The sequence below is a fragment of the Winslowiella arboricola genome (assembly GCF_025527015.1).
Taxonomy (GTDB): Bacteria; Pseudomonadota; Gammaproteobacteria; order Enterobacterales; family Enterobacteriaceae; genus Erwinia; species Erwinia arboricola.
In genome coordinates this window covers 115,343-173,013 of record NZ_JAODIM010000042.1, presented here as the reverse complement: position 1 = coordinate 173,013, position 57,671 = coordinate 115,343, and the positions used below count along the sequence as shown (strand labels likewise).

Genomic DNA, 57,671 nt, shown 5'->3' with positions numbered 1-57,671 from the left:
CTCAAGCAGCCGCGCCAGTAAAGTAATCTGTAAAAAGTTAATCCCGATGCTGGCGGCAGTTGATATTGCCGACCATTTGGCACCCTTTACCGTTTTCTCTCTTAAGCTCATAGATATCTTCTTTTTTATTCGATATGGAGGCCTGAATGTTCTCCCCTTAAACATTCAGGCCTCATACTTAACACATCCCTGATCGGCGCGTTTTATCTTCACGCTGCCAGCCTCAGGTACGGGACTCAGAGACCACGATAAAACTTCAGTGCAGCCCTGCAGACAAAGCCTGGATGCTGCACCTCTCCCCTCTTGTACTTAAATCAGCTCAATACAATGTAAAACACGCTGCGTTCGCAGCTCTGACAACCTTTGTCCAGTAAATCGCCGGCAACATTAATCGTACTCACGCCATTGGCGGTTTTTACCGGCACTTTCTGTTTAGAACCATCAGCAAAATACAACGTCGCTTCAGGATTCTGTTTCAGGCTCTTCAGCTGGTACTGATAGCTCTGCTGTTTATTCGCCGGCTTGTAAGTCGAAGTGATTACCTGACGCTGCTCACCGACATTAATGGCAAAATACTTCGTCCATGAATCATTATTGGTGGCTGGCTGCTTGATCAAACTCTCTCTTACCAGCGGCCCGCCGCTAAAGAATGAGTTCAGCAACAGCAGCTGTTTACCATTATCGGTATAAGCAACACTGCGATCAGAAGCGGTCACGGTCATTGAGCGCAACGGCTTTTTATTCCCCTGCCACGCCGGGAACCAGAATGCCTTGTACTTCATCGGGTCATCCCACTTATGCGTGGTAGCAAAGTCGAGGATGTAAGAGTAAACCAGCGCGACAGACTCCGGCTTGGCGGTGTAACCCAGCTCGGTTTGCCAGATCCCCTCAACCTTGCCGGTGGCGACATAACGATCATACAGCCACTGATAAGGACGCAGATTGCCGTAGTGGAAATCGATCACATCGGTATATTTAATCGCATCGTGATACTCAATGGTATCAGCAAATTCCTTAAGTCCATTTGAAGCAGGCCAGCCACCAAAAACCACTTTACCGTGATGATTTTTGATAATTTTTGCCGCTGGCAGATAGATTTTATCGATAAAGTCCTGATTGGAACCTAACCAGTAACTGGCTTTGCGCGTCGGTTCGTTCCAGATCTGGAAGTATTTCAGGTTAAAAGGCGCTTTGCTGTAGCGGTCAACCGCAGCCTGCACAAAGCTAACCCATGCCTGATAATCTTTCGGCTCTGAGCCAGTGGTCTTCGGGGTGACACGGTTCCATGCCGGGGTGTAAGCCAGCAGCGGCAACACTTCAACCCCCTGGGCATGCGCGCTTTTCACTTTTTTGTCCAGCTGCGCCCAGTTATAAGTGCCTTTAATTTTTTCTACCTGCGCCCAGCTAAAATCTTCACGCACCCAACCGATGCCTAAATCTTTCGCTGTCTCCTTACCAGGAGGAAGGTAGTTAGTTCCAAACAGGTCGCGGAAGTAAACATCCTTTGCGACGGCCTGGAATGAACCAAGCAGTAGCAGTGCAAGGGTAATACTTTTTCTGAAAGGCATATGCAGCATTGCCAGCTCCTTAAAGAGGATCAGAGAGAAAACAGAGAGTGCTCTCTGTTTAAGAGTAAGTTCCCGGAAGAGGTAAGATGTTTAATCTCGGTGGTGACAGGTATTAACCCTTATGCGCCACAACGCATAAAAACGGTCAATGACCTGAAAGTCATTGACCGTTGAACGTCAATACGCCGTTTTACTGACAAACCCTTTAAACAGGGTAAAGAAGACAATGCGTAAGTCGAGCCAGATGCTCCAGCAACGAATATATTCCAGATCATATTCGACGCGTTTTTCCATCTTATCTAAGGTATCTGTTTCGCCACGCCAGCCATTAACCTGCGCCCAGCCGGTAATGCCTGGTTTCACTTTATGGCGCAACATATAGCCTCTGATTAGATTGCGATACTGTTCATTATGCGCAACAGCATGCGGACGAGGGCCGACAATCGACATATCACCAATTAACACATTGAAGAACTGTGGCAACTCATCCAGCGAGGTACGGCGCAAAAAGCCACCAATAGGCGTCAGACGCGCATCACCTTTGGTTGCCTGCACCACTTTATCGCCGTTTTCCATCACGTTCATCGAGCGGAATTTCCACACCTTGATCGGTTTACCGTCCATGCCGTAACGGACCTGACGGAAAATAACCGCGCCAGGTGAGGTGAGTTTTACCGCGGCGGCGATGGTAATCAGCACCGGTGCAATAAACAGCAGAATCATCGAAGATAAAATAATATCTTCGAGGCGCTTCAGCACCATATTCATCCCGTCCATCGGGGTGTCAATCAGCGAAACCATTGGCACACCATTCACTTCTTCACTGCGCGACTGCAATACGTTGAAGGTGAAAATATCCGGGATCAACATCACCGTACAAGTGGTGTCGGTCAGCAGATCGACCAGGTCGCGGATTTTCTGCTCTTCGCTCATCGGCATCGCAACATACACTTTGTCGATACGTCCTTCGCGGGCATCTTCCAGCATGCTGGTAAAATCACCACCAAAAGGAATATCTTCATCATCGTAGTCACGGCTTTCACCGTAGATACCGGCGACTTTAAAGCCTAACCACGGCTGATCGATAAATGAACGCGCCAGCGCCAGTCCCTGTGGCATATTGCCCGCAATCGCCACATAACGCAGGTTATAGCCGCGCTTACGGAAGATTGCGGTGATTGAACGAATGGTGCAACGCGCAATCACCAGCCCGACCGCCACCAGTAAATACCAGGAGAGGTAAAAGCTGAAAGGTAAATCTACTGCACGAAACAGTGAGACAAACCCTACAGTTAGCAACAGACTTAGCGTCCAGTTTTGCAGAATCAGAAACAGCTCACTGGAGAGCTTAATTCCGCGCCATGAACGATAAAAATCGGTTATACCGCCAAGCATCTGGAATACAACCAACGCACCCAGAATTAACAGCGCGTGAATGTAGTTAAACTTTTCATTATGGATAAGGCATATCAGGTAAATCCCGACGATCATAATTAAAATATCGGAAAACCTTTGGGTAATCGATATTAATGATGCGTTAGTCGGCGATCTGCCCCGGCTCAGCACTGACATAAAATCACCTGTATTCGGTAGTTAAGCTTGAGAAAACTGCATTGCCGTGTTGGCGGCAATAGAAAGTCACGATCTCAATAACTCCAGGATCTCATCAGTTTTTTCCTTAACTGTTTGCGTGCATTGTTTTGCTTCAACATTAAGGCGTACAACCGGCTCAGTATTTGAACTGCGCAGGTTAAAACGCCAGTTCTCAAATTCAAGACTGATACCATCAGTATGATCAATCAAAACTGCCTGCGAACTGTACTTTTGCAACACACGGTCGATCGCCGCTTTTGGATCCTGAATCACGCTGTTAATTTCACCTGAAGCAGGGAAAGCAGCGACACGGTCAGCCACTAATTCACCCAGCGTCTGACCTTTAATTGACACCAGTTCAGCGACCAGTAACCAGGGGATCATTCCGCTATCACAATAGGCAAAGTCGCGGAAGTAGTGATGAGCACTCATCTCACCACCGTAAATAGCATCTTCGTTGCGCATTCTTTCTTTGATAAACGCATGGCCGGTTTTCGACATCACTGGCACGCCACCGGCGCGCTCTACCACATCGATAGTGTTCCAGCTAAGACGCGGGTCATGGATAATTTTGCTACCGGCATTCTTCTGCAAAAACGCCTCGGCCAGCAGGCCGACAATATAGTAGCCTTCGATAAAGTTGCCTTTCTCATCGAAGAAGAAGCAGCGGTCAAAATCGCCATCAAAAGCGATACCCATATCCGCATTGTGCTGGCGCACGGCGTTTTCGGTATCGGCGCGGCATTCCGGTAACAGTGGATTAGGAATACCGTTCGGGAAGTTGCCATCTGGCTGATGATGTACTTTAATTAATTCTACCGGTACGTTTAGCTGCGCAAAACGCTGCTCCAGCTCATCGATAACATGACCTGCGGCGCCGTTACCGGAGTTAACTACCAGTTTCAGTGGTTTAATATTTGCGGGAGTAATATAGCCAAGCAGATGATCGACATAATCTTTGATTACTGACAACTGACGATAGCTGCCGCGTTTGGCCGCATCGACTGGCGGGAAGTTATTCTCTTCCGCACGCTGCTGAATCTCTTTTAAACCGGTGTCGCCACTGATCGGGCGTGAACCTTCGCGCACCAGTTTCATGCCGTTATAATCCATCGGATTATGGCTGGCGGTGACTTCAATGCCACCATCGGTTTCGAGGAAAAAAGTGGCAAAATAGACTTCTTCGGTGCCGCTCATACCAATATCGATAACGTCAGTGCCGGCATCCTGCAAACCCTGCGCTAAAGCAAGTTTCAGTTCTTCACTGCTCAGACGAATATCACCGCCAATCACCATCGTCTTCGACTTCAGATATTCACCGCAGGCGCGTCCGATACGGTAAGCAATATCAGCATTGAGTTCTTCGCCCAGGCGGCCACGAATATCATAAGCCTTAAAACACGATAATTTGTTGCTCATAGTCTGAAATGTCCTTAATGTTAATTTTATATTATTAACAAACTATTTTCTGTTAAATTCTGCCATAACGGTCTTCAAAACGAACAATGTCATCTTCTTCAAGGTAAGCGCCGGAACGAACCTCAATTAAATGCAATGGTATTTTCCCTGGGTTTTCCAGTGAGTGTTTTGACCCCAGTGGAATATAAGTTGACTGATTTTCAGTCAATAAGAATTGTTCTTCACCACGTGTGACTTTCGCGGTGCCGGCAACCACAATCCAGTGTTCCGCGCGATGATTGTGCATCTGTAACGATAACTTCTCACCCGGCTTCACCGTAATGCGTTTTACCTGATAACGATGCCCGGAATCGATTGAGTCATATTTACCCCACGGACGATACACTTCGCGGTGCACATAGTGCTCTTTGCGACCAGAGGTTTTAATCTGCTCAACAATTTTCTTAATGTCCTGCACCTTGTCCTTGCGGGCAACCAGCGTCGCATCTTTGGTCTGCACCACGACCAGGTCATCAACCCCGACCAGCGAAACCAGTGATGACTCAGCGTAAACATAGCTGCCGGTGGAGTCGTGACTTATCACATCGCCCTGCAACACGTTACCCTGCTCACTCTTCTCACTGATATCCCACAGTGAAGACCAGGAACCAACGTCATTCCATTTCGCATCCAGCGGCACGACCACTGCGCTGTTGGTTTTTTCCATCACCGCATAGTCGATTGACTCATCCGGGCAGCGGGAGAACACCTCTTCATTGACGCGAATAAAATCCAGGTCCGGGTCAACTTTCGCTACCGCATCACAACATGCTGAATAAATATCCGGGCGATACGTTTTTAATTCTTCCAGATAGCGGCTGGCTTTAAACAGGAACATGCCGCTATTCCAGTAATACTCACCACTACTGACATATTTTTCCGCTGTTGCGCCATCTGGTTTCTCGACGAAACTGTCAACCTTAAAACTATTTCCGGCATAAACTGAATCGGCGTCTGCAGCGCCATCTTCATCAATCGCTTCACTGCGCTTAATATAGCCGTAACCTGTTTCCGGATACGAGGGAACAATTCCGAAAGTGACCAGATGCCCTTTTTCCGCCAGCGGAGTGGCTTTTTTCACGGCGGCCTGGAAAGCGGCGATATCTTTAATCACATGATCCGCGGCCAGCACCAGCAATAAAGGTTCCTGATCATCACTTTCAGCCTGTTGCTTCTGCAGCGCAACAAAAGCCGCCAGCGCGATGGCCGGTGCAGTATTGCGGCCAACAGGCTCAAGGATAATATTGTTGCTCAGGCTGTTCATCTGATTCAGCTGCTCAGCCACGATAAAGCGATGCGCTTCGTTAGAGATCACCACCGGGGCGCCACAACCCAGACCATCCAGACGCTGAATGGTCTCCTGCAACATCGTCTGTTCGCCATTCAGCGCGAGGAATTGCTTCGGATAGAGCACGCGAGATAAAGGCCATAAGCGACTACCGTTACCGCCCGCCATAATAACCGGATGTAACTTAGACATTTTCTGCACCCTCTTTAATAGTGACGATGCCGCGCTCGGCCTGAAACTGATCCCAGCGAGTCATGACATATTCGTGTAATTCATGATGGAAACGTACGGTAGAGAATTTTTCCGCATTGTCGCGACAGGCGGCTGGCGTGATTTCATCGGCCAGCGTTTCAAAATGGTTTACCGCAGCGCAAATGGATTCCACTGTCTGCTCAGTAAAGAATACACCGGTTGGATTTTCTTTACCCAGTGGACGCACGGTCTCCAGCGAACCGCCTTTACCAAAGGCAATCACCGGTGTGCCACAAGCCTGAGCCTCAACCGGCACAATGCCGAAATCCTCTTCTGCCGCAAAAACAAAGGCGCGGGCACGCGACATATGATCTTTCAGCACGTCAAATTTCTGATAACCAAGTAAGGTAATATTGTCTTTCGCCGCGGCTTTCACTTTATCAAACTGCGGTCCCTCACCAATCACTACCAGTTTCTTATCTGGCATTTTGCTGAAGGCTTCAACAATCAGATCAATCTTTTTGTACGGCACCATACGTGAAGCAGTGAAGTAGAAATCTTCTTTCGCTTCCTGTACCGCAAAATCTTCGACGGCAACATTCGGATAAATTACGTCCGCTTTACGTCCGTAAACTTTTTTGATGCGGCGCGCAATATAACCGGAGTTAGCGACAAAATAGTCTACGCCATTGGCGGTGCGGTAATCCCACAAACGGATCCGGTGCAACATCCAGCGCGCCAGCATCCCTTTCAGACCTTTATCAAGATTGGCCTCTTTCAGGTATTGATGCTGCATATCCCAGGCATAACGAATCGGTGAGTGGCAATAACAGATATGCAGCTGATCCGGGCCAGTGATAATCCCTTTTGCCACCGCATGGCTGCTGCTGATCACAATGTCATACGCGGAAACATCAAGCTGCTCAATGGCGTAAGTCATTAATGACAGATAATTACGGTATTTGGTTTTCGCTTTTGGTAAACGCTGAACAAAAGTGGTGGTCACTTTCTTGTTGTGAATAATTTTACGCTGTTCTTCTGGCAGAAAATCCACGACGCTAAACAGATCTGCATCAGGGAAAACATTGATAATCTCTGAAAGAACTTTCTCTCCCCCACCAGAAACGACTAACCAGTCATGAATAATAGCAACTCTCGGTAAGCCCATGCTAAATCTCCTGTTATTTATTATTGACGAGCTGTGTATAGATTTTTTCCAGGCTCGACTTATAGGCTTCAAATGTAAAAATGGTTTTATCTTTCAGCGCGTTGGTTTTCCGCTTTGCAAAGGCCAGCTCAAGCTTATCGTTAAGGTCATTCTGATTATAATCAAACAGAACAGCTTGCTGCGTCAGCTCCGCCATCTCCTGCAATCCACCGTAATTCGGCACTAACACCGGCAAACCGGCATTCGCTGCTTCGACGATAGAGATCGGCGCGTTTTCATACCAGACAGAAGGCAGAACGAAAACATCATATTGCGCTAAATGCCCGGTCACTTCTTCGCGTGGTTTAAAGCCATGGAAGATAAGCTTCAGTCCCGGACGCAAAGACGTGGCTTTAAGCGCTTGTTCTGCTTCTCCCTGACCATAAATATTCAGGTTGATATCGCCATGGCTCTGTTTATTGAGTAACCCGACAAATTCGAGCAACCCTTTTTCGACCGACAGACGACCAATAAATACCAGCTCTTTTGCCCTGTTTTGATTAACGACCAGGGTTTCCTGCTCAACGGGTTCTGACGGTAAGAATTCAACAGGATTGCGAACAACGGTGACAGGCTGTTTAACGCCCCAGGCGCTAAACACCCTGCTAAGAAACTCCCCGGGTGAGATAATTAAATCAAAAACACCGCTTAATTTAAGCAAGCGATAATTAATCAAGTGCTGCGTACATTTTAATAACGAGTGAACCACAGACCGGTGGTCAAAGCGCTGCAGATAACTTAAGTTTTTACGCTGCGGATTAAAATTGGTCCTTTTCCCTGCCGTAAAGTGCTGAAAACCACTATTAGGGCAAATCAGGTGATAATCATGCGCCGTTAACACCACTTTGAATTTATGCTTTTTCTTCGCATCGCGCAGTGCTTTTAGCACTGAGGGTGTCAGATAATGATAGTAATTATGCAGATGAACGATATCCGGAGAGAACGCGGTAATCAGCTTCAGAGTTTCCCGATAATACTTTGACGAAAACAGATAGGACAGGGGATTGGTTTTCCCGTCCGAACAGAGCATTCGGCTTTCATAACCTAACTCTTCTGTCGCCTTAATCGTATCGCGAAATACTGACTCTGCCCCACCGCCCTCATACTTATCATTAATATGAAGTACTTTCATTTGTTTCATCTTATTCCCGCGATTCAGGCACGAAAGAGCATGGCTTTCAGGAAAGGCATTTTCTTTCTGACTTTATATTTCACAAACATCGGCACCACAGGTTTTGAAAAGTGCTGGAATAACTCTTTCAGACTCACATCCTGATTACGGTTAATGCGGTCTTGCAGGAACAGGCTGTTGCGATGGCCGCGCTCAAGGATATCTGCATACTTTTCAGTAAACATTTCATAGCCTTTTACCGCTTTCGGCGAATTGGTAATGCGGTTCTCTTCATGGTCAATATTCAGCTGGTAAGTGTATTTCTCCAGGCGATAGCCAGGACCACACTTAAGCGCCATATTTACCCATGCATCGTAGTCCTGCCAGGCTGGCATTCTGTCATCAAATGCACCCGCTTTGATAAAGTCGGCAGTGCGGGTAAAAATCTGGTTACCGGCGAGATTGCGATACAGCAGCTTATCCAGCGTCATCTCCTCTTCAGAAATTTTCTGGCGGAAGAGATGCTTACTGTTTTTCACAATCTGTCCGGCGCTGAGCCACGGATATTTTTCGCGCATCGGTGAGGTCATAAACTCCTCGACGCGGTTTGGCAGAAACTCATCATCGTCATCAAGGCCGGTGATAAATTCGCCGTCAGCGCGGTGAATCATTTTATTGCGCGCCACACAGGCGCCCTGCGGAATTTCATTGCGCAGAAAGACGAAATCGTCGAACTGGTTTTTATACTCTTCGACGACTTCAGCGTAGCTCTGGGATGAGCCATCATCGCAAACCAGCACCTGCAAGTTTTTCCAGCTTTGTTTTGTCAGCGACGACAGTGCGCGCGCCAGCATCCCAGGTCGGTTATGAGTAGGAATATAGATGCTTACAGTCTGATTCATCGATATTGATCCTTAATCTTACGTCAGAAAAAAGTGTGGCCATAAGCCACACTTTGATTTCAAGAAAAGTACAGACAGCAGGGTCACTTGAGGTAAGTTGCTTTTATCACCCAGTACAATAATGACTTCATGTTACCGGCTTACCTTCTGATGAAGCAGGCGGCTTAATTTTTGGTCCATGATGCGAAAGTGTCTCAGCTTCTCTTTTTTTACCGAAATACTTCACATAACCAATACCAAACAGCGTAAAGAACGGAATCATCTGCGCTGGCGTGGTAATACGGTGTTCGGTTGCAGATGAGAATACGCAGGTCCAGAACGAAAGCGTCAGTGCTAATGACAGACCCGGATCAAAGTCCTTCATCTTTCTGATCTTCAGCAGCATCTGACCAAACAGCAGCACAAACAGGGTATAACCCACTAAGCCCAGCTCAGCCAGAATCGTGAAGGTTGAGTTGTGCGCATGGGAGTCTGTATGGCGGATCAACTGATGATCTTTCAGCGTCAGGATATGTGGAATCACCGTGGTGTAGCGATACCAGAGATCGTCAAAGCTACCAAAGCCCATACCTAAAATCGGCGAATGCAGGAAGTTGTCAAACGCGCGTGGCCATAAGTAGTACAGGCGGTCGATAAAGGTACCGGCACGTTCGAAGTCCATATCCTGGTTAATGGTAAAGTTGGCGCCCACCGACATGATTTTGCCCATTGAGAGCCACACCGGATAAGTATCCAGCACCACCAGCAGCTGTACGGCGAGGAACAGGCCAAACACTAAACCCGGGCGCTTAAAGCGCAGGGTCAGGCCATAACCAATGGCGGCGATAATCGCCAGCACGCTTCCCCTGGAATCGGTCTGATACAGGAAGAAGACAAACGCCAGGCTGTAAAGCAGATAGAGCGGACGTCGTTTAACCCACCACAGCCCTAAACAGGCCGAAGCCACCACTGAGTAGAATCCGCCGGCGGCATTGTGCGACACAAAGAAGAAGCGATAGACCCCCTCCTCCAGCGGCATGCCCACGAACCCGACACAGGATAAGCCGAAGAAAATGGCGAAAATAATATAAAACGCGCGGTCGACATTAATATTGACGGCCAGCGGCAGAAAGATAAACACGAACAGAATCAGGTAGCTGATAATAAAGTTGCCATCGCGCCGGTAAAAATCGAAATCACCCAGTGCAGATTTGTTATACATCACGGTAGAGATGATGACGTAGGCGAACAGCAGAAGCAGGTACAACTCAATTTTTTCAAAGCGCAGAAAATCTTTGCGATAAAACAGGCCGATCAGAGCCATTGGCAGCAGCACAATCATAATGACGCTGGCTGGTACCAGATTGGTTACTGTGCAAACCAATGAAAACAATATCAAGAACTTAAATATATGCCTCACAGTGTTTTCCTTGCCGTGTTAGTGACATAGCGTTCCCGAACCGCTTACGCGATTCGGGAACTCCCGGCCATTTTTATGCAGAGAGAGGACAATAACACCGGAGTGTTCTCTTTCTGTGAAAACTATTTTTTGGCATCACCATATTCATACTGATAGTAACCGTAACCGCCATTGCCATACTGGCTGGCTGCACGCTGTACTGCCAGGTTCAGAATCACGCCTTTGATTTCCACGCCATTCTGTTCGAAGCGACGAATACTGACATCAACCTCTTTCGCCGTGGTTTCTTCAAAGCGCGCGACCAGCAACGAAGTGCCACAGCTGCGACCACAGATCGCGGCGTCAGTGACGGCCAGAATCGGCGGGGTATCAATCAGTACGATATCGAAGTTCTTGTTGGCCCAGTCCAGCAATTCATCAAAACGTTTGTTCATTAACAGTTCAGATGGATTTGGTGGAATCTGACCACGGCTGATCACCGACAGATTTTCAACTTTACTGACTGGCTTCACCGCATCTTCGACCGCTAAGCGACCAGAAAGAATCTGCGACAGACCTTTATCGCCTTCCGCTGCATCCAGGATGGTATGCATATAGCCTTTGCGCATATCCGCATCAATCAACAGCACGCGCTGCCCTGCCTGCGCCAGAATCGCCGCGAGGTTGGCACTGATAAACGACTTACCAATCGATGGACTCACACCACTGATCATCAGGATGTTATTCGGTGATTCCATCATTGCGAAGTGCAGACTGGTACGCAGACTACGAATCGCTTCCAGTGCCAGGTCGGTTGGATTACCCAACGCCAACAGACTCTCCTGGCGTTGCAGTTTGCCACCGGATGTCGCCAGCGTGCGGTTTTGATCCTGCTGCCATTTTGACAGAGGGATGCTGGCATAGACATTGATGCCCATGGTTTCCAGCTGGTCCGGAGACTCAATACCTTTATGCATCGCTTTACGCGCCAGCACCCAGGCACAAGCAAGGAAACCACCAAACATCGCCGCCAGCAGCACGATAACCGCTTTCATCGGCTTAACTGCGCTTAAGCGGGTCATGGCCGGGTCGATAATACGCACATTGCCTACGGTGCTCGCTTCAGCGATTTTCAGCTCTTGCTGGCGGTTCAGCATCTGCATATAGACCTGCTGTCCCACTTCAACTTCACGCGTCAGACGCAGAATCTGCTGCTGCGTTTCCGGCAGCGCAGAGACTTTCTTGTTCAGCTCCTTGCGCTCATCTTCCAGAACACGACGCTTCTCGACCAGCGCTTTATACGCCGGGTGCTGTTTGGTATACAGCTTGGAGATATCGGTTTCTTTGAAGGTTAACTCGTTCAGCTGACCTTCCAGCTGCACCAGCGTATCCAGCGTAGACTTGGCTTCCAGTGACATATCAACAGAGTCGTTGGCACGACGGTAAGCATTCAGCTTATCTTCATCGGAATCCAGTTTACCGCGTACTTTAGGTAGCTGGTCGGCAAGGAACTGCAGGCTCTTCTGCGCTTCCGCCGTTTTGCGATTCACGTTTTGCAGCTGATAGTTGTCAACAATGCTGTTCAGCACATCGGCAGCTTTCTGCGCGTTGGTATCGTCATAGCTGAGGTTAATTACGCCGGTGTCTTTACCCGCATCCGCGACCTGCAACACACCATAAATCGTGTTGTAAACCGACAGCAGTGGGTGTTTGACCACCGTAAACTCACGACCTTCTTGCGATTCCAGCGCCGAAATCAGCAGGCTGTAACCTTTACCCGTAACACGCTCACCAACTTTACCCGAGAGGATCTCACCCTGATCATTGCTGAGGGTATAAGTGTCCGCGCCGGTAACGGTTAAAGTGAAAGGTTGATTGATGCTGCTTTGCGGCATGGAGAAGGTGGTGATGGTCACCACATCTTTATCATCACCGGTTAACGCCGCATATCCCTTACCAAAGATTGGGAAGTAATGACGCGCGACATCATATTCCAGATGAAGATCATCAATGGTCTGGCCCAGCACCATACGTGACTGGATCAGGGCAATTTCCGTTGATGAAGCCGGTTCTGAATCTGGCATCATGCTGCTGATAGTCGAAATCAGTGAGCTGCCCGGGGCTTTTTCAACCTGCACCACGGCATCTGCACGATAAACGGGGGTAGTAAAAAGAACGTAGATGATGGAAATGATGATAAAGAAAAGTGTGATAGTCAGAATCAGCCACTTGGCATCAACCAGGCTTCCCCACACACGTCCTAAATCAATCTCATCACGATTGTCGCTGATGCCTGGCAGCGATAATTTATTTTTCTCTGTCATTGCGGTCCCTGATTTATTAGTTAAGTGCCTGAGCCCACTTTTGTGCGGATTGATCTAAGAGCAAATAGACGGACTGAAAATATTCTTCACTCTTCCGATAAGGATCGGGTATTTCCTTCGACAACCAGTGTCCGAAAAGCATAACTTTTCCTCTTACTTGAGAAGATACCTGACATACAGCATCAATATGATTCCGTTCCATAACCAGGATAAGGTCGCTGTTATGGCAAAGTTCCGGTTTTAACTGACGTGCAATATGCCCATCAAGCGAAAGTTGATGCTTTGAGGCCACCTCAGTCGCACGCTTATCGGCAGAGTGGCCTACCATTGCGCTAATGCCTGCCGAGGTAATCACTTTGTCGGGCGCATACTGTTTAAGTAACCTTTCAGCAGTAGGCGACCGACAAATATTGCCAACACAGACAATCAATATTGAATCAAACATACTCATTACCAGTTATGGAGTTGTTGAGTAGTGCTGACCCCGTAACGAAGGGTGTTAATTGTAGGCAGCAACTGGTTGATAACACGGTTCCAACGGGTCAGTGGTGTTGCGGTGACATAGACAATGTCGTAAGGCTGCAACTGGAACTCAGTTCCCATCACCATCGCGGTAGCATCAGAGGTATCTAACTGATAGATATTGGCCATTTTGCCGCCCTGTCCACGATTAGGACGGATAACAAATACGCCGGTCGCATTGGCGGCAGTCTGATCCAGACCTTCTGAGTTGCCCAGCGCCTCGGTCAGCGTCATACCGCTGCGGTCCATTTTCAGCGTCTGCTGCTTATTCACTTCGCCCATCACGAACACTTTCAGATCATCGTTACGCGGCACATAAAGAATATCGCCCGGATAGAGCAGGCGGTTCTGCGTCAGGTCACCGTTCTGCATTAATGCCTGCAGGGAGATACGCTGTTCACGGCCGTTATGCGTTAGCACCACATTACGCCAGTCAGCATTCTGACCCATACCGCCTGCGCGGTTGATGGCATCAAGGACAGTCAGAGGAATGTTAGTGATAGCTTGCTGGCCGGAGGTGCCGACTTCACCGGTCACATAGACCTTCTGGGAGCGGAAACCGGCGATATTGACGTCAACCTGCGGACTTTCAATGTAGGTGGTCAGGCGGTTTTGAATTTCATTACGGACTTGCTGAATGGTTTTGCCGACGACATTCACCTTACCAATATAAGGGTAGAAAATCGTGCCGTCAGAGTGGACCCAGTTACCGGTGTCGCTGGCGCTGCGATACTGTCCGGCTGGCGTGGTTAATTCCGGGTGATCCCAGACGGTAACGCTGAGCACATCGCCCACGCCGATACGGTATTCATAGGAAGCCAGCTCCTGGTCAAGCTGAGGGTTCGGTCGCGCGGTGACCGGCGCCTGGCGCATCTGCTCAATCAGCATTGGCGTCATCGGGAAGACATTGACCATTTTATCAATATCATAATCAGCATCTTGCTGTTTAATAACATCCTTACCGCTGGTTGAAACGCCTTGGCCTGGAACAATGGTACAGCCACTGATAAGTGTTATCGACACCAGCAAGGGTGCCAACTTGAGTTTTGATTTCATCATTGAATTATCATCGCTATTGCTGATTTATTGTCTAAAGCGGTCAATGCCGCAAAGTGTTCGTGAATCGTGTCTCACCCACGTCCAGCTTTATCCCCAACTATTCTCGTTCCGTCATCAGATATTCGCCCTCGAAATTGCGCACAAAAATTGCTGACTTAATGCAGCCTTTTAAGAGTTTTGACAAGATTCACACCACCGGACCAGGGGGAAGTGTAGCAACATGCGGCGCGCCGACAAGCTGTAACTCTCCGAATCCCCTGATTTTTCCCGAACTTATTACCGTAGTCAGGTCACTGAGTTCAGTAAGAAAAGGTTAATTCCGCAGATTTAACTGGCATTAATCTTAAAATAGCGCAATTAACGATATTTATGTTGACGAGCATTATTTAATATACATCGTCGATTTTAAGCACGCTACCGCCCCTGGCTTTCAGCTACCAATGCTGTTAAATCCGGAACAGTGCTATTTGTGAGTGACGAATAAGTGAGCTTTTAATACCCGAGCTAAAAGATCGCCAATAAAACTTTTCATAATCACCCCTGTCAATCAGACAGATGTAATCAGTAACTGGCGACTAATGTTATGGCTAGATTTTTATACTATTGATCGTTCGTTACAAGCGTGAGTATGCAAAACCAGGGCACTTTCAGAATAAGACTAACAAAATCAAAATTTAAATGTTATATTTCATATGGTTACATAATACCGCAAAGCGCGCAATTTCCAGAGTAATCCATGTTGATAATAATATTTTTGCGATTTCAATCTTTGTTTGCTGTAATTTCCACCGGTTATAAATGAACTGACCATATAAAGGCGTAGAATGGATATACAATTTCCATGCCCCTTTATGGAGCTAACATCTTAGTGCCAGTGCAACTAAATTTTTTTTAGGAATTATCTTATACTGCATTGCATTCTGGCTATTCTCACTTCACTATCAGCATTAATCTGATTAATGTTCTGCAAATAAGGTAAATTACGTCGTATGGAATGGATCGCTGATCCTTCAATTTGGGCCGGTCTGGTCACGCTTATCGTGCTGGAGCTGGTTTTAGGCATTGATAACCTCGTCTTTATCGCCATCCTGGCGGAGAAGCTGCCACCGGCTCAGCGTGACCGCGCGCGCGTCACCGGCTTATTGCTGGCTCTGGTTATGCGGCTGCTGCTGCTGGCCTCTATCTCCTGGCTTGCCACTCTCACCGCACCGATTTTCACCATTGTGGGGCACCCTTTTAGCGCACGTGACCTGATTATGCTGGTCGGCGGGGTCTTCCTGCTGTTTAAAGCAACAGTGGAGCTTAATGAACGGCTGGAGGGGAAAGACGAGGAGCAAAATCCGCAGAAACGCGGGGCGCGCTTCTGGCCGGTGGTGGCGCAGATCGTGGTGCTGGACGCCGTATTCTCGCTGGATTCGGTGATTACCGCGGTCGGTATGGTCGATCACCTTGCCGTAATGATGGCCGCGGTTATCGTAGCGATTTTCCTGATGCTGCTGGCCAGCAAGCCGCTGACGCGCTTTGTCAACAGCCATCCGACAATCGTCATCCTGTGCCTCAGTTTTCTGTTAATGATTGGCTTTAGTCTGGTGGCTGACGGCTTTGGCTACCATATTCCGAAAGGTTACCTCTACGCCGCCATCGGCTTCTCGGTGATTATCGAAAGCCTGAACCAGCTGGCGCATTTTAATCGCCGTCGCTTTCTGTCAGCCGGACTGCCACTGCGCAAACGTACCGCGGAAGCGGTGCTGCGCCTGCTGCGTGGTCATCATGAGAATGCCGAGCTGGACGCGGAAACCTCGTCCCTGGTGGCTGATAACCATGAAGGCAACGGTATTTTCAATAAGCAGGAACGGCTGATGATCGCCCGGGTGCTGGGCATGGGACAACGCAGCGTCAGCAGTATCATGACCTCGCGCCATGATATTGAAAATATTGACCTCAGCGATGAGCCGGAAGAGATTATGGCGCAGCTCGACCGTAATCAGCACACCCGCATTGTTATCACCGATAACAGTGATGAGCCGCTGGGTGTGGTGCATATTATCGACCTGCTGCATCAGTCACTGCATGAGAATTCACTCGACCTGCGCGCATTGATCCGTCAGCCGCTAATCTTCCCTGAGCAGCTGCCGCTGTTACAGGCGCTGGAACAGTTCCGCAGCGCACGCACCCACTTTGCGTTTGTGGTCGATGAGTTTGGTTCGGTCGAGGGAGTGGTGACGCTCAGTGACGTGATGGAAACCATCGCCGGTAATCTGCCGAATGAAAATGAGGAGCTGGATGCGCGTCATGACATTCTGCAGAACCAGGATGGCAGCTGGACCGCCAACGGCTATATGCCGCTGGATGACCTGGTGATGTATCTGGCGTTACCGCTGGATGACAAACGCGAATACCACACTATCGCCGGGCTGCTGATGGAGCATCTGCAACGTATTCCGCAGGAAGGGGAAGAGGTGCAGATTGGTGAGTATCTGTTCCGTACTTTGCAGGTTGAAAGCCATCGCGTGCAGAAAGTGCAGATTATCCCGGTAAATATGGCCGAACCGGATTACGAGGTGTAGTTGGCGGGTAACCCGCCAGGGGGAGCCATTAACGGCCCCCCCTGGCGGGACTTTTTTAACCAAGGCACAGTTTAATATGCATTCCGCAAGCAGCTGCATAGCGCTGTAAAGTCGAGAGACTGGCGCTTGACACATTCCTCTCCAGACGGCTCACTGCGGGCTGGCTGACACCCATACGTACAGCGATTTCTGTACTTGTCAGACCTGATTTCGACTTCATCTCGATCAGGACTGCGCGCAGTTCCTCTTCCTGGCTTTCTTCTTCATAAGCCTTTTTAACCGCTGGATTAGCAAGCGCTTTCGCTTTAACTTCTGAAAATTTGATACCTTTAACTGTCATCTTTCAATTCCTCCCATCTTGACTTCGCCAGAGCTATTTCAGCTTTCGGGGTCTTAGGGCTTTTCTTTACGAACGTTCTTAAAATGTAGATCTTACGTCCTTTCGCATAAGCGAAAAACGTTCTGGATATATCTTTTCGGCCAACCCGTAACTCAAACAATCCACCTTCAATGATATCCGTATCCGGATATCGTAGTTCCGGTCCTTTAGCTTCCAGCTTTTCAAGTCCCTTAAGAGCCTTTGCCTGCATAACAGGTTCGAGGTCATAAATTTCGCTCTCAGCTTCGGGGTGAAATATTAATTCATACATATAAGTCCCCTTGTTAATGGGGATTATAATTTATGAGTTATAATAACTCAAATGTTATATTTCATCTGCACACGACACTGTTAGCAGCTCTGAATGGCGGACAGGGTACAAATCATTGACACGGGCGGCGAGAAGCCGCCCCTACTTCAGTAACTTCTTCGCATCATCGTTATATTTACTGTCCGGATTACGCTGGATCCAGTTATTCAGCCTTGATTTAGCCTCATCCTGAATACGCTTACGCAACAGCTGATCGACCGGCAGCGAATATTGCAGCCCGTCCCATGAGCCATACAGGCGCAACGGCACGGCAGTATTGCTCAGCGTCTGCACCAGCGCATTATCGCCCTGCCAGCCGCTAATCACTTTAATATTAAACGTGATATCGCACTGCTGCTGGTCGAGATCGATAACCCCTTTGCCGGCCAGATCGAGCAGCGCAGAGCGCCCCTGCAGATTGACCAGCGCCATAGAACCATTATCCAGCTGCAGCGAACCTTTTAACTGCTGAACTTCGGTATAGTTTGCTTCACTGTCGCTACCGCGCACCTGGTCGCTACTGCGCTCAACCGCACGCTGCACCATCTGCTGGAAGTTAAGACCGGCCAGACGCGCATTATCCATGCTGATTTCGGCATTGCCGCGCCAGTTTTGCTTAAAGTCGGCGACGCTTAAGCCATTGCCATGCAGATCACCCTCCATCGACAGCTTGCCGCTGACGGTTTCCGGTAATTCAAAGCCTTTTAACAACGGCGCCAGCTCAATAGCGTGCAGTTGTGGCTGGAACGCCACTTTGCTCTGTGGTCCGCGCAGGTTAATGGTGCCCGGCACCGCGAAATCACCGCCGCCTGATTTGCCGCTCAGGGTATTAATCGCAATCTGACCACGATCGTTACGGGCGTCGAATACTAGCTGATTAAAATCCATGCCGCGCCAGCGCAAGGCGTCGACCTGCATTTTAACTTCAGCGGTAAAGTCATTTAACGGCGAGTTAGCGCTGTTGCGATCCGCCGGCTGGGAGATCACCGGCGCGCGACCGGAAAGCTGCACCTGGGTTGATGAGCTCCCTTGTTCCTGCGCGGCAGGATCATGGCCAGTCAGCGCATCCACATCCAGTTTTGCAGAGTGCAGATCGATATTGAGATCCGGGATAACGCCCAGCCTGCCGGTAATGGTGCCGTTCAGCTGGCTGTCGTTAACCGATAGCGCCAGATTTTTCAGCGAAAATTGCTGGCGATCATTCAGCCACTCGGCCAGTAAGGTGCCCTCACCTTTCAGCCCCTGCGGCGGCAGATCGACGCCTTTAAGCTGCCAGCTCAACTGCTGAATATTGCCGGTAAGTTGCTGCGGATACTGCGCAACATTCATATGGCCTTTCAGCGCCAGCAGCAGTTCACGCTGGTCACGACTGACGCGGGTGCTGAGTTCCACCTGCGCCTGTTTGCGATCGTCCTGTGACAGGTCGAGATTGATATCGCGAAAATTAATCTGCTCGCCACCGGCCTGCTGCCAAATCAGCAAACTGTCCGCCACCTGCAACTGGCCAATATCAAATTTCCAGCCGCTCACCGCTTCCGGCACAGAGCTGCCGGACGGGCCAATCGGCGCATCCTGCGGACGCTGTGCTTCGCTTTCCGGGGTCATGCGGATCACCGCATTTTTCAGCATCACCTGTTTGACGCTGAGCTGATGAGAGAATAACGGCAGAAGATTGACATCGAGGCGCATATTTTCCGCATTTACCAGCGGTTGCTGCGCCCCGGGCGCGGTGATTGACATGCGACCGGCGAGAATACTCAGCTGTGGCCAGACATGCCAGCGCAGATCGCCTTCCAGCGCCAGCTTATAGCCGCTGCGCTGTTCAACCTGCTGAACCATATAGGCGCGAAAATCGTTGGGATTCACCAGCAGTACCAGCGCGGACATTCCTGCCACAATCACCACCAGCAAAATGCCCAGCGCGGTAATCAATCTTCTCATCCGACCCTCTTATTCACCTGAACATGCAGGTTATTAATCTTTATCAATCCGACTGGCGTCCGCGCCCTGCTGATCCTTATACTTCGCATCCTGACGACGGTTATAAGGACGCGCGGCTGGACCTGAAAGCGGTTCAAAACTCAGCGCGCCGATCAGCATACCCGGACGCAGCGCCAGCGGCAGCTTACCGGAATTATAGAACTCCAGCACAATACGTCCCTGCCAGCCGGGATCAATACGGTGTGCAGTAACATGAACCATCAATCCTAGTCGCGCCAGCGAAGAACGGCCATCCAGCCAGCCTACCAGATCATCAGGCAGGGTGACGGATTCCAGCGTGACCGCCAGCGCCAGCTCGCCAGGATGGAGATAAAAAGCCTCTCCTTCCGGCAGCACAATTTCATCGCTCATCACGCGATCCAGCGCGGCGCTGACTTCATCTTTAGGACCACTTAAGTCAATAAAGGCAGCGGTATGACCGCGAAAGGTACGAAACTTATTGCCGAGGCGCACATCCACCGTGGCGCCGCTGATGCGCTCTTGCGGCGGGCGTGGCGAAATATCCAGCTTACCACTGTCAAGCCAGGCCTCGATGTCGCGGTCGCATAATCTCATCGTCGTCTACTCCCTGAACGTATTAAAGGCGGGTTATTCGAAGAACTGATTAATCTTCGCTTTCAGAATATCAATCGCGATACGGTTTTTGCCGCCGCGTGGCACGATAATGTCAGCATACTGCTTGGAAGGCTCAATAAATTGCAGAAACATCGGGCGAACCGTCTTCTGATACTGTGCCATTACCGAGTCCATTGAACGCCCGCGCTCATTAACATCACGCTTCATACGGCGCATCAGGCAGATATCCAGCGGGGTATCGACGAAAATCGAGAAGTTCATCTCCTGACGCAGACGCGCATCGGTCAGCAGCAGAATGCCTTCAAGGATAATCACTTTTTTCGGCTTGAGATGGATAGTCTCTTTGGTGCGGGTATGATCAACATAGCTGTAAACCGGCAGTTCAATATCCTGACCGGACTTCAGCATCTGCAGATGTTGCAACAGCAGATTGTGGTCCATCGCACTGGGATGGTCGTAGTTGGTTTTAACCCGCTCTTCCATGGTGAGGTGGCTTTGGTCTTTGTAGTAGCAATCTTCCGGGATAACGCCGATATGTTCGTCGCCAACCTGGTCACGCACTTCACGGTACAGGGTACTGGAAATTAAACTTTTACCCGACGCTGAAGCGCCTGCGATTCCTACAATGACGCATTGGTGAGACTTGTCAGTCATATAATTAAAGACCTGATAACTATGTGACAAATCGATAAGGCAGCACTACGGTGCCCGGCCTTATTGACTGGTCAGGAATGAGAGGGGTGATTCGCTGGCAATTATAGGGATTTAGCGGTTTTGATGCCAGAAAAAAGCAGCATCCGGCTTTTCAGACTTTCCCTTTAGTGAAAAACACCTTTCACCGGTAAACTACTTAGCCTGTATTCGGGTGCTATTTATCCGCTTTTTGATCTGTTCCGCACAGTCCGGCCGGCAATAACCGTGCAAATAACAAGGAAATTTATGTCCTGGAGAACGCTAACCTATTTCGGTGACAGTATGCTGCTGATCCCCACCGCAGTGATTATTGCGCTGGTGATGCCATGGAAAAATGACGATCGGCGCGCCGTATGGTTCTGGATCACCACGTTCTGTCTTACCGGGATAATTGTCAGCCTGTCGAAAATTGCCTTTATGGGCTTCGGTATTGGCAGCGCACGCTTTAACTTTACCGGTTTCAGCGGCCATAGCGCGATGTCCGCCACGCTGTGGCCGGTAATGCTATGGTTGCTGACCGGGCGTCTTCCGCTGTTCTGGCGTGGGATGGCGATCGGTTTAGGCTATATGATCCCGCTGCTGGTCGGCCTGTCGCGGCTGGTGCTGCATGCACACTCCACCAGCGAAGTCATCAGCGGTTTACTGCTTGGTTTTACGCTCAGTACGGCATTTTTAGTCTCGCAGCGCAGCGCGCGCCTGAAAAGCTTTAGCGTGATGCAGCTGTGCGTGGCGCTGCTGGTGCCGCTAATATTATTAGGTCATGGCCGCATCGCCGGCACGCAAGATTTCCTTGCGCAACTGTCAACCAAAATTGCCGGGGTGGAAAAGCCCTGGACCCGCGCTGAGATGCTAAAACAGGCGCGTCAGCCCCACTCTGTCAACGGATGGCGCTGAAAAGCGCCGTCAATCGGCCGAATAACGCATAAATTTGATTTGCCACAAGCATTGCGCAACGGATGTGCTAGCATGCAAATAGATTAATTATTGTGATAGATTCGGCCTGTTCGGCTCTCAGGCGCGCAGCTGGAACCGTTGATGACGACAGATATTTTCCCCTACCGACCTGCAACGCCATTGTGGCGCACAGCCTTTTTATTTGGCGCGTTAAGCTTCCTGCTAACGCTATTCTGCCTTGAACTGATTATGGTCATTGGTCGTATTTCGCCGCTGTGGTTTCCGACGGCGTTAATGACCGTGGTGGTGTTCCGTTATCCGGCCCGCGCCCTGCTGCCAATCCTGCTGTGCTGCATGACCGCTGTTATCGTCGCCAATGCCATCATTTTCGGGCCATCTGTCGCCTGTATCACTTTTCCGCTGGTAAATTTGCTGCAGGCGCTGATGGGCGGCTTTTGGCTGCGTCTGCTGCTGGATCGCGATAATCCGCTGAACTCGCTCACCAGCTGGTACAAAATGATGCTGACCGTCGGGCTGATTACCCCGTTACTGGGCGGCTTAATGGCCAGCTGGTTATTGCATCAGACCCACGCCACCAGCCTGCAATTTTTTATTACCTGGGTGATTTCTGAAGTGATTGGCATGCTGTCACTCGGCCCGGTGGCGCTGCTGTGGCAACCCGGCTACTTCCGCAAACAGCTACAGAGGCCAGCCCGTATCGAGGCGGCGATTATCCTGGTCGTTACGCTGGCGCTAAGCTACCTCGCGCTACGGTTTTTGCCATGGCCGTTTACCTTTGTCATCGTCATTCTGTTCTGGAGTGCGGTACGCCTGCCGCGGCTTGAAGCCTTTTTGGTGTACCTCGCTAATATCGCGATGATGTCACTGATGCTGGCGTTCCATCTGCTGGATTTGCGCGGCGTCGGCGTCAGCCACGCCTTTATTGCCACCGCGCCCTGGCTGCCATTCCTGCTGGCGCTGATCCCCAGCCATATGATGACCATGGTGATGCACGCTTTTGGTGAAGATCGCAAGCGTATCATCGACAGCGAAAACCGTTTCCGTAGCGCCATGGAACATTCGGCGATTGGCATGGCGCTGGTCTCCACGGAAGGCGCCCTGCTGAAAGTGAATAAATCGCTGTGCCAGTTCCTCGGCTATCAGGCTGATGAGCTGCAGCGCCTCTCGTTTCAGCAGATTACCTATCCTGACGATCTGAATGCCGACCTTGAACAGTTCAGCGCCATGCATGAAGGTTCGCTTGAAACCTACACCATGGAGAAACGCTACTATCGCAAAGACAGCCAGATTGTCTGGGCGCGTTTATCGGTGTCGATGGCGCGCGACTCCGGGCAGAATCCACTCTATTTCATCTCGCAAATCGAAGATATCACCGAGCTGAAACGCTCGACTGAGGTCAACCGTCTGCTGATGGAGCGGATTACGCTGGCCAATGAAGCTGGCGGCATTGGCGTCTGGGAGTGGAATTTTGTTGAGGACATCATCAGCTGGGATAAGCAGATGTATGAAATCTTCGAACTGCGTAACGGTGAACGCCCCACCTATGAATTCTGGCTGTCACGCATTGTGCCGGAAGATCGCGAAATGGCGGATCAGGCAGTGCAGCGTGCGCTGGATCAGCAGGAAACCTTAAATGTCGAATACCGTATCTTCAGCGTCAGAGGTATTCGCTATGTGCGTACGCAGGCTAACCGTATTCTCAGCCGAGAAGGTCATATTGAGCGCATGTTAGGGGTGGCGCAGGATATTACTGAAGTGCGCGCGCTTAACGATGCGCTGTTCCAGGAAAAAGAGCGCATGCTGATTACCCTCGACTCGATTGGTGAAGCGGTGATCAGTACCGATGAAGATATGCTGGTGACCTTTATGAATCCGGTCGCGGAGCGGATCAGCGGCTGGTCGCAGTCTGCCGCCGCCGGTAAGCATCTCAGCACCATTTTGCATATTACGCACGGCAGAGATGGCCCGGAAATGGAGAGCCTGCTGCTGTGCGATCTGCCGTTGGTCAAAACCACACCAGACTTTGATCACGATCTGGTGCTGCATAATGCCAGCGGTGAGCAGTTTGATATCCATTACAGTATCACCCCGCTGAAAACCCTCGCCGGGCGCAGTAAAGGCAGCGTAATGGTGATTCATGACGTCAGTGAATCGCGGGAAATGTTAAAACGCCTGAGCTACAGTGCCTCGCACGATATGCTGACACGTCTGCCCAACCGTTCCAGTTTTGAACATCAGCTGAAACGTCTGCTGGTCTCCGCCAGTGAACATCAGCAGCAGCATGTGCTGATCTTTATCGATCTGGATCGCTTTAAAGCGATTAACGATACCGCCGGCCATGCGGCGGGTGACGCCCTGTTGCGTGAGCTGGCTAACTTAATGCAGTCGCAGTTGCGCAGTACCGATCTGCTGGCACGTCTGGGCGGCGATGAGTTTGGCCTGCTGTTTAATGACTGCGCACTGGACCATGCCAAAGAGGTAGTGCAGCGACTGGTCACCAGCATCAATGAATACCGTTTTCTGTGGGAAGGACGGCTCTATCGTGTCGGTGCCAGCGCCGGATTAACGCAAATTCGCCGTGATAACTGCATCAGCAGCGACGTGATGGCGCAGGCGGATCTCGCCTGTTATAACGCCAAACATAATGGTCGTGGTCAGATTTCAGTGTATGAAGCGCGCCTGCAGCGCCAGCTGCGGCCGGTGATGACCCATGGCGAGATAATGCATATCATCAATGATAATCCGTTGCGCTTGCTGGCGCGGGCGGTAACGCCGCCACGTAAAACTCAGTCGGTCAGTTTCTGGCTGGCGGAACTGCAACTGTTCTCCAGCGCCGGTCAGGAGATCGATGAAGCTGAGTTTCGCGCTAACCTGCAGGAACCGCAGCAAACTATCGCGCTGGATCGCAAAGTGATCAACATCTTCTATGCCAGTTATGCTGAGGGGATCGCTAGTAAATCCATTGGCATTGCGCTGCCGCTCTCCGGGTACAGTTTAAAAGATGATGCCTTTATTGATGAGCTGGTCAGCAAAATAAGCGCGGGCAAGGTCAACGGTAATCTGCTGTGGTTTATGCCGGAGGCCGAAGCGTTGCTGGAGCAGCATGACGGTCTGCATGCCAACGTTGCCCGTTTACGCAAACTGGGCTGCGGCATTATTCTGCGCAACTTTGGCCGTAACCTCGACGCCTTTAATGTACTGCACGCCGACGAAATTGATTATCTGATGTTCAGCGCCGATCTGATTGCCAACGTCCACTGCAATCTGATGGATGAGATGATGGTGTCGATCATTCACGGCCATGCGCAGCGGCTGAATATCGCCACCGTGGCCGGCCCGGTAGAATTGCCGGTGGCGCTGACCACGCTGGCGACGATCGGCGTCAATGTCGTCTGGGGCGAGGCGATTAGCGGCCGTGAGTCTTTGAGCGCCCTGCTGTCCCACAACTCTTTCGCCATCAAATAAGTTCGCGGGCGGCGAGAACGCCGCCCCGGCACAAAACCTAAGGCTGTTGTAGGGGAGCCGTTTTCGGCTCCCGTAATAACGAATGCCACTCCCGCTATGGTGCAAATCCGCGACACGGGCGGCGAGAACGCCGCCCCTGGATAAGACCGATAGCTGTTGCAGGGGAGCCATTTTCGGCTCCCCTGGCGTTTCCGCCAGCATCGCCGTAGATACCGTTTGCCATGTCCCGCGCGCTGCGCTAAAGTCGCCCCCTTTTTTCGACATTGAGAGGGTAACCATGTTTATTGGTTTCGATTACGGGACAGCTAACTGCTCGGTAGCAGTGATGGAAAATGGCTCGCCGCGTCTGTTGCCACTGGAAAATAACTCGCCCTGGTTGCCCTCAATGTTATGTGCGCCGACCCGGGAAGCGATCAGTGAGTGGCTATTCCGCCATCATCAGGTCGCCACGCCGGATGCGGAAAACCAGGCACTGTTGCGCCGCGCCATCGCCTTTAACCGCGAAGAAGATATTGAGGTCAATGCCAGCAGCGTGCAATTTGGTCTGGCCTCGCTGGCGCAGTATATGGATGACCCGGAAGAGGTGTGGTTTGTTAAATCACCGAAATCCTTCCTCGGCGCCAGCGGCCTGAAGCCGCAGCAGCTTGCGCTGTTTGAAGATCTGGTGTGCGCCATGATGCTGCATATCCGCCAGACGGCCGAAGGCCAGCTGGGCAACACCATTGAACAGGCGGTAATTGGCCGTCCGATTAACTTTCAGGGTTTAGGCGGCGATGACGCCAATCAGCAGGCGCAGGGTATTCTTGAGCGCGCCGCGCATCGTGCCGGTTTCCGGGACGTGGTGTTTCAGTTTGAACCGGTCGCCGCGGGCCTGGAGTTTGAAGCAACCTTACAGCAAGAGACGCGAGTGCTGGTGGTCGATATCGGCGGTGGTACCACCGACTGCAGCATGCTGCTGATGGGCCCGCAATGGCGCGCCAAAGCGGAACGCAGCGCCAGCTTACTCGGCCACAGCGGCTGCCGCGTCGGCGGTAACGATCTTGATATTATGCTGGCGTTTAAAGAGCTGATGCCGCATCTCGGCCTGGGCGGTCAGACGCAAAAAGGCATTGGCCTGCCTGCGCTGCCATGGTGGAACGCCGTCGCCATCAATGATGTCCCGGCGCAAAGTGATTTTTATGCCGCCGCCAGCGGCAAGCAGCTGCAGGATTTGATTCGCGATGCGGAGCAGCCTGCGGTGGTGAAACGTATGCTGAAAGTGTGGCAACAACGTTTAGGTTATCGTCTGGTGCGTACCGCAGAAGAGAGCAAAATTGCGCTGTCGGACAGCAGTCAGACTACCGCCGCGCTGGACTTTATCGAGCCGCTACTCAGCAGTGAGATCACCGTCGAAGGGTTAGAGGCAGCAATTGCACAGCCGTTAGCACGCATTCAGGAGCAGGTGAAACTGGCGTTAGCTACCAGCGGCACCCGTCCTGATGTGATCTATCTCACCGGTGGTAGCGCCCGCTCACCGCTGCTGCGTCAGGCATTGCAGCAGCAGTTGCCGGATATCCCGCTGGCCAGCGGCGATGATTTTGGTTCCGTAACCGCCGGCCTCGCGCGCTGGGCGCAGGTTATGTTCTGAGACTGATTAACGGCTGGCTTCGGTCAGCTGTTCAATCTCCGCAATATTCAGTTTCAGATTGGCCGCTTTAACCAGTTCGTCCAGCTGTTCCAGAGACGTGGCGCTGACAATCGGCGCGGTAATGCCTGGCTGGGCAATCTGCCACGCCAGCGCAACCTGCGTCTGGCTGACGCCACGGCCATCGGCAATCTGATCCAGTGCGGCCAGAATCTTCAGGCCGCGCGGGTTAAGATACTTCTGCACTACCCCCTCGCCACGCTTACTTTTACTGGCATCCTGCGGTGTACGATATTTGCCGCTGAGAAAACCGCTGGCCAGTGAGTAATAGTTAATAACCCCCAGATGCTGCTCTACCGCCAGCTGTTGCAGACCATTTTCATACCCTTCGCGGTCGTAAAGGTTATATTCCGGTTGCACGGTTTCGTAGCGCACCAGGTTATGTTCTTTACTCACTTTCAGCGCTTCCGCCAGACGCCCGGCACTGTAGTTAGAGGCGCCAATTGCCCGCACTTTGCCCTCTTTTACCAGTGCATCAAAAGTCGCGAGGGTTTCAGCCAGCGGCGTATCCTGATCGTCACGGTGCGCCTGATAAAGATCGATATAATCGGTTTGCAGTCGACGCAGGGAATCTTCTACCGACTGGCGAATATATTTCGCCGCCAGCCCGCTTTTGCCGGGCCCCATTTCCATACCGACTTTGGTCGCCAGTACAATCTGCTCACGTTTACCGCGGCTTTTTAACCAGTTACCGATAATGGTTTCTGATTCGCCGCCCTGATTGCCTGGCGCCCAGCGTGAGTAAACATCAGCAGTATCAATAAAATTGAGTCCCTTCTCTACCAGTGCATCCAGCAGCGAAAAGGAGGTGGCCTGATCAATGGTCCAGCCAAATACATTGCCACCAAAAGTAAGCGGAGGTACCTGAAGTTCGCTGCGACCAAGCTGGCGTTCGGTTAACTGACTCATACCTTTTTCTCCTTAAAGTGATTTTTCCCGTGCGTCAGTCAGCTTAGCAAACATTTTTCGCCGTGCTTTGCTCAATTCTGGTGAAAGAATTTCAGTTAAGCCTGGTGCGGACTTTTCTCAGGCTGTGGCAGTACAATCGTCGCGACACAACCAAACTATACAGTTATCCTTAATTCCTTCATTTTTGTACCGTAGCAGATGACTACACTACTGTTTTGGCGGATTGCCGGTTTTTTTTATCCGCGTGAATGCCTGGCCACACAGCTGGAGAGCAACCCATCCTTATGAATGCCCGAAAAACCACCCTGACCCTTGCTGTTATCGTAGCGATTGCCGCCGGTGCATTCTGGTGGTGGCACCACAGCAGTTCAACTGGCGCAGAAAGTGGCGCACAGCCTCAGCAGCAGCAACGCGGTAAAGGTGGACACCGTTCCGCTGCGCTGGCGCCGGTGCAGGCCAGCAGCGCGCTGAAGCAGAGCGTACCGCAATATCTTGCCGGACTGGGCACCGTTACCGCCGCCAGCACCGTCACCCTGCGCAGCCGCGTCGATGGCGAACTGATGGCGCTGCATTTCACTGAAGGTCAGCAGGTGACGGCGGGTCAGCTGCTGGCGGAGATCGATCCGCGCCCTTATCAGGTGGCGCTGACGCAGGCACAGGGACAGCTGGCAAAAGACCAGGCGACGCTGGCCAATGCACGCCGCGATCTGGCGCGTTTTGAAAAGCTGGCGAAAACCAGCCTGGTATCGCAGCAGGAGCTGGATACCCAACGTTCACTGGTCAGCGAAACCCTCGGCACGATTAAAGCCGATGAGGGTAGCGTGGCCAGCGCCCAGCTGAATCTGACTTACAGCCGTATCACCGCGCCGATTTCCGGCCGCGTCGGGCTGAAGCAGGTCGATATCGGCAACACCATTACCAGCGGCGATACCACCGGTCTGGTGGTGATTACCCAGACTCACCCGATTGATGTAGTCTTCAGCCTGCCGGAAAGCAGCATCACGCCGATATTGCAGGCGCAAAAAAGCGGCCAGCCGCTGCTGGTGGAAGCCTGGGATCGCAGTAACAGCACTAAAATCACCGAGGGCACGCTGTTGAGTCTGGATAATCAGATCGACAGCACTACCGGCACCATTAAGCTGAAAGCGCGCTTTACCAACAGTGACGATCAGCTGTTTCCCAATCAGTTTGTCAATGCCCGCCTGAAGGTCAACACCCTGAATGACGCCATTGTGATCCCGACCGCTGCCTTGCAGATGGGCAACGAAGGCCACTTTGTCTGGGTGGTGAACAGCGAGAACAAAGTCAGTAAAAAGCTGGTTAGCGTCGGCACGCAGGACAGCAAACAGGTGGTGATTAAAGCAGGACTTGACGCCGGGGAACGCGTGGTTACCGATGGTCTCGATCGCCTGACGGAAGGCGCGAGCGTCGAAGTGGTGGCGCCGCAAACCACGCCGCTGCCTGCCGGGAAAACCGCGCAACCGGCTAAAGGAGAGCGTTCCTGATGCAGGTGATGCCTCCCAACGCCAGCGGCGGGCCCTCACGACAGTTTATTCTGCGGCCGGTGGCCACCACCCTGTTAATGGTGGCGATTCTGCTGGCGGGCATTATCGGGTATCGCGCGTTGCCGGTCTCGGCACTACCGGAGGTCGACTACCCGACCATTCAGGTGGTCACCCTCTATCCCGGTGCCAGTCCCGACGTTGTCACGTCGGCGATTACCGCGCCGCTTGAACGTCAGTTTGGCCAGATGTCGGGGCTTAAGCAGATGTCATCACAGAGCGCCGGCGGCGCATCGGTGGTCACGTTACAGTTTCAGCTAACGCTGCCGCTGGATGTCGCCGAACAGGAAGTACAGGCGGCGATAAACTCAGCGACCAACCTGCTGCCCTCCGACCTGCCGAATCCCCCGGTCTACAGCAAAGTCAATCCGGCGGATCCGCCGATTATGACCCTGGCGGTCACCACTACCAGCATGCCGATGACGCAGGTGCAGGATATGGTGGAAACGCGGGTGGCGCAGAAAATATCGCAGGTCTCCGGCGTCGGTCTGGTGACCCTCTCCGGCGGCCAGCGTCCGGCCGTGCGGGTGAAGCTGAATGCGCAGGCGCTCGGCGCGCTGGGTCTCGACAGTGAAAAGGTGCGCACCGCCATCAGTAACGCCAACGTTAACTCGGCGAAAGGCAGTCTCGATGGCCCGGAACGCTCCGTTACATTATCCGCCAACGACCAGATGAAATCGGCGGAAGATTATCGCCAGCTGATTGTGGCGTACCAGAATGGCGCAGCGGTGCGACTGGGTGATGTCGCCACCGTTGAGCAGGGCGCAGAAAATAGCTGGCTCGGCGCCTGGGCCAACCGTCAGCAGGCGATCGTACTGAATGTGCAGCGCCAGCCGGGCGCCAATATTATTACCACCGCTGACAGTATTCGTCAGATGCTGCCGGCGCTGACCGCTTCGCTGCCAAAATCGGTCGATGTGCAGCTGCTGTCGGATCGCACCACCAACATTCGCGCCTCGGTGCATGATACGCAGATGGAACTGATGCTGGCGATGGCGCTGGTGGTGATGATTATCTATCTGTTTCTGCGCAATGTGCCCGCTACGATTATTCCGGCGGTGGCGGTGCCGCTGTCGCTGGTCGGCACCTTTGCGGTAATGTATTTCCTCGATTTCTCGATCAATAACCTGACGCTGATGGCGCTGACCATCGCCACCGGCTTTGTGGTTGATGATGCGATTGTGGTGATTGAAAATATCTCACGCTATATCGAGAAAGGCGAAAAACCGCTGGCGGCGGCGCTGAAGGGGGCTGGCGAGATTGGCTTTACCATTATCTCACTGACCATCTCGCTGATCGCCGTACTGATCCCGCTGCTGTTTATGGGCGATATCGTTGGTCGGCTGTTCCGCGAGTTCGCCGTCACGCTGGCGGTGGCGATTCTGATTTCGGCGGTGGTGTCGCTGACCCTGACGCCAATGATGTGCGCGCGGATGCTTAGCGCCGAATCGCTGCGCAAACAGAACCGTTTTTCCCGTGCCAGCGAAGCGATGTTTACGCGGATTATTGCCGCATATGGCCGTCTGCTGCAGAAGGTGCTTAATCATCCGTGGCTGACGCTTAGCGTCGCGTTTGGCACCCTGCTGTTAACGTTGCTGCTGTGGACCTTGATTCCGAAAGGCTTCTTCCCGCTGCAAGATAACGGCATTATTCAGGGCACCTTACAGGCACCGCAGTCGGTCTCTTACGCCAATATGGCGCAGCGTCAGCAAACCGTGGCGTCGATTATTATGCAAGATCCGGCGGTGCAGAGCCTGACCTCCTTTGTCGGCGTCGACGGCACCAATCCGGCGCTGAATAGCGGTCGTTTGCAGATCAACCTCAAACCGCTGGATGAGCGTGATGATCGCATTCCGGCGGTGATCGCGCGGCTGCAGGATCAGGTAGCGAAGGTGCCGGGTATCGCGCTCTATCTGCAACCGGTGCAGGATCTGACCATCGATACCCAGCTTAGCCGTACGCAGTATCAGTTCACTTTACAAGCCGGTTCGCTCGATGCGCTCAGCGAATGGGTGCCGCAACTGCTGGAGCAACTGCATCAGTTACCGCAGTTGCAGGATGTCAGCAGTGACTGGCAGGATCAGGGGCTGGAAGCTTACGTTAATGTTGACCGCGACAGTGCCAGCCGGCTCGGTATTTCAATGGCGGATGTGGATAACGCGTTGTATAACGCCTTTGGCCAGCGGCTGGTGTCGACGATTTATACTCAGGCGAACCAGTATCGCGTGGTGCTGGAGCAGGACAGCCAGCATACGCCGGGACTGGCGGCACTCGACAGCATTCGTCTTACCAGCAGCGATGGCGGCAGCGTGCCGCTCAGCGCGATTGCCCGCGTCGGGCAGCGCCACGGCGCACTGACCATCAATCATCTCGATCAGTTCCCCTCGACCACCTTCTCGTTTAACGTCAGTGACGGCTATTCGTTAGGTGAAGCGGTGGCGGCGATTACCGCAGCAGAACAGCAGCTGGCGATGCCGTCAGATATTATGACCAGGTTCCAGGGCAGTACGCTGGCCTTCCAGGCGGCGCTGGGCAGTACCGTCTGGCTGATTGTCGCCGCGGTGGTGGCGATGTATATCGTGCTCGGCGTGCTGTATGAGAGCTTTATTCACCCGGTCACTATTCTCTCCACCCTGCCCTCCGCCGGAGTCGGCGCGCTGCTGGCGCTGATGCTGAGCGGCAATGAACTGGATGTGATTGCGATTATCGGCATTATTCTGCTGATCGGCATTGTGAAAAAGAACGCCATCATGATGATCGACTTTGCCCTTGCCGCCGAGCGCGAACAGGGAATGACGCCTTATGACGCGATTTATCAGGCCTGCCTGCTGCGTTTTCGTCCAATCCTGATGACCACGCTGGCGGCGCTGCTGGGCGCGCTGCCGCTGATGCTGAGTACCGGCGTCGGCGCTGAGCTGCGGCATCCGCTGGGGGTGGCGATGGTGGGCGGCCTGATTGTCAGTCAGGTGCTGACGCTGTTTACCACACCGGTAATCTATCTGCTGTTTGATCGTCTGGCGCACGCCACGCGTCGTCGCCTGAAACAGTCGGAGAGAACGTCGTGAAGTTCTTTGCGCTGTTTATCCACCGTCCAGTGGCGACCATTCTGCTGACGCTGGCGATAGCGCTGGCAGGTTTTCTTGGCTTCCGTCTGCTGCCGGTAGCTCCGCTGCCGCAGGTCGATTACCCGGTGATTATGATTAGCGCTTCCCTGCCGGGCGCTTCGCCGGAAACCATGGCCTCATCGGTGGCAACCCCGCTGGAACGCTCGCTGGGCCGTATCGCCGGGGTCAGTGAAATGACCTCCACCAGCTCGCTGGGCAGCACGCGCATTATTATGGTGTTTGATTTCGACCGCGATATTAATGGCGCGGCGCGTGATGTGCAGGCGGCGATCAATGCGGCGCAGGCGCTGTTGCCGAGCGGGATGCCCGCCCGCCCCACTTATCGCAAAGCAAATCCCTCGGACGCGCCCATTATTATTCTGGCACTGAGCTCTGATCAGTGGTCAGCGGGCCAGATATATGACTTTGCCTCGACGCAGCTGGCGCAAAAAATCTCGCAGATTGACGGCGTCGGTGATGTTTCGGTCGGCGGCAGCTCGTTACCGGCGGTGCGTGTGGCGCTCAACCCACAGGCGCTGTTTAATCAGGGGGTGTCGCTGGATGCGGTGCGCACGGCGATTGCTAATGCCAATGTGCGTAAACCGCAGGGGGCAATTGAAGATCAGCAGCAGCGCTGGCAGTTAAAAACCAATGATGAACTGCAAACCGCTGCCGAATACCAGCCGCTGATTGTGCATTATAACAACGGTGCGGCGGTGCGCTTGCAGGATGTCGCCAGCGTCGAAGACTCCGTACAGGATGTGCGCAACGCCGGGATGTCCAATGCGCGTCCGGCGGTACTGATGCTGATCCGCAAATCGCCGGAAGCCAATATTATTGACACCGTGGATCGCATCCGCGCACAACTGCCGCAATTACGCGAGATGATGCCCGCCACGATTACGCTGGATACCGCGCAGGATCGCTCCCCGACAATTCGCGCCTCGCTGGCAGAAGTGGAGCAGTCGCTGGTGATTGCCGTCGCGCTGGTGATTCTGGTGGTCTTTCTGTTCCTTGGCTCGGCGCGCGCCACGCTGATCCCGGCAGTGGCGGTGCCGGTATCGCTGATTGGCACCTTTGCCGCCATGTATCTGTGCGGCTTTAGCCTGAATAACCTGTCGCTGATGGCGCTGACCATTGCTACCGGCTTTGTGGTCGATGACGCGATTGTGGTGCTGGAGAATATTTCGCGCCATATCGAGGCCGGTATGAAACCGTTGCAGGCTTCACTACAGGGGGTGCGCGAAGTCGGCTTTACGGTGTTATCGATGAGCGTATCACTGGTGGCGGTGTTTATTCCGTTGCTGATGATGGGTGGCATGGTCGGACGCCTGTTCCAGGAGTTTGCCGTTACGCTGTCGGTGGCGATTATGATCTCGCTGGCGATCTCCGTTACGCTGACGCCAATGATGTGTGCGTATCTGCTGAAAGGGCACCAGCTGCGCAGCCAGCCACGGATTCGCGGCTTTAATAAACTGCTGCTGAAGATCCAGCAGGGTTATGGCTCTTCGCTGAAGTGGGTGCTGGATCATGCGCGCTGGACCCTGTTGCTACTGCTGGCGACCATTACGCTGACGGTTTATCTCTATATTTCAATCCCGAAAACCTTTATCCCTGAGCAGGATACGGGCCGTATCATGGGTAATATTTCTGCCGATCAGAGCATCTCTTTCCAGGCGATGCGCAGCAAGCTGGAAGACTTTATGAAGATTGTGCGTGAGGATCCGGCCGTCACCAATGTCAGCGGCTTTACCGGCGGTTCGCGCACCAACAGCGGCACCCTGTTTATCACGCTGAAACCGCTGTCTGAACGCAACGAGAGTTCGCAGCAGGTGATTGCGCGGCTGCGCACTAAACTGGCGAAAGAGCCGGGCGCAAGTCTTTTTCTGATGGCGATGCAGGATCTGCGCCTCGGCGGACGTGAGTCAAATGCCGAATATCAGTATTCACTGCTGTCCGACAATCTCGATGATTTACGTGAATGGGAACCCAAAATCCGCCGCGCCTTTGCCGCCCTGCCGCAACTGGCCGATGTTAACTCCGACCAGCAAGATAAAGGCTCGGAGATGGCGATCACCTACGATCGTGAAAGCATGTATCGCCTCGGCATCAGTGTGGCGGACGTTAACGGACTGCTGAATAACGCCTTTGGTCAGCGGCAGATCTCCACCATCTATCAGCCGCTTAACCAGTACAAAGTGGTGATGGAGGTCGATCCGCGTTATACCCAGGATATCAGCGCACTGGATAAGATGTTTGTGATCAACAGCGACGGCAAGCCGGTGCCGCTGTCGTTCTTCGCCAAATGGCAGCCCGCCAACGCGCCGCTATCGGTAAATCATCAGGGATTGTCGGCGGCGACGACCATCTCCTTTAACCTGCCGCAAGGGGTATCGCTTTCGGAAGCCTCCGAAGCGATTGACCGCACGATTACCGGACTGGGCGTGCCAGCCAGCGTGCGCGGCAGTTTCGCCGGAACCGCACAGGCGTTTCAGCAGTCGCAAAACAGCCAGCTATGGCTAATTCTGGCCGCCATCGCCACCGTCTATATCGTGCTGGGCATCCTGTATGAAAGCTATGTGCATCCGCTGACCATTCTCTCTACCCTGCCCTCAGCGGGCGTCGGTGCGCTACTGGCGCTGGAGCTGTTTGACGCGCCTTTTAGCCTTATCGCGCTGATTGGCATTATGTTATTGATTGGTATTGTGAAAAAGAATGCCATTATGATGGTGGACTTTGCGCTTGAGGCGCAGCGCAATGGCGATCTGAGCGCACGCGACGCCATTTACCAGGCCTGCCTGCTGCGTTTCCGCCCGATTCTGATGACCACGCTGGCGGCCCTGTTGGGCGCGTTGCCGCTGGTGCTGAGCAGCGGCGATGGCGCGGAACTGCGTCAGCCACTCGGGATAACCATTGTCGGCGGACTGGTGATGAGTCAGTTGCTGACGCTGTATACCACGCCGGTGGTGTATCTGTTTATGGATAAGCTGCGGCGCAGAAAAGCGTATCAACCACAGCTAACGGAACAGGGATGAGATTATTGTCACGGGCGGGGTTTTCGCCGTTCGTATTAAACATCCAGGAAACCCTAACCCATGAGTAATACCCCTGCGACGGTACGCTGGCAGCTGTGGATTGTCGCTTTTGGTTTTTTTATGCAGACGCTGGATACCACCATCGTCAACACCGCACTGCCATCGATGGCGCGCGATCTTGGCGTCAGTCCGCTCAATATGCATTCGGTGATCGTCTCCTATGTGCTGACGGTGGCGGTCACTCTGCCGGTCAGCGGCTGGCTGGCCGACCGCTTTGGCGTGCGTAATATTCTGTTTGTCGCCATCCTGCTGTTCAGCCTTGGCTCATTGCTGTGCGCCCTGTCCGGCACCCTCGATCAGCTGGTAATGTCGCGCGTGGTGCAGGGCATCGGCGGTGCGATGATGGTGCCGGTAGGCCGCCTGACGGTGATGAAAATTGTGCCGCGTGACCAGTATATGGCAGCGATGACCTTTGTTACCCTGCCCGGCCAGATTGGTCCGCTGATCGGCCCGGCGCTCGGTGGCGTACTGGTGGAGTACGCCAGCTGGCACTGGATCTTCCTGATTAATATCCCGGTCGGCATTATCGGCGCCATCGCCACCATGACCCTGATGCCGAATTACACCCTGCCCGCCCGACGCTTTGACTTCACCGGTTTTGTGCTGCTGGCCGCCGGGATGGCGACCCTGACGCTGGCGCTGGATGGGCCGCGCGGCTCAGGAATCTCACCGCTGCTGCTGGGAATGTTTATCCTGGTGGGGATGTTTTCGCTGCTGTTCTATCTGCTGCATGCGCGCGGCAATGACCGGGCGCTGTTTAGCCTGAAACTGTTTGATAACCGTATCTACTCGATTGGTCTGCTCGGCAGTCTTACCGGGCGTATCGGCAGCGCCATGTTGCCATTTATGACGCCACTGTTTCTGCAAATCGGTATGGGCTACAGCCCGCTGCATGCCGGTTTGATGATGATACCGATGGTACTGGGCAATATGGGGATGAAACGTATCGTCGTGCAGATCGTTAATCGCTTTGGCTATCGCAATGTGCTGACCGGCTCGACACTCGCGCTGGCGCTGGTGGTGGTGCTGTTCCCGCTGGTGGCGCTGCTGGGCTGGTTCTGGCTGTTGCCGCTGGTGCTGTTCTTACAAGGGATGGTCAATGCAATACGCTTCTCGGCGATGAATACCCTGACGCTGAAAGATCTGCCGGATGAGCTGGCCTCCAGCGGCAACAGCCTGATGTCGATGGTACAGCAGCTGTCGATGAGTATTGGCGTTACGGTGGCGGGTCTGCTGTTGGGTGCCTTTGGTCATCATGCGGTGGCCGACAGCGCCATGGCGCATCAGACCTTTATCTATACCTACCTCTGTATGGCGCTGGTCATTGCCTTGCCGGCGCTGGTGTTCTGGCGGGTGCCCACTGATATCAGCAAAAATGTGACGCTTGCGCGCAGGAGAAAGAACCAACCATGAGAAAAATGCGTATCGGCATCAGCGCCAAATTGTTTCTCGCCATCTTTTCCACCTGCATGCTGGTGCTGATTATTATGCACTGGGGTGTACGGCTCAGCTTTGAACATGGCTTTATTGACTACATTAAACGCGGCAATGAGCAGCGTCTGGCGCTGTTAAGCGATGCGCTGGCCGATCAGTATGAGCAGCATGGCGACTGGGATTTTCTGCGCAATAATAACAAGCTGGTGTTTACCATCCTGCGCTCACTGGAGCAGAATCCGGATGCCAATAAACCGCTGCCGCCGCATGGCTGGCGCACCCAGTTCTGGATTATTGACCAGCAGTATCGCGTGCTGGTGGGGCCGCGCGCGCCGGTGCCGCAGGAAGGTACCCGGCGTAATATCACCACCAGCAATAATAAAGTGGTCGGCTGGGTGATTGGATCGCCATCTGAGCGCATCACCCGAAGCACCGATATTAATTTTGACCAGCAGCAGCGGCGCACCAGCTGGCTGATTGTCGGTCTGTCGACGCTGCTAGCCGCCGCGGTCACCTGGCTGATGTCGCGCGGCCTGCTGGCGCCGGTCAGGCGGCTGGTCGAAGGCACCCATCATCTGGCGGCCGGGGATTTCGCCACCCGCGTTGAGGTCGGCAGCCGTGATGAACTGGGGCGGCTGGCGCAGGACTTTAACCGCCTCGCCAGCTCACTGGAGAAAAACGAGAGTATGCGTCGCGCCTTTATGGCCGATATCTCCCATGAGCTGCGTACGCCGCTGGCGATCCTGCGCGGCGAGCTGGAAGCGATGCAGGATGGCGTACGCAAGCTGACCCCCGACGCCATCGCTTCATTACAGGCGGAAGTGGTGACGCTGACCAAACTGGTGGACGATTTACATCAGCTGTCGCTGTCTGATGAAGGCGCGCTGGCTTATCGCAAAGCCGCCACCGATGTGGTTTCGCTGCTGGAAGTGGTTGCCGGGAGCTTCCGCGCCCGCTTTGCCAGCCGTCAGCTCGCTTTAACCCTGTCGCTACCGCAGGAAGCGGCACTGTTTGGCGATGCCGATCGCCTGATGCAGCTGTTCAGCAATCTGATGGAGAACAGCCTGCGCTATACCGATGCAGGCGGTGGACTGAAAATCTCGCTGCAACAGCAACCTGGTAAAATAGTGCTACATTTTGATGATACAGCGCCCGGCGTCAGCGATGAGCAGCGGCAGCAGATTTTTGAACGTTTTTACCGAGCAGAAGGCTCGCGTAATCGTGCCAGCGGCGGATCCGGGCTGGGACTGGCGATCTGCAAAAACATTGTTGAAGCACATGGTGGTACACTCAGTGCAGACCACTCTGATTTGGGCGGCTTACGTATTAGCGTAATCTTGCCGCTCGACGCCAACTGAATAAGAGAAGATGACTGAATATCACGAACCAATGATTCTGGTAGTGGAAGACGAGCCGAAACTGGCCCAGCTGTTAATCGATTATTTACAGGCTTCGAACTACCGCACCCACCATATTGCCGATGGCGCGCAGGTGATCAGCTATGTACAGCAGACGCCTCCCGATTTGATCCTGCTGGATCTGATGCTGCCCGGCACTGACGGACTCACCCTGTGCCGCGAAATCCGTCGTTTTTCCGAGCTGCCGGTTATGATGGTCACGGCCAAAACCGAAGAGATTGACCGGTTGCTGGGGCTGGAAATTGGTGCTGATGACTATATCTGCAAGCCCTTCAGTCCACGTGAAGTGGTGGCTCGGGTGAAAACCATTCTGCGCCGGGTAAAAAGCTCGCCGGAAGAGGTGCAGAAAGCCTCGCTGCTGCTGGTCGATGAGGGACGTTTTCAGGCCAGCTGGAGCAATCGCCCGCTTGATCTGACCCCAGCCGAGTTTCGCCTGCTGAAAACGCTGGCGCAGGAACCGGGCAAAGTGTTCTCACGCGAACAGCTGCTGAACCATCTGTATGACGATTACCGCGTGGTCACCGACCGCACCATCGACAGCCATATTAAAAACCTGCGCCGTAAGCTGGAAGCGCTCGACAGTGAGCAGCCATTTATTCGCGCGGTCTACGGTATGGGCTACCGCTGGGAAGCGGATATCTGTCGCCTGGTTTGATCCACGTCAATTTACATAATCGTCTCAACCTCCTACAATCCCCGCACATTTTGTAAGGCCGGCAAATTATTTGTCGGCTAACGGCTTGCAGCCGTTCTGACCTGACATCAGACTGAGAAAAACATGTTTAAACCGGAACTCCTCTCTCCGGCCGGAACGCTGAAAAATATGCGTTACGCCTTTGCCTATGGTGCAGATGCGGTGTATGCCGGTCAGCCGCGTTACAGCCTGCGGGTGCGCAATAACGAATTCAATCATGAGAACCTTGCCAGCGGCATTGCTGAGGCACATGCGCTGGGCAAAAAGTTCTATGTGGTAGTTAATATCGCGCCGCATAACGCCAAGCTGAAAACCTTTATCCGCGATCTGCGCCCGGTGATTGAAATGGCGCCTGATGCGTTGATTATGTCCGATCCTGGCCTGATTATGCTGGTGCGTGAAGCCTTTCCGCAGATGGCGGTACATCTGTCGGTGCAGGCCAATGCGGTTAACTGGGCAACGGTGAAATTCTGGCAACAGATGGGACTGACGCGGGTGATTCTGTCACGTGAACTGTCGCTGGAAGAGATTGAGGAAATTCGTCAGCAGGTGCCGGAAATGGAGCTGGAGATCTTCGTCCATGGCGCGCTGTGTATGGCCTACTCCGGTCGCTGTCTGCTGTCTGGCTATCTGAATAAACGCGACCCGAACCAGGGCACCTGCACCAACGCCTGTCGCTGGGAATATAAGGTGCAGGAAGGTAAACAGGATGAGGTCGGCAATATTGTCCATCAGTACCAGCCAATCCCGGTGAAAACCGTGGAACCCACCCTTGGTGCCGGTCAGCCCACCGATAAAGTCTTTATGATCGAAGAGGCACAGCGTCCGGGTGAATATATGTCGGCGTTCGAAGATCAGCACGGCACCTATATTATGAACTCAAAAGATCTGCGTGCTGTCGCCCACGTTGAACGTCTGAGCAAGATGGGCGTGCATTCGCTGAAAATTGAGGGGCGCACCAAGTCATTCTACTACTGTGCGCGCACCGCGCAGGTCTATCGCCGCGCCATTGACGATGCCGCTGCCGGTAAGCCATTTGATAACAGCCTGCTGGAGACGCTCGAAGGGCTGGCGCATCGCGGCTATACCGAAGGTTTTTTGCGCCGCCACACTCATGACAGCTATCAGAGTTATGAAACCGGTCACTCGCTGTCGGACCGCCAGCAGTTTGTGGGTGAATTTACCGGCGAACGGCGTGGCGCGCTGGCGCAGGTGGATGTGAAGAATAAGTTTCTGGTCGGCGACAGTCTGGAGATGATGACGCCAGCCGGCAATGTCACTTTCCACCTGAATGAGATGGAAAACAGCAAAGCGCAGGCGGTAACCGTCGCGCCCGGCAACGGCCATTTTGTCTGGATCCCGATCCCGGACGAGATCGATCTCAGTTACGCGCTGCTGATGCGTAATCTGTCAGAATAACTGGCACTACACCATATGTGAGATTACGCCAGGTTTAATTCACCTGTTGTTACAGATATTAGAATTTGATCACATTACCTTGCCGCTTTTATCGCTAGTATCTCGCTTGCTAAAACGAGCAATAAAAAAAGCAAGGTTTTACAGGAACCACCTCATTCGCCCGCCCGGCTCCCCCGTGCGGGTTTTTCTTTTTCTGTTGCAGGTAACTCTGCCCTCTCTTGCAGTAAACCTTTCCTTCCCGATGTGCTATACATCTAATAATTTCAATTTTTCCGGCCATTATGGCCAGCGCAACAGAAGGGATAATAATGGAAAAGCAGGCACTTATGCTGGTGATTTTAAATGGCAAAGGCGCGGGTAACGAAGATCTGCGCGCAGCGATTACCACTTTGCGTGATGAAGGCTATGACATTGCAGTGCGGGTCACCTGGGAACAGGGGGATGGCGCACGCTATGTGCAGGAAGCGGTGCAGCTGAATGCAGAAACGGTGGTTGCTGGCGGCGGTGATGGCACGATTAATGAAATAGCCACCGCGCTGGCGCAGCTGGAGAATGTGACACCGCCGGTACTGGGGATTCTGCCGCTGGGCACCGCCAACGATTTCGCCACCAGCGCCGGAGTGCCCGAAGGCATGGAGCAGGCACTGCGTCTGGCGATTGTCGGTAAAGCGGTTGATATCGATCTGGCCTGTGTGAATCAGCAGCGCTACTTTATCAATATGGCGACCGGCGGCTTCGGCACCAAAATCACCACTGAAACCCCGGAAAAACTGAAGTCGGCGCTTGGCGGCGTCTCTTACTTTATTCACGGCCTGATGCGTATGGATCAGTTAAAAGCGGACAGCTGCGAGATCAGCGGCCCGGATTTCAGCTGGCAGGGCGATGCGCTGGTCATCGGTATCGGCAATGGCCGTCAGGCAGGCGGCGGACAGCGTCTCTGTCCGGGCGCGCTGATTAATGATGGTTTACTGGAGCTGAGTATTGTTACCTCGCAGGAGATTTTACCGACGCTGCTGCACTCATTGACCCGTGATGATGATAATCCCAATATTATTTCCGCTTCGCTGCCGTGGCTGACCATCCGCTCGCCAAATGAGATGACGTTTAACCTTGATGGCGAACCGCTAAGCGGCAGTGAATTCCGCATCGAAATATTGCCAAATGCCCTGCAATGTCGTTTACCGCCATCGTGCGAGTTGCTGACTTAATCACAGGCGGCGAGAACGCCGTCATCAAAACCGTGTATATCCGCGACACGGGCGGCGAAAACGCCGTCATCAAAACCGTGCATATCCACGACACGGGCGGCGAGAACGCCGCCCCTACAGGCTAGTTATTGTAGGGGCGGCGTTCTCGCCGCCCGTAGTAAACATTTGCACAAAACATGACGACGGCGTTCTCGTCGCTCTTCCTCACACACAGCACAACGTGATCCCTGCCGCAAAATCCACCGCCCGAACTTGTATGGTAGTATAAAGGCGCGTAATTTTTCATCATCGAATGTGGCTACAAGGTTATTAAGATGAAAATTATTAACGCAGAAGTGTTTGTCACCTGCCCCGGCAGAAATTTTGTCACGGTAAAAATCACCACCGATGAAGGATTAACCGGTATCGGTGACGCCACGCTCAATGGCCGCGAACTGCCGGTGGCCTCCTACTTGAAAGATCATGTCTGTCCGCAGCTGATCGGCCGCGATGCCCACCAGATTGAAGATATCTGGCAGTTCTTCTACAAGGGCGCTTACTGGCGTCGCGGACCGGTCACCATGTCGGCGATTTCTGCGGTTGATATGGCGTTGTGGGATATCAAAGGCAAAGCCGCCAATATGCCGCTGTATCAGCTGCTGGGCGGTGCCTCACGTACCGGCGTGATGGTCTACTGCCATACCACCGGTCACACCATTGATGAAGTGATGGACGACTACGCCCGCCATAAAGAGTTGGGATTTAAAGCCATTCGCGCCCAGTGCGGCGTGCCGGGGATGAAAACCACCTACGGGATGGCGAAAGGTAAAGGACTGGCCTATGAACCCGCCACCAAAGGCAACTGGCCGGAAGAGCAGCTGTGGTCGACCGAAAAATATCTCGATTTTACGCCAAAGCTGTTTGAAGCCATCCGCGATAAATTCGGCTTTGATGAACATCTGCTGCACGATATGCACCACCGCCTGACACCCATTGAAGCTGCGCGCTTTGGTAAAAGCGTCGAAGATTATCGCCTGTTCTGGATGGAAGATCCGACCCCGGCAGAAAATCAGGAGAGCTTCCGCCTGATCCGCCAGCATACCGTCACCCCGATTGCGGTCGGTGAAGTGTTTAACAGCATCTGGGATTGCAAACAGCTGATTGAAGAGCAGCTGATTGACTATATCCGCACCACCATCACCCACGCCGGGGGGATTACCGGTATGCGCCGCATCGCCGATTTTGCCTCACTGTATCAGGTGCGCACCGGCTCGCACGGCCCTTCCGATCTGTCACCAATTTGTATGGCGGCGGCGCTGCACTTTGACCTCTGGGTGCCGAACTTTGGCGTGCAGGAGTATATGGGCTACTCCGAACAGATGCTGGAAGTGTTCGGCCATAGCTGGAGCTTCGATAACGGCTATATGCATCCGGGAGATAAGCCGGGCCTCGGCATCGAGTTCGACGAAAAGCTGGCGGCCCGCTATCCCTATGAGCCCGCTTATCTGCCGGTGGCGCGCCTCGAAGATGGCACCCTGTGGAACTGGTAAAGGAGCTGATAATGAACACAGTAGTGATTGAACGTCCGGGCGTGCTGACGCTGGAAAAACGCGACATCCCGCAACCAGCCCGTGGCGAAGTGCGGGTAAAAGTGCGTTATGCCAGTATCTGCGGTTCCGATGTGCATATCTGGCACGGTCACAATCCCTTTGCCCGCTATCCACGCGTTATTGGCCATGAATTCTTTGGCGTGATTGATGCGGTTGGTGAAGATGTCGATGTCGTCCGCCTCGGCGAACGGGTGGCGGTGGACCCGGTGGTCAGCTGTGGTCACTGTTATCCCTGCTCCGTGGGTCGCCCGAATGTTTGTAGCGAGTTACAGGTAATTGGCGTGCATCGCGATGGCGGCTTTAGTCAGTATGCGCTGGCGCCAGCCGCTAACGCTCACACCCTGCCGGCCAGCATTCCCGACACGCTGGCCAGCCTGGTGGAGCCTTTTACCATTGCCGCCAATATCACTGCTTTTCTGCAACCGGCCGCTAACGATATCGCGCTGATTTATGGCGCCGGTCCGATGGGGCTGACCGCTGTTCAGGTACTGAAAGGCGTGTATGGCGTACAACAGGTGATCGTGGTTGATCGTCTGCCAGAACGTCTGGCGCTGGCCAGCCAGAGCGGTGCCGATCGGGTGCTGGACAACAGCGAACAACCGCTGGCGACCCAGCTGGGTGGCGTCCAGCCAACGCTGATTATTGATGCCGCCTGCCACCCGGCGATCCTTTCCGAAGCGGTGGCGCTGGCCTCGCCAGCGGCGCGGATTGGTTTGCTCGGTTTTTCCGGCGAACCCTGCACGCTGACGCAGCAAAGTCTGACCAGCAAAGAGCTGTCGCTGTTTACTTCAAGACTGAACAGCAAGCGTTTCCCGCAGGTCATTAGCTGGATGGAACAGGGGCTGATTCACCCGGAAAAACTGGTCACCCATACCTTTGCGCTCAGTGATGTGGAACAGGCAATGACGCTATTTGAAAAGCAGCCACGCAGCTGCTGCAAGGTGATTTTAAAAGTAGATTGATATTTACCCTAAATAATTCGAGCGACAGGAAGGCGGCAAGCCCGCTCATCTGTAGCTCGAAGTATGACGGGTAGACCGGGAAAACTGTACCTGCATATTATAATTACTACGGAGTCATTATGTTCAAGAACCTGCGCTGGACTATCGTGCTGCTGCTGTTTCTGGTCTACATGATTAACTACCTCGATCGTGTCGCCCTCTCCCTGACTGTCCCGATGATTGAAAAAGATCTGCTGCTGAATGCTGAACAGTTCGGCATGATTTTTGGCAGCTTCTTCTTCGGTTATGCACTGTTTAACTTTATTGGCGGCCTGGCTACCGATAAATATGGCCCGACGCTGGTGCTCGGCGTGGCGGTCGGTATGTGGTCGCTGTTTTGCGGCCTGACCGCCGTTGCCACCGGCTTCTGGTCGATGCTGATTCTGCGTGTGCTGTTTGGCATGGCCGAAGGACCGATTTGCGCCTCCGCCAACAAAGCGATTAACGGCTGGTTTCCGAAGAAACAGGCCGCCACCGCCATGGGCTTTCTCAGTGCCGGTTCACCTCTCGGCGGCGCGGTAGCCGGACCGATTATTGGCTATCTGGCGCTGTCGTTCGGCTGGCGCCCGGCGTTTATGATTATCTGCTGCATCGGTATCGTCTGGATGGTGGTGTGGTTCTTTATCTCGGCGGATAATCCGGCGAAAAGTAAGCATGTTTCCGCTGATGAACGTACGCTGATTGAGAAACTGAAGCAGGAGCAGATCAGCGCCGAAGAGGATCTGGCGCAGGCCGCTCACGGCCTTGGCTACTATCTGCGTCAGCCGATTATTCTGGTCACCGCGTTCGCCTTCTTCTGCTACAACTATATTCTGTTCTTCTTTCTCAGCTGGTTCCCGGCTTACCTGGTGCAGGCTCACGGCCTGAATATTAAAGAGATGAGTATCACCACTATGATCCCGTGGATTGTTGGCTTTGTCGGCCTGGCGCTGGGCGGCCTGATCTCCGATAAGATCTTTAAGGTCACCGGTAAGTTGTTGCTGTCGCGGAAAATTGTGCTGGTGGTCTCACTGCTGGCGGCGGCAGTTTGTGTCGGACTGGCGGGTACGGTAAAAGAGGTTACTTCCGCCGTGGTGTTGATGTCGGTATCGATCTTCTTCCTGTATATCACCGGCGCCATTTACTGGGCGATTATTCAGGATGTGGTGCATAAAAGCCGCGTCGGCGGTATTAGCGGCTTTATCCATCTTATCGGCAGCATTTCCGGCATTATCGGCCCGATTGCCACCGGCTATATCGTGCAGAACACCGGAAAATTTGACAGCGCTTTTGTGCTGGCCGGCGTGGTTGCCGCCCTTGGCGCCTTCCTGGTGCTGTTCTTGATTAAAAGCCCGAAAGCCAACAGCGGAGACGCCGTTTCGGTCTGATTATTCAGGGCGCGTTCAGCGCCCTACTCACGACAAGGATTGACTATGCTTAGCCTCGAACAGCTCCCGCCAGACGTCCAGCTTCCCGGTTACGATCGCTCCCGTCTGCGCACCCGCATGGTACATATTGGCTTTGGTGCGTTTCATCGCGCGCATCAGGCGTTGTGCAGCGATAAACTGGCCAGCGACTACGGCAGCGACTGGGGTTACTGCGAAGTAAATCTGAATAGCGGTGAACTGATTGCGGCACTGCGCGCGCAATCGCTGCTGTATACGGTGTCAGAAATGGCGGATGACAGCCTGTCAACGCGGGTGATCGGCGTGATCAATACCGCGCTGCACGGACAGAGTGATGGCATTGAAGCAGTTATAGCAGCGTTAAGTGAGCCGGATGTGGCTATCGTCTCCATGACGGTGACTGAAAAAGGTTACTGCCATCACCCTGCCAGCGGCACGCTGAACCTCGACCATCCCTCCATTCAGCACGACCTGGCCCATCCCGACAGCCCGGTGTCACTGCCCGGCGTGATCCTGGCGGCGATTAAACGCCGTCAGCAGCGTGGTCTCGCGCCCTTTAGCGTGATGTCCTGCGATAATATGCCGGAAAATGGTCACGTCACCCGCGCGGTGATTACAGAACTGGCGCGCCAGCAAGATAACGCACTGGCAGAGTATATCGTCAGCCACCTCAGCTTCCCTTCGACCATGGTCGATCGCATTGTCCCGGCGATGACGCCGGAAACCCTGGCCGCTTTGAGCGAAAAACTGGGCTGCCGCGATGAGGCTGGCGTGGTCTGTGAACCGTTCTTTCAGTGGGTAATTGAGGATAACTTTGTCAGCGGCCGCCCGGCATGGGAAAAAGCGGGCGCGGAACTGGTGGCCGATGTGCTGCCGTACGAACAGATGAAATTACGGATGCTTAACGGCAGCCACTCGTTTCTGGCCTATCTCGGCTATCTTGGCGGCTATCAGCATATCAGCGACTGTATGGGCGATCCGCACTACCTGATTGCCGCGCGTCAGCTGATGCTGGCGGAACAGGCGCCGACCTTGTGTACCCTGCATGTCGATCTGACCGCCTACGCCGATTCACTGATTGCACGCTATCAGAACCGCGCGATTAAACATCGCACTTACCAGATTGCCACCGACGGTAGCCAGAAACTGCCGCAGCGCTGGCTTGACAGCATTCGCTGGCACCTGAACAACGGCAGCCGCTTTGAGCTGCTGGCGCTCGGTGTGGCGGGCTGGATGCGTTATGTCAGCGGGGTTGATGAGCAAGGCGCGGCGATTGTGATTAATGATCCGTTAAAGGATGAGATCGCCCGACGGGTTGCCGAAACCGCGGAAGGTCCGCAGCGTGTCGCCGCCCTGCTGGCGATAACAACCCTGTTTGGCGACGATCTGGCGGCACAGCCACTGCTGGTGGCGCGTGTAAACCACTTTTACCAGCAGCTGCAAACCCTGGGTGCCAGAGAGACGGTAAAACAGCTGATCGCCAGCGACTAATGCTGGCGCTGGCGCAACGGGCTGTTTAGACTGAAAGCTTTCCAGCAAGGTTGACCTGTGTGTTAGCCGCAAAAAGGATGTTGCTGAATGTCGAGCTCTTACACCATAACTGCCAGCGAACCGGTGAATCAGCAGATCTACCGCTTTTTGCGTCAGGATATTGTCACCTGCGCGATTCATCCGGGCGCACTGCTGTCAGAGAAAGAGGTTTCCACCCGCTTTAACGTCTCACGTCAGCCGGTGCGCGAAGCCTTTATTAAGCTGGCAGAAGCCGGACTGGTTCAGGTGCTGCCACAGCGCGGCACCTTTGTGCGTAAAATCTCTGCTCAGCGCGTAGCCGATGGCCGTTTTATCCGCGAAGCCGTGGAAGTGGCGGTGGTGCGCCGTGCAGCACAGGAAGCCACCCCGCAAGCCCTTAGCGAGCTGGAGCATAATTTGCAGCTGCAACGGCTGGCGGCGCAGCGTCATGACAGTCAGGCATTTTTACTGCTGGACGATGAGTTTCACCGTCTGATCGCGCAGAGTATTCGCTGCGAGCTGGCGTGGGAAACGGTAGAAAATATTAAAGCGACCATGGACCGGGTGCGTTTTCTCACCCTGAGCGAAGTCTCGCCACCGGAAAGTTTGATTGAGCAGCATCAGCAGATTTATCAGGCACTTGTCGATCAGGATCCTGACGCCGCCGAAAGCGCGCTGCGCCGTCATTTGCAGGAGATGATCTTCTCCATCACGCCGATTGCCGCGCAGAATAGCGACTGGTTTGAGCAGGCATAAACTTCATATCAACACGGCTGCGCTGACGAGCGGCCGTCGGTGTCGCAGCTGGTTTGTACGCGGCCAGCGCACAGCAACCGCAGCATACTTAAGTATGTGAGGATTGCGAGCACTGCCCGCGTGCAAAATAGCAAGAAAACCAGGCCGATCAGGCAATCGTCACATCTTTCGACAAATAAACATCCTGCACTGAATTAATCAGCGCCACGCCCTCTTTCATCGACTTTTTAAACGCCTTACGACCGAGAATCAGCCCCATACCGCCAGCGCGCTTATTGATCACTGCGGTACGCACCGATTCGGCGATATCGGTATCACCGGAAGCGGCGCCACCGGAGTTAATCAGACCGGCGCGCCCCATATAGCAGTTGGCGAGCTGGTAGCGCACCAGATCAATCGGGTTCTCGCTGGTCAGCTTGCTGTAGACGCGCTCATCGGTATAACCGAATTTCACCGCCTGATAGCCGCCATTATTTTCCGCCATTTTCTGCTTCACAATATCCGCACCAATGGTCGCCGCCAGATGGTTAGCCTGACCGGTCAGATCCGCACTGGCATGATAGTCAGTGCCATCTTTTTTAAATTCGTTATTGCGCAGATACGCCCACAGCACCGTCACCATGCCCAGCTCATGGGCGCGCTCAAAGGCGGCGGAGATCTCTTCAATCTGGCGTCGCGACTGCTCAGAACCAAAGTAAATGGTCGCGCCAACCGCCACCGCACCGAGGTTAAACGCCTGCTCGACGCTGGCATACAGGGTCTGATCGTACTGGGTTGGCAGGCTGAGGGTTTCGTTATGATTAAGCTTAACCATAAACGGAATACGGTGCGCATAGCGACGCGACACCGATGCCAGCACGCCATAAGTGGAAGCCACGCAGTTGCACCCGGCTTCAATCGCCAGTTCAACAATATTTTTCGGATCAAAGTAGAGAGGGTTGGCGGCAAATGATGCCGCTGCTGAGTGTTCAACCCCCTGATCCACTGGCAGAATCGACAGATAACCGCTGCCCGCCAGCCGCCCGGTGTTATACAGAGTTTGCATATTGCGCAGTACCGCAGGAGAACGGTTGTTATCGATCATTACCCGATCAACATAATCCGCGCCTGGCAAATACAGGCTTTCCGCTGGAATGGTCATGCAGCGATGTTGCAGAAGTTCATCAGCTTCTTTGCCCAATAACTGTACGATGTCCGTCATGTTAGCTCCTGAAAAATAAGTGATGGGCCAAAACGGTTCAGCCGCTTCAGCCCGACCATCGGCCTGCGCCGACCCACAACAGCCTGGACCCAACCTGACCCTTAAGGCAAATTGCTGACTCCATTTTTCAGAACGATCCGCAGTAAAAAAAGCATCAGCCTGGCATTACGCCCTACCACCAGCGATAAAAATGATGCACTGGCCCAATTCCCTGCCCGACCTCCAGCGAATCCGCATGCTCCAGCGCGCCCTGCAACCACTGCTTTGCTTCCGCCACCGTCGCCGACCAGTCGCTGTGACGCGGACGCAGCGCCGCCAGCGCCGCCGATAAGCTGCAGCCAGTGCCATGGGTATGACGGGTGTGTACGCGCGGTGCGGTAAAACGCTGCTGCAGATCGCGGGTAAACAGCCAGTCCGGACTTTCCTGCTCACTGAGATGACCGCCCTTAATCAGCACCGCCTGGCAGCCAAGATCTAACAGCGCGCGCCCCTGCTCACACATCTCCTGCTCATTGCGCGCCATTGGGCAATCCAGCAGCGCCGCCGCTTCCGGTAAATTAGGGGTAATCAGCGAGACCAGCGGCAATAAATGCTGACGTAACGATGCCACAGCCGCTACCGACAGCAACGGATCACCGCTTTTCGCCAGCATCACCGTATCCAGCACCACCCATGGCAACGCCGCCTGCTGTAAGCGTCCGGCAACCACTTCGACGATATCGCTATCTGCCAGCATCCCTATTTTGGCGCTATCGATACGGACATCAGATAACACTGAATCAAGCTGGGCGCCGACAAATTCGGCATCAATGCGATATACCGACTGCACACCACGGGTATTCTGCGCCACCAGCGCAGTGATCACGCTGGTGCCGTATGCGCCAAGCGCCGAAAAGGCTTTTAAATCCGCCTGAATACCGGCGCCGCCACTGGGATCGGTTCCGGCAATGGTTAAGGCGTTAATTCTTTTCATCGCAGGGCCTCCGCATCCAGCAGCCACAGCGCATCAAGAAAAGCGGGAATAAAACTCCCCGGTCCCTGAGCGCTGGCCGTGGCGCGCTCACCGGCGCAGGAGATCACCCGGCAGGCGCTGGCGATATGTTGCAGAGTATCGCCCGGTAAGGCGGCAAAACCGGCCACCACGGCGGAGAGCGCACAGCCGGTGCCAACCACCCGCGTCATCAGCGGTGAGCCACCCGCCACCGCCAGCGTACGCGTGCCGTCAGTGACATAGTCCACAGCTCCGGTCACCGCCACCACTGCGCCGCTACTGCGCGCCAGCTGCTGTGCGGCGGCCAGTGCCGCAGCTGAATCGTGTAAACTGTCGACGCCGCGCCCCTGCCCCGCATGCTGCGCCAGCGCCAGAATTTCCGAAGCATTGCCGCGAATCGCGCGTGGTCGCAGTTGCAGCAATCCCTGGCAAAACGCTGTGCGCAAGGTCAGACCGCCGACCGCGACCGGATCGAGCGTCCAGGGTTTATTGACTTTATTGGCGGCGTCGATTGCCGCGCGCATTGCGCTGGCGCGTTCACGGGTTAGTGTGCCGACATTGATTAACAGGCCATCAGCAATCGCGCTAAATTGTGCGGCTTCTTCAGCATCGATCACCATCGCCGGTGATGCGCCCAGCGCCAGCAGCACATTCGCAGTAAAGGTTTGCACCACATCGTTGGTCATACAGTGCACCAGCGGCGCATGCTGACGAAACAGGGAGAGGGATGCGGCGACAGCTGCGCCGCAGACAGGATCAGGTTGATGATGCATAACTACTCCCAACCGGCGATCGGGAAGGCGATGCGGACAGGCATCTGACTTCCCTCCGCTGGCATTATCCAGTTCAGGTTCGACGGGTTTTTCTCAGCCGGTTCCTGTTACGGAACGGCACCCCGAGTCATTGATAATTCTGTAGATTGTCGCTGGCAGTTACGCCAGCCAGCCTTCAGGATAAAGCTCTGCCCGCGCGTTGTAAACGTCTTGCCATCCTGCATTAACCTGTGATAACACATTTCTGCTGGCTTATATGTTTAACTCCCTGTAATTGTTAAACACATATTTCAACTTGCCAGTCTGGCGCAGTGCAGAAATGATAGGGAATCGGGGGCCGGTACAGGCTCGGGCTGAGCATAACCCCTAAATAACGTGGAGAGGGTATGAAAAAAATAAAAATGATACTGCTGGGTGCATTACTGACAACGGCGAGTGCCGCCTTTGCCACACCGCAGCTGGCGACGCCGTCAGATAATGAGCAGAAGTATCAGTTACAGGAATTTGTCGCTGACTTTACCAAATACACTATCGGTGACACGGCTCCGGCGCTGTATCGCAGCCAGAAATACAATATTAAGCAGTGGCAGGCACGTAACCTGCCCGCGCCTGACGAGGGAACCCACTGGACCTATATGGGCAGTAATTACGTCCTGATTACCGATACTGATGGTAAAATTATTAAAGCCTATGATGGCAATATTTATTATCAGCGTTAAATCAGCCACGCACTCCAGATAGTAAAAAAGGAGTGCGTAACTCCGCGCCACCACAAGCAATTCTCCCTTCTCCCTTTCTCACCCACCTCGCCAGCACGCTTTATTTTGCTGATTTGCGGTGGAGCGCCTAAAGATCGTTCAGCCCGCCGTCGATAAATGATCATACAGGCCTCCTCCTCTTACGAGTCATCGTTATGCTAAAGAACATAAAAGTTGTTACGGCTATTGTCCTTATCCTGGTGATATTCAGCGGGCTGCAGCTGGTTTCTGGATCGCTGTTTCTGAAAGCTATCTATGGCGATAAAAATAATTTCGCCGCCAATAGCGTGTTGTCTCGTCAGCAGAGCCAGCTTGGCGATGCCTGGCAAACGCTGGTAAAAACCCGTGTCACCATCAACCGGGTAGCGATTCGTTTTCTTAAGAATCAAACCGATCCGGCATCAGTGGCTGCAATGCAGAAACTGCTGGCGGCTGCGGACGACACGCTGAAAGACGCCGCCCGGCATTTTGCCAGCTACCAGGCGTTAGCGATGGTCGCAGGGCAGAGCGCGGAAGTCGCCAGCGACGTTGAGAAAAAATATCAGGCCATGTATGACGTGATGAAAATGTCTGGCGAATACCTTAAAGCCAACAATTACGCGGCATACGGCAACCTGGAGGCACAGGAAGTACAGGACAATCTCGAAGCCAGCTATGAAAAGTGGCGCGCGCAGAATGAGTTGCTGCTTGATGCCGGTATCGCCAACAATGAGAGCGGCTTTACGACCATGGTCGGCGTGCTGACGGGCATGGCGGTGTTGGTGCTGGCGCTGGTTGCTGCAGTCTGGATGCTGGTGCGCAGAATATTGCTGAAACCGCTGGCACAACTGCAAACGCAGATTCAGAACATTGCCGCTGGTGATCTTTCACGTCAGCTGGAACTGAGCGGACGCAGTGAAATGGCGATGCTGGCGCATAATCTCACGGAGATGCAGCAGGCTTTGATTGTCACTGTCAGCAATGTGCGTGACAGTTCCGATGCCATCTTCAGCAGCGCCAGTGAAATCTCCACCGGCAATACCGATCTGTCGTCACGTACCGAAGAGCAGGCGGCCTCTCTGGAGCAAACTGCGGCCAGCATGGAAGAGTTAACCGCGACGGTGAAACAGAATGCCGACAACGCCCGCCAGGCCGCGCATCTGGCGAAATCCGCTTCTGAAACTGCCGACAAAGGTGGCAAAGTGGTCAGCGGTGTGGTGAAAACCATGCATGATATCGCTGACAGCTCGAAGAAAATTGCCGATATCACCAGCGTCATCGACGGCATCGCCTTCCAGACCAATATCCTTGCACTGAATGCGGCGGTAGAAGCCGCACGTGCCGGTGAACAGGGTCGTGGCTTTGCGGTAGTGGCCGGTGAAGTGCGTAATCTGGCACAGCGCAGTGCGCAGGCGGCCAAAGAGATTAAAGCGCTGATCGAGAACTCAGTACAACGCGTTAATGTCGGTTCTGATCAGGTCGCCAGCGCCGGTGAAACGATGCAGGAGATTGTCAGCGCGGTCGTGCGCGTGACCGATATTATGGGTGAAATCTCGTCGGCTTCGGACGAACAGAGCCGCGGTATCGATCAGATTGGTCAGGCGGTTAATGAAATGGACCGCGTTACCCAGCAGAACGCCACGCTGGTGCAGGAATCTACTGCGGCTTCGGCTTCGCTGGAGTCACAGGCCAGTCGCCTGTCACAGGCGGTAGCGGTATTTAAAATTGCTAAATATCATCAGGTGGCGCCGGCAGTCGTTGCCGCTACGCCTGCGGTGAACAGGGTGAAAGCGCTGCCAGCCAGCGTCGACAATGGTAACTGGGAAACCTTCTGATTAAGAAGACGCCCGTTTTGCAGCAGGGGAGTTCGCTCCCCTGCCCGCTATCGCTTTAGCGCGCCAGCGCGACTGCTTCACCCAACTGCCAGACCGCCATCGCATAGTGATTACTGTGGTTGTAGCGGGTAATCACATAGAAATTCGGTAAGCCGTACCAGTACTGATACGAGGTTCCCATATCAAATTTCAGCAAGCTGACCTGCTGGTTATCCTGCAATGGTGTTTGCGGGCTGAGTCCTGCTTTCATCAGCGCTGACGGGCTGTAACGGGTTTTAAAACCGCTCTCCAGTCCTGGCGCCTGACCATTGGCAGGCACGGCAATCGAGCGATTACTCTGCCAGCCATGCTGCTTAAAGTAGTTCGCCACGCTGCCGATCGCATCGACCGGATCCCACAGATTGATATGACCATCGCCGTTGAAATCCACCGCATACTGTTTAAATGACGACGGCATAAACTGTCCGTACCCCATCGCGCCGGCAAAGGAGCCGCGCAGATCCAGCGGATCATCCTGCTCGTTGCGCGCCATCAGCAGGAAAGTTTCCAGCTCGCCGCTAAAGTATTCCGCACGACGCGGATAGGCAAACGACAGTGTCGCCAGTGCGTCAAGGATACGGGTGCGCCCCATTACCCGACCCCAGCGCGTCTCCACACCGATAATACCGACGATAATTTCTGGCGGCACGCCATACACCTGCTGAGCACGTTCCAGCGCGTCCTGATACTGATTCCAGAACACGACGCCATTTTTCACGTTATTCGGCTGAATAAATTTATCACGATAACGGATCCACGCGCCGTTTGGCCCGGATGGTGCCTGATAACTCGGCGCCTGACGGTCCATTAACCGCAGCACATTATCGAGGCGTTTAGCCTGCGCCAGCACATCATGTAGCTGCTGGCGGTCAAAGCCATGCTTACTGACCATTTTATCGATAAAACGCTCGGCCGCCGGGTTACCGGCAAAATCACCGCCTAATGGATGTATATTGTGCGATGGCTGGAGGATAAATCCGCCGCCGGGCGCCGTGGCGGCGGAGCCACTGAACGGATTGCCAGAGCGCTGCTCCGCCGGAGGCGTCGGTTTGCTGCTACAGGCAGCCAGTAGAGTGATAAGCGGTAACAGAGTGACAAGTGAACGCATGCAAAATCCAGATAGCCGAACCAAAAATTGTCAAAACTATACTATAGATTACTGATATGCGCTTACACCACAGCTGACTGCTACGTCTATTTATTGAGGCTCACGCCAGATTGGATAAAGTTCAGGAAAACCCTCAATGCATAGCGGGGCACCGGCATCACGATAACCCCATCGCCTGAGCAAGGTTCGCGTGCTAAACCTTGTACACTCTGCATAACAGGGAAAGTGATCTTTATCGAGTATGGAATGCAGATCACGGAATAAATCTCTTACTACTGCCCCACCGCGGCTCTGGCGATTGACGGCAAGAAGAGAGATATAGTAATGCGGTGGAGTCCGGGGATGAAAATGGTCGAGTCCATTTATATAGGCTAATGCAGTAGCAAAGCTTGAACCACACACCTCAATTAATTGATTATTGACTGCGGCGTGATTTTTACTAATCATTTCTATTGCTTCAGGCCGAAAATAAACCAAGGCACCAGCGTCATTTTCGGCGAGAAGCGTACCGCCGCAGTCGTTGGCAAGATTGACGTATATACGAAAAAAACGCCGTAATACATCAACACGATCTTCCAGGGTGGCGAATACAACCTTATGTACAGGATCGTTATAAAACTCAGCAGCCAGTAAGTCACATACCTTGTCAAGATCCGAACGTTTGGCATGCCTACATATCATTTTCACCTCCCTTAATAGTTAGCATTTGAATAATAAAAAACTTAAATACCATTATTAAACACCATTTTATCTTTAATAAAAAAGGTACTCATATCATTGCATACTCCGAGAAGGAAATTAACAACCGGACTGAAATTTTAAGTATCAAAATACTTCACGCAACCAACCAAATAGAATATACTTTAGCAAAAAAACAATATGCATGTCTATTTTTTCGAGAATCACAAGACCAAAAATTTTTATATCTAATCAATAAATATTAATGCACACATGATTGCGGGGACTAATTCAGGGAACCAGGTGAATTTGATCGTTATTTCTTTAACGGAGGAAAAACAATATTGAGTTCGTTTCCTAAGCTAATGGCATGTTTTGCATTTTTCACACCCATTTTCTTTACAATATTTGCCATATGAAATTTAACCGTGCTAACAGTAATTTGTAAAATATTTGCCACCTCAGAATAGGTTTTTCCTGTACTGCTCCAGTAAAGCACTTCAGTTTCACGCGAAGAAAGTGCATTTTTAGCAATCTCATTTCTATTTTGGTAAAGATTGAGCAGCATTTCATGGATATAAATCAAAACTCCTTGAATCTCATCTTTATGCATCCTAATATTACTTTCAGTTTCAGACATTAAAAGGCTATCTATTAATAAAGATAACACAACCAAATTATTATTCTGATCATGCAACACAAAAGCATAACCATTAATGATATTGTAAGGTTTTACTGGTTGAAAAATTTTACTAACCGTCCACTGAGAATTAATCATTAAACTTTCATCCCAAGAAAAAGGTGAAAGTCGACTCAATGCATTGATAATGACTGGGTCAATATTTTGGTATTTTTCATTAAGATAATTATCAACGACATCATCAGGCATATCACTAATGATGATCATTTCATCTGCATTTCTTTTATTCATTACGCCATAAGCATAATGCAATTCCCCATACTTCTCCAAGCGCCTCTGTAGAATCTCACTTATATTTCTATTTTTCTCAACATCTGCGAAAAAACCTTTACTCATTGACTATCTCCTTTGGCAAGCCAGTGATAATAAAATAGGCCTGACACTTTCTACGTTTGCGCTTCATATGTATGATTACAATTCAAATCAGGAAAAATTACATTGATCGAGTTAACATTTTATATATTAAAATCTCAGTCGCAAAGTAGTTGCTTTATTTTTAATTATTCTGCGAAGTAATTTTAATGTATCTTAGCGTAGACATTATGAGTACTTTCAGAATCATTAATGAATATTTATTGTTGCTTTTTCCTCTATAAAAGGATTAACAGAAAGCATAAACATCTCATAATCTCGGGAGAAACACGTGCATATCCGCCCCTTTACTGAAGCCGACCGCCCTTTTTTACGCACGCTATTTCTGGCTTCACGTAAGGCCAGCTGGCACTGGCTGGATAGCAGTGGCTGGCGGCTGGAGGACTTTGATCGCGTCACGCTGGGGGAAACCATTCTGGTGGCAGAAGAAGATGGACATCGTCTGGGATTTGCCGCGGTGCTGGACAATGATAATTTCCTGCACAGCCTGTTTGTCGACCCCGACGTTCAGCGCCGTGGCGTTGGCAGCGCGCTGTTACAGGCGGTTGAGCAAAGCTTTACCTCGACCGGCGCGCTGAAATGTCTGGCGGCTAATCAGGCGGCGCGACAATTTTATCTGCAGCATGGCTGGCTTGAAGTGGCAACCGGCGAGAGTGAACAGGGTGAGTATATGTTGATGCATCATAAACGAACGTAAATTGCGGAATACCAGGCATCCCGCAATTCTGTCACACAGCCCGAAAAGCGATATCAGCCGGAATCACTTCACCCTGCCAGTACAGCTGTGCTGCAACCGCGCCAGCCAGTTGACGGTAAAGCGCGGTAAAATCACTCTGCGGACGACGGATCACCGTGGGTTCGCCAACATCCAGATCTTCACGCAGGGTGATATGCAGCGGTAGCTGGCTTAGCAGGCGGGTGTTATAACGCTCCACCAGCTGCTGCGCGCCGCCGCTGCCAAA

At 52.9% G+C, this 57,671-nt stretch carries 45 protein-coding genes and 1 riboswitch (2 of these 46 running past the window's edge); of the genes, 20 read left to right on the top strand and 25 right to left on the bottom strand.

The features are described from left to right. The 12 genes from N5923_RS15135 to N5923_RS15080 form a co-directional block, all read right to left on the bottom strand. A protein-coding gene (locus tag N5923_RS15135; protein WP_267143570.1) for an MOP flippase family protein crosses the window boundary here: on the bottom strand, nucleotides 1–111 show its 5' portion. It extends 1,365 nt beyond the left edge of the window; 111 of the gene's 1,476 nt are visible here — the first part of the coding sequence; its start codon is at nucleotides 109–111; the stop codon falls past the left edge of the window. A 203-nt stretch (nucleotides 112–314) separates the two neighbouring features. Then, nucleotides 315–1,577 carry a hypothetical protein gene (locus N5923_RS15130; RefSeq protein WP_267143569.1) on the bottom strand — a complete coding sequence of 421 codons (1,263 nt, stop codon included), beginning with the start codon at nucleotides 1,575–1,577 and terminating at the stop codon, nucleotides 315–317. Between the two features lie 168 nt (nucleotides 1,578–1,745). Continuing rightward, complete coding sequence (wcaJ, locus tag N5923_RS15125) at nucleotides 1,746–3,140, bottom strand: undecaprenyl-phosphate glucose phosphotransferase (protein ID WP_267143568.1); 1,395 nt, start codon at nucleotides 3,138–3,140, stop codon at nucleotides 1,746–1,748. A 66-nt stretch (nucleotides 3,141–3,206) separates the two neighbouring features. Then, nucleotides 3,207–4,580, bottom strand: coding sequence for a phosphomannomutase CpsG (cpsG, locus tag N5923_RS15120; protein WP_267143567.1), 1,374 nt, complete (start codon nucleotides 4,578–4,580; stop codon nucleotides 3,207–3,209). Between the two features lie 52 nt (nucleotides 4,581–4,632). Further along, nucleotides 4,633–6,099, bottom strand: a complete 1,467-nt coding sequence (locus N5923_RS15115) for a mannose-1-phosphate guanylyltransferase/mannose-6-phosphate isomerase (protein WP_267143566.1) — start codon at nucleotides 6,097–6,099, stop codon at nucleotides 4,633–4,635. Further along, on the bottom strand, nucleotides 6,092–7,267 hold the full coding sequence (locus N5923_RS15110) for a glycosyltransferase family 4 protein (protein WP_267143565.1): 1,176 nt from the start codon (nucleotides 7,265–7,267) through the stop codon (nucleotides 6,092–6,094). Before N5923_RS15110 ends, N5923_RS15115 begins: the two co-directional genes overlap by 8 nt. A gap of 13 nt (nucleotides 7,268–7,280) precedes the next feature. Next, on the bottom strand, nucleotides 7,281–8,447 hold the full coding sequence (locus tag N5923_RS15105) for a glycosyltransferase family 4 protein (protein WP_267143564.1): 1,167 nt from the start codon (nucleotides 8,445–8,447) through the stop codon (nucleotides 7,281–7,283). A 14-nt stretch (nucleotides 8,448–8,461) separates the two neighbouring features. After that, complete coding sequence (locus tag N5923_RS15100) at nucleotides 8,462–9,319, bottom strand: glycosyltransferase (protein WP_267143563.1); 858 nt, start codon at nucleotides 9,317–9,319, stop codon at nucleotides 8,462–8,464. A gap of 127 nt (nucleotides 9,320–9,446) precedes the next feature. Continuing rightward, entirely contained in the window at nucleotides 9,447–10,640 is a 1,194-nt protein-coding gene (locus tag N5923_RS15095) for an O-antigen ligase family protein (protein WP_267143562.1), read from the bottom strand. Nucleotides 10,641–10,840: 200 nt separating this feature from the next. After that, the gene (locus tag N5923_RS15090; RefSeq protein ID WP_267143561.1) at nucleotides 10,841–13,021 is read right to left on the bottom strand and encodes a polysaccharide biosynthesis tyrosine autokinase; all 2,181 of its coding nucleotides are present in this window, start codon (nucleotides 13,019–13,021) and stop codon (nucleotides 10,841–10,843) included. A gap of 16 nt (nucleotides 13,022–13,037) precedes the next feature. Further along, nucleotides 13,038–13,466 carry an arsenate reductase/protein-tyrosine-phosphatase family protein gene (locus tag N5923_RS15085; RefSeq protein WP_026111593.1) on the bottom strand — a complete coding sequence of 143 codons (429 nt, stop codon included), beginning with the start codon at nucleotides 13,464–13,466 and terminating at the stop codon, nucleotides 13,038–13,040. 5 nt (nucleotides 13,467–13,471) lie between these two features. After that, the gene (locus tag N5923_RS15080; protein WP_267143560.1) at nucleotides 13,472–14,602 is read right to left on the bottom strand and encodes a polysaccharide export protein; all 1,131 of its coding nucleotides are present in this window, start codon (nucleotides 14,600–14,602) and stop codon (nucleotides 13,472–13,474) included. A 989-nt stretch (nucleotides 14,603–15,591) separates the two neighbouring features. On the opposite strand from N5923_RS15080, the gene N5923_RS15075 reads away from it, so the two are divergent. Then, nucleotides 15,592–17,169: a TerC family protein gene (locus N5923_RS15075; RefSeq protein ID WP_267143559.1), complete on the top strand. Its 1,578-nt coding sequence runs from the start codon at nucleotides 15,592–15,594 to the stop codon at nucleotides 17,167–17,169. Nucleotides 17,170–17,224: 55 nt separating this feature from the next. Here the strand turns inward: N5923_RS15075 and N5923_RS15070 are convergent, their stop codons facing one another. The 5 genes from N5923_RS15070 to udk form a co-directional block, all read right to left on the bottom strand. Further along, complete coding sequence (locus tag N5923_RS15070) at nucleotides 17,225–17,509, bottom strand: helix-turn-helix domain-containing protein (RefSeq protein ID WP_267143558.1); 285 nt, start codon at nucleotides 17,507–17,509, stop codon at nucleotides 17,225–17,227. Continuing rightward, nucleotides 17,499–17,819: a type II toxin-antitoxin system RelE/ParE family toxin gene (locus N5923_RS15065; protein WP_267143557.1), complete on the bottom strand. Its 321-nt coding sequence runs from the start codon at nucleotides 17,817–17,819 to the stop codon at nucleotides 17,499–17,501. Before N5923_RS15065 ends, N5923_RS15070 begins: the two co-directional genes overlap by 11 nt. Before the next feature lie 141 nt (nucleotides 17,820–17,960). Further along, nucleotides 17,961–19,799, bottom strand: a complete 1,839-nt coding sequence (gene asmA, locus N5923_RS15060; protein WP_267143556.1) for an outer membrane assembly protein AsmA — start codon at nucleotides 19,797–19,799, stop codon at nucleotides 17,961–17,963. 33 nt (nucleotides 19,800–19,832) lie between these two features. After that, nucleotides 19,833–20,414 carry a dCTP deaminase gene (gene dcd / locus N5923_RS15055; protein WP_267143555.1) on the bottom strand — a complete coding sequence of 194 codons (582 nt, stop codon included), beginning with the start codon at nucleotides 20,412–20,414 and terminating at the stop codon, nucleotides 19,833–19,835. Nucleotides 20,415–20,447: 33 nt separating this feature from the next. Further along, nucleotides 20,448–21,089 (bottom strand): uridine kinase, encoded by a 642-nt coding sequence (gene udk / locus N5923_RS15050; RefSeq protein WP_026111595.1) that lies wholly within the window; start codon nucleotides 21,087–21,089, stop codon nucleotides 20,448–20,450. A gap of 285 nt (nucleotides 21,090–21,374) precedes the next feature. Here udk and N5923_RS15045 point away from each other — a divergent pair, with 285 nt between their 5' ends. The 3 genes from N5923_RS15045 (at nucleotide 21,375) to yegD (ending at nucleotide 27,135) form a co-directional block, all read left to right on the top strand. Next, nucleotides 21,375–22,022: a phosphatase PAP2 family protein gene (locus N5923_RS15045; protein ID WP_267143554.1), complete on the top strand. Its 648-nt coding sequence runs from the start codon at nucleotides 21,375–21,377 to the stop codon at nucleotides 22,020–22,022. A 141-nt stretch (nucleotides 22,023–22,163) separates the two neighbouring features. Next, nucleotides 22,164–25,508: a diguanylate cyclase gene (locus N5923_RS15040; RefSeq protein WP_267143553.1), complete on the top strand. Its 3,345-nt coding sequence runs from the start codon at nucleotides 22,164–22,166 to the stop codon at nucleotides 25,506–25,508. A 277-nt stretch (nucleotides 25,509–25,785) separates the two neighbouring features. Beyond that, complete coding sequence (yegD, locus tag N5923_RS15035; RefSeq protein ID WP_267143552.1) at nucleotides 25,786–27,135, top strand: molecular chaperone; 1,350 nt, start codon at nucleotides 25,786–25,788, stop codon at nucleotides 27,133–27,135. A 6-nt stretch (nucleotides 27,136–27,141) separates the two neighbouring features. Here yegD and N5923_RS15030 read toward each other — a convergent pair whose 3' ends face one another. Then, the gene (locus N5923_RS15030; protein ID WP_267143551.1) at nucleotides 27,142–28,101 is read right to left on the bottom strand and encodes an aldo/keto reductase; all 960 of its coding nucleotides are present in this window, start codon (nucleotides 28,099–28,101) and stop codon (nucleotides 27,142–27,144) included. A gap of 284 nt (nucleotides 28,102–28,385) precedes the next feature. On the opposite strand from N5923_RS15030, the gene N5923_RS15025 reads away from it, so the two are divergent. The 13 genes from N5923_RS15025 (at nucleotide 28,386) to N5923_RS14965 (ending at nucleotide 48,275) form a co-directional block, all read left to right on the top strand. Beyond that, a complete protein-coding gene (locus N5923_RS15025; RefSeq protein WP_267143550.1) occupies nucleotides 28,386–29,606 on the top strand; it encodes an MdtA/MuxA family multidrug efflux RND transporter periplasmic adaptor subunit in 1,221 nt (406 codons plus the stop codon). Beyond that, complete coding sequence (locus N5923_RS15020) at nucleotides 29,606–32,728, top strand: MdtB/MuxB family multidrug efflux RND transporter permease subunit (RefSeq protein WP_267143549.1); 3,123 nt, start codon at nucleotides 29,606–29,608, stop codon at nucleotides 32,726–32,728. The genes N5923_RS15025 and N5923_RS15020 overlap by 1 nt, the downstream gene beginning before the upstream one ends. Then, nucleotides 32,725–35,802, top strand: coding sequence for a multidrug efflux RND transporter permease subunit MdtC (mdtC, locus tag N5923_RS15015; RefSeq protein ID WP_267143548.1), 3,078 nt, complete (start codon nucleotides 32,725–32,727; stop codon nucleotides 35,800–35,802). Before N5923_RS15020 ends, mdtC begins: the two co-directional genes overlap by 4 nt. Nucleotides 35,803–35,862: 60 nt before the next feature. Further along, entirely contained in the window at nucleotides 35,863–37,275 is a 1,413-nt protein-coding gene (gene mdtD, locus N5923_RS15010; protein ID WP_267143547.1) for an MFS transporter, read from the top strand. Further along, nucleotides 37,272–38,654, top strand: coding sequence for an envelope stress sensor histidine kinase BaeS (gene baeS, locus N5923_RS15005; RefSeq protein WP_267143546.1), 1,383 nt, complete (start codon nucleotides 37,272–37,274; stop codon nucleotides 38,652–38,654). The genes mdtD and baeS overlap by 4 nt, the downstream gene beginning before the upstream one ends. A 10-nt stretch (nucleotides 38,655–38,664) precedes the next feature. Further along, complete coding sequence (baeR, locus tag N5923_RS15000; RefSeq protein ID WP_267143545.1) at nucleotides 38,665–39,369, top strand: envelope stress response regulator BaeR; 705 nt, start codon at nucleotides 38,665–38,667, stop codon at nucleotides 39,367–39,369. A 123-nt stretch (nucleotides 39,370–39,492) separates the two neighbouring features. Beyond that, complete coding sequence (gene trhP, locus N5923_RS14995) at nucleotides 39,493–40,827, top strand: prephenate-dependent tRNA uridine(34) hydroxylase TrhP (RefSeq protein WP_267143544.1); 1,335 nt, start codon at nucleotides 39,493–39,495, stop codon at nucleotides 40,825–40,827. Between the two features lie 308 nt (nucleotides 40,828–41,135). Beyond that, nucleotides 41,136–42,035, top strand: coding sequence for a lipid kinase YegS (yegS, locus tag N5923_RS14990; protein WP_267143543.1), 900 nt, complete (start codon nucleotides 41,136–41,138; stop codon nucleotides 42,033–42,035). A gap of 314 nt (nucleotides 42,036–42,349) precedes the next feature. Next, nucleotides 42,350–43,564 (top strand): D-mannonate dehydratase ManD, encoded by a 1,215-nt coding sequence (manD, locus tag N5923_RS14985; RefSeq protein WP_267142569.1) that lies wholly within the window; start codon nucleotides 42,350–42,352, stop codon nucleotides 43,562–43,564. Nucleotides 43,565–43,575: 11 nt separating this feature from the next. Then, nucleotides 43,576–44,586, top strand: coding sequence for a Zn-dependent oxidoreductase (locus N5923_RS14980; RefSeq protein WP_267142568.1), 1,011 nt, complete (start codon nucleotides 43,576–43,578; stop codon nucleotides 44,584–44,586). 119 nt (nucleotides 44,587–44,705) lie between these two features. Next, on the top strand, nucleotides 44,706–45,992 hold the full coding sequence (locus N5923_RS14975; protein ID WP_267142567.1) for an MFS transporter: 1,287 nt from the start codon (nucleotides 44,706–44,708) through the stop codon (nucleotides 45,990–45,992). Nucleotides 45,993–46,037: 45 nt separating this feature from the next. Continuing rightward, nucleotides 46,038–47,501 (top strand): mannitol dehydrogenase family protein, encoded by a 1,464-nt coding sequence (locus tag N5923_RS14970; RefSeq protein ID WP_267142566.1) that lies wholly within the window; start codon nucleotides 46,038–46,040, stop codon nucleotides 47,499–47,501. Between the two features lie 87 nt (nucleotides 47,502–47,588). Next, nucleotides 47,589–48,275, top strand: a complete 687-nt coding sequence (locus N5923_RS14965; RefSeq protein ID WP_267142565.1) for a GntR family transcriptional regulator — start codon at nucleotides 47,589–47,591, stop codon at nucleotides 48,273–48,275. A gap of 148 nt (nucleotides 48,276–48,423) precedes the next feature. Here N5923_RS14965 and fbaB read toward each other — a convergent pair whose 3' ends face one another. The 3 genes from fbaB to thiM all read right to left on the bottom strand — a co-directional run bounded on the left by fbaB (nucleotide 48,424) and on the right by thiM (nucleotide 51,240). Next, the gene (fbaB, locus tag N5923_RS14960) at nucleotides 48,424–49,476 is read right to left on the bottom strand and encodes a class I fructose-bisphosphate aldolase (protein WP_267142564.1); all 1,053 of its coding nucleotides are present in this window, start codon (nucleotides 49,474–49,476) and stop codon (nucleotides 48,424–48,426) included. A gap of 172 nt (nucleotides 49,477–49,648) precedes the next feature. After that, nucleotides 49,649–50,449: a bifunctional hydroxymethylpyrimidine kinase/phosphomethylpyrimidine kinase gene (gene thiD, locus N5923_RS14955; protein ID WP_267142563.1), complete on the bottom strand. Its 801-nt coding sequence runs from the start codon at nucleotides 50,447–50,449 to the stop codon at nucleotides 49,649–49,651. Beyond that, nucleotides 50,446–51,240: a hydroxyethylthiazole kinase gene (gene thiM, locus N5923_RS14950; RefSeq protein WP_267142562.1), complete on the bottom strand. Its 795-nt coding sequence runs from the start codon at nucleotides 51,238–51,240 to the stop codon at nucleotides 50,446–50,448. Before thiM ends, thiD begins: the two co-directional genes overlap by 4 nt. A gap of 33 nt (nucleotides 51,241–51,273) precedes the next feature. After that, nucleotides 51,274–51,375: riboswitch (TPP riboswitch) on the bottom strand. A gap of 251 nt (nucleotides 51,376–51,626) precedes the next feature. Here thiM and N5923_RS14945 point away from each other — a divergent pair. Together N5923_RS14945 and N5923_RS14940 are read left to right on the top strand one after the other, a co-directional pair. Next, a complete protein-coding gene (locus N5923_RS14945; RefSeq protein ID WP_267142561.1) occupies nucleotides 51,627–51,959 on the top strand; it encodes an RcnB family protein in 333 nt (110 codons plus the stop codon). Nucleotides 51,960–52,153: 194 nt separating this feature from the next. Then, the gene (locus N5923_RS14940; RefSeq protein WP_267142560.1) at nucleotides 52,154–53,812 is read left to right on the top strand and encodes a methyl-accepting chemotaxis protein; all 1,659 of its coding nucleotides are present in this window, start codon (nucleotides 52,154–52,156) and stop codon (nucleotides 53,810–53,812) included. Nucleotides 53,813–53,867: 55 nt separating this feature from the next. Here the strand turns inward: N5923_RS14940 and mltB are convergent, their stop codons facing one another. From mltB to N5923_RS14925, 3 genes are all read right to left on the bottom strand, one after another. After that, the gene (gene mltB / locus N5923_RS14935; protein ID WP_267142559.1) at nucleotides 53,868–54,959 is read right to left on the bottom strand and encodes a lytic murein transglycosylase B; all 1,092 of its coding nucleotides are present in this window, start codon (nucleotides 54,957–54,959) and stop codon (nucleotides 53,868–53,870) included. 90 nt (nucleotides 54,960–55,049) lie between these two features. Continuing rightward, complete coding sequence (locus N5923_RS14930) at nucleotides 55,050–55,640, bottom strand: hypothetical protein (RefSeq protein WP_267142558.1); 591 nt, start codon at nucleotides 55,638–55,640, stop codon at nucleotides 55,050–55,052. A gap of 313 nt (nucleotides 55,641–55,953) precedes the next feature. Further along, nucleotides 55,954–56,673 carry a helix-turn-helix transcriptional regulator gene (locus N5923_RS14925; RefSeq protein WP_267142557.1) on the bottom strand — a complete coding sequence of 240 codons (720 nt, stop codon included), beginning with the start codon at nucleotides 56,671–56,673 and terminating at the stop codon, nucleotides 55,954–55,956. A gap of 307 nt (nucleotides 56,674–56,980) precedes the next feature. Between N5923_RS14925 and N5923_RS14920 the strand changes: the two genes are divergently transcribed. Further along, on the top strand, nucleotides 56,981–57,406 hold the full coding sequence (locus N5923_RS14920; protein ID WP_267142556.1) for a GNAT family N-acetyltransferase: 426 nt from the start codon (nucleotides 56,981–56,983) through the stop codon (nucleotides 57,404–57,406). 31 nt (nucleotides 57,407–57,437) lie between these two features. On the opposite strand, the gene apbC is transcribed toward N5923_RS14920, so the two are convergent. Further along, nucleotides 57,438–57,671: the 3' end of an iron-sulfur cluster carrier protein ApbC gene (apbC, locus tag N5923_RS14915; RefSeq protein WP_267142555.1), read on the bottom strand. The gene runs 879 nt beyond the window's last position; only the last 234 of its 1,113 coding nucleotides appear in the window; its start codon lies beyond the right edge, outside the window — the gene reads right to left on this strand; the stop codon is at nucleotides 57,438–57,440.

Coding starts and splice junctions, on each gene's coding strand:
- N5923_RS15130 (WP_267143569.1), bottom strand. CDS start 1,577: ATGCTGCATATGCCTTTCAGAAAAAGTATTACCCTTGCACTGCTACTG.
- wcaJ (WP_267143568.1), bottom strand. CDS start 3,140: ATGTCAGTGCTGAGCCGGGGCAGATCGCCGACTAACGCATCATTAATA.
- cpsG (WP_267143567.1), bottom strand. CDS start 4,580: ATGAGCAACAAATTATCGTGTTTTAAGGCTTATGATATTCGTGGCCGC.
- N5923_RS15115 (WP_267143566.1), bottom strand. CDS start 6,099: ATGTCTAAGTTACATCCGGTTATTATGGCGGGCGGTAACGGTAGTCGC.
- N5923_RS15110 (WP_267143565.1), bottom strand. CDS start 7,267: ATGGGCTTACCGAGAGTTGCTATTATTCATGACTGGTTAGTCGTTTCT.
- N5923_RS15105 (WP_267143564.1), bottom strand. CDS start 8,447: ATGAAACAAATGAAAGTACTTCATATTAATGATAAGTATGAGGGCGGT.
- N5923_RS15100 (WP_267143563.1), bottom strand. CDS start 9,319: ATGAATCAGACTGTAAGCATCTATATTCCTACTCATAACCGACCTGGG.
- N5923_RS15095 (WP_267143562.1), bottom strand. CDS start 10,640: ATGATTGTGCTGCTGCCAATGGCTCTGATCGGCCTGTTTTATCGCAAA.
- N5923_RS15090 (WP_267143561.1), bottom strand. CDS start 13,021: ATGACAGAGAAAAATAAATTATCGCTGCCAGGCATCAGCGACAATCGT.
- N5923_RS15085 (WP_026111593.1), bottom strand. CDS start 13,466: ATGTTTGATTCAATATTGATTGTCTGTGTTGGCAATATTTGTCGGTCG.
- N5923_RS15080 (WP_267143560.1), bottom strand. CDS start 14,602: ATGATGAAATCAAAACTCAAGTTGGCACCCTTGCTGGTGTCGATAACA.
- N5923_RS15075 (WP_267143559.1), top strand. CDS start 15,592: ATGGAATGGATCGCTGATCCTTCAATTTGGGCCGGTCTGGTCACGCTT.
- N5923_RS15070 (WP_267143558.1), bottom strand. CDS start 17,509: ATGACAGTTAAAGGTATCAAATTTTCAGAAGTTAAAGCGAAAGCGCTT.
- N5923_RS15065 (WP_267143557.1), bottom strand. CDS start 17,819: ATGTATGAATTAATATTTCACCCCGAAGCTGAGAGCGAAATTTATGAC.
- asmA (WP_267143556.1), bottom strand. CDS start 19,799: ATGAGAAGATTGATTACCGCGCTGGGCATTTTGCTGGTGGTGATTGTG.
- dcd (WP_267143555.1), bottom strand. CDS start 20,414: ATGAGATTATGCGACCGCGACATCGAGGCCTGGCTTGACAGTGGTAAG.
- udk (WP_026111595.1), bottom strand. CDS start 21,089: ATGACTGACAAGTCTCACCAATGCGTCATTGTAGGAATCGCAGGCGCT.
- N5923_RS15045 (WP_267143554.1), top strand. CDS start 21,375: ATGTCCTGGAGAACGCTAACCTATTTCGGTGACAGTATGCTGCTGATC.
- N5923_RS15040 (WP_267143553.1), top strand. CDS start 22,164: ATGACGACAGATATTTTCCCCTACCGACCTGCAACGCCATTGTGGCGC.
- yegD (WP_267143552.1), top strand. CDS start 25,786: ATGTTTATTGGTTTCGATTACGGGACAGCTAACTGCTCGGTAGCAGTG.
- N5923_RS15030 (WP_267143551.1), bottom strand. CDS start 28,101: ATGAGTCAGTTAACCGAACGCCAGCTTGGTCGCAGCGAACTTCAGGTA.
- N5923_RS15025 (WP_267143550.1), top strand. CDS start 28,386: ATGAATGCCCGAAAAACCACCCTGACCCTTGCTGTTATCGTAGCGATT.
- N5923_RS15020 (WP_267143549.1), top strand. CDS start 29,606: ATGCAGGTGATGCCTCCCAACGCCAGCGGCGGGCCCTCACGACAGTTT.
- mdtD (WP_267143547.1), top strand. CDS start 35,863: ATGAGTAATACCCCTGCGACGGTACGCTGGCAGCTGTGGATTGTCGCT.
- baeS (WP_267143546.1), top strand. CDS start 37,272: ATGAGAAAAATGCGTATCGGCATCAGCGCCAAATTGTTTCTCGCCATC.
- baeR (WP_267143545.1), top strand. CDS start 38,665: ATGACTGAATATCACGAACCAATGATTCTGGTAGTGGAAGACGAGCCG.
- trhP (WP_267143544.1), top strand. CDS start 39,493: ATGTTTAAACCGGAACTCCTCTCTCCGGCCGGAACGCTGAAAAATATG.
- yegS (WP_267143543.1), top strand. CDS start 41,136: ATGGAAAAGCAGGCACTTATGCTGGTGATTTTAAATGGCAAAGGCGCG.
- manD (WP_267142569.1), top strand. CDS start 42,350: ATGAAAATTATTAACGCAGAAGTGTTTGTCACCTGCCCCGGCAGAAAT.
- N5923_RS14980 (WP_267142568.1), top strand. CDS start 43,576: ATGAACACAGTAGTGATTGAACGTCCGGGCGTGCTGACGCTGGAAAAA.
- N5923_RS14975 (WP_267142567.1), top strand. CDS start 44,706: ATGTTCAAGAACCTGCGCTGGACTATCGTGCTGCTGCTGTTTCTGGTC.
- N5923_RS14970 (WP_267142566.1), top strand. CDS start 46,038: ATGCTTAGCCTCGAACAGCTCCCGCCAGACGTCCAGCTTCCCGGTTAC.
- N5923_RS14965 (WP_267142565.1), top strand. CDS start 47,589: ATGTCGAGCTCTTACACCATAACTGCCAGCGAACCGGTGAATCAGCAG.
- fbaB (WP_267142564.1), bottom strand. CDS start 49,476: ATGACGGACATCGTACAGTTATTGGGCAAAGAAGCTGATGAACTTCTG.
- thiD (WP_267142563.1), bottom strand. CDS start 50,449: ATGAAAAGAATTAACGCCTTAACCATTGCCGGAACCGATCCCAGTGGC.
- thiM (WP_267142562.1), bottom strand. CDS start 51,240: ATGCATCATCAACCTGATCCTGTCTGCGGCGCAGCTGTCGCCGCATCC.
- N5923_RS14945 (WP_267142561.1), top strand. CDS start 51,627: ATGAAAAAAATAAAAATGATACTGCTGGGTGCATTACTGACAACGGCG.
- N5923_RS14940 (WP_267142560.1), top strand. CDS start 52,154: ATGCTAAAGAACATAAAAGTTGTTACGGCTATTGTCCTTATCCTGGTG.
- mltB (WP_267142559.1), bottom strand. CDS start 54,959: ATGCGTTCACTTGTCACTCTGTTACCGCTTATCACTCTACTGGCTGCC.
- N5923_RS14930 (WP_267142558.1), bottom strand. CDS start 55,640: ATGATATGTAGGCATGCCAAACGTTCGGATCTTGACAAGGTATGTGAC.
- N5923_RS14925 (WP_267142557.1), bottom strand. CDS start 56,673: ATGAGTAAAGGTTTTTTCGCAGATGTTGAGAAAAATAGAAATATAAGT.